The 56,836-nt window shown below is 72.7% G+C and carries 48 protein-coding genes, 2 tRNA genes and 1 pseudogene (1 of these 51 only partly in view); 9 read left to right on the forward strand and 42 right to left on the reverse strand.

The features are described 5' to 3' along the window. Window positions 1-3,157: the 3' portion of an SDR family NAD(P)-dependent oxidoreductase gene (locus tag ACFO4E_RS04915; protein WP_378571809.1), read on the forward strand. The gene continues 4,322 nt to the left of window position 1, outside the view; 3,157 of the gene's 7,479 nt are visible here — the last part of the coding sequence; the start codon falls outside the window, past its left edge; the stop codon is at window positions 3,155-3,157. 50 nt (window positions 3,158-3,207) lie between these two features. Here the strand turns inward: ACFO4E_RS04915 and ACFO4E_RS04920 are convergent, their stop codons facing one another. The 4 genes from ACFO4E_RS04920 to ACFO4E_RS04935 form a co-directional block, all read right to left on the reverse strand. Further along, on the reverse strand, window positions 3,208-4,311 hold the full coding sequence (locus ACFO4E_RS04920; protein WP_378571810.1) for a hypothetical protein: 1,104 nt from the start codon (window positions 4,309-4,311) through the stop codon (window positions 3,208-3,210). Between the two features lie 133 nt (window positions 4,312-4,444). Next, complete coding sequence (locus ACFO4E_RS04925; RefSeq protein ID WP_378571811.1) at window positions 4,445-5,092, reverse strand: hypothetical protein; 648 nt, start codon at window positions 5,090-5,092, stop codon at window positions 4,445-4,447. A 4-nt stretch (window positions 5,093-5,096) separates the two neighbouring features. Continuing rightward, the gene (gene leuS / locus ACFO4E_RS04930; RefSeq protein WP_378571812.1) at window positions 5,097-7,595 is read right to left on the reverse strand and encodes a leucine--tRNA ligase; all 2,499 of its coding nucleotides are present in this window, start codon (window positions 7,593-7,595) and stop codon (window positions 5,097-5,099) included. Window positions 7,596-7,749: 154 nt separating this feature from the next. After that, the gene (locus tag ACFO4E_RS04935) at window positions 7,750-8,040 is read right to left on the reverse strand and encodes a hypothetical protein (RefSeq protein ID WP_378571813.1); all 291 of its coding nucleotides are present in this window, start codon (window positions 8,038-8,040) and stop codon (window positions 7,750-7,752) included. Window positions 8,041-8,265: 225 nt separating this feature from the next. On the opposite strand from ACFO4E_RS04935, the gene ACFO4E_RS04940 reads away from it, so the two are divergent. Together ACFO4E_RS04940 and ACFO4E_RS04945 are read left to right on the forward strand one after the other, a co-directional pair. Next, window positions 8,266-8,688 carry a DUF6406 domain-containing protein gene (locus tag ACFO4E_RS04940; RefSeq protein ID WP_378571814.1) on the forward strand — a complete coding sequence of 141 codons (423 nt, stop codon included), beginning with the start codon at window positions 8,266-8,268 and terminating at the stop codon, window positions 8,686-8,688. 85 nt (window positions 8,689-8,773) lie between these two features. After that, window positions 8,774-10,321: a long-chain-fatty-acid--CoA ligase gene (locus tag ACFO4E_RS04945; protein WP_378571815.1), complete on the forward strand. Its 1,548-nt coding sequence runs from the start codon at window positions 8,774-8,776 to the stop codon at window positions 10,319-10,321. 39 nt (window positions 10,322-10,360) lie between these two features. Here ACFO4E_RS04945 and ACFO4E_RS04950 read toward each other — a convergent pair whose 3' ends face one another. The 9 genes from ACFO4E_RS04950 to ACFO4E_RS04990 form a co-directional block, all read right to left on the reverse strand. Continuing rightward, window positions 10,361-10,588: a hypothetical protein gene (locus ACFO4E_RS04950; protein ID WP_378571816.1), complete on the reverse strand. Its 228-nt coding sequence runs from the start codon at window positions 10,586-10,588 to the stop codon at window positions 10,361-10,363. A gap of 69 nt (window positions 10,589-10,657) precedes the next feature. Continuing rightward, on the reverse strand, window positions 10,658-11,695 hold the full coding sequence (locus ACFO4E_RS04955; protein ID WP_378571817.1) for a glycoside hydrolase family 3 N-terminal domain-containing protein: 1,038 nt from the start codon (window positions 11,693-11,695) through the stop codon (window positions 10,658-10,660). Further along, on the reverse strand, window positions 11,692-12,432 hold the full coding sequence (locus ACFO4E_RS04960; RefSeq protein WP_378571965.1) for a carbohydrate ABC transporter permease: 741 nt from the start codon (window positions 12,430-12,432) through the stop codon (window positions 11,692-11,694). The genes ACFO4E_RS04955 and ACFO4E_RS04960 overlap by 4 nt, the downstream gene beginning before the upstream one ends. Before the next feature lie 125 nt (window positions 12,433-12,557). After that, window positions 12,558-13,532 carry a carbohydrate ABC transporter permease gene (locus ACFO4E_RS04965; RefSeq protein WP_378571818.1) on the reverse strand — a complete coding sequence of 325 codons (975 nt, stop codon included), beginning with the start codon at window positions 13,530-13,532 and terminating at the stop codon, window positions 12,558-12,560. 4 nt (window positions 13,533-13,536) lie between these two features. Continuing rightward, the gene (locus ACFO4E_RS04970; protein WP_378571819.1) at window positions 13,537-14,805 is read right to left on the reverse strand and encodes a sugar ABC transporter substrate-binding protein; all 1,269 of its coding nucleotides are present in this window, start codon (window positions 14,803-14,805) and stop codon (window positions 13,537-13,539) included. A gap of 160 nt (window positions 14,806-14,965) precedes the next feature. Then, window positions 14,966-16,240, reverse strand: coding sequence for a cytochrome P450 (locus ACFO4E_RS04975; RefSeq protein ID WP_378571820.1), 1,275 nt, complete (start codon window positions 16,238-16,240; stop codon window positions 14,966-14,968). Between the two features lie 170 nt (window positions 16,241-16,410). Continuing rightward, window positions 16,411-16,860, reverse strand: coding sequence for a hypothetical protein (locus ACFO4E_RS04980; protein WP_378571821.1), 450 nt, complete (start codon window positions 16,858-16,860; stop codon window positions 16,411-16,413). 63 nt (window positions 16,861-16,923) lie between these two features. Further along, complete coding sequence (locus tag ACFO4E_RS04985) at window positions 16,924-18,183, reverse strand: class I SAM-dependent methyltransferase (RefSeq protein ID WP_378571822.1); 1,260 nt, start codon at window positions 18,181-18,183, stop codon at window positions 16,924-16,926. 51 nt (window positions 18,184-18,234) lie between these two features. Further along, window positions 18,235-19,659, reverse strand: coding sequence for an FAD-binding oxidoreductase (locus ACFO4E_RS04990; RefSeq protein ID WP_378571823.1), 1,425 nt, complete (start codon window positions 19,657-19,659; stop codon window positions 18,235-18,237). A 248-nt stretch (window positions 19,660-19,907) separates the two neighbouring features. Here ACFO4E_RS04990 and ACFO4E_RS04995 point away from each other — a divergent pair, with 248 nt between their 5' ends. Beyond that, window positions 19,908-20,663: a glutamate racemase gene (locus ACFO4E_RS04995; RefSeq protein WP_378571824.1), complete on the forward strand. Its 756-nt coding sequence runs from the start codon at window positions 19,908-19,910 to the stop codon at window positions 20,661-20,663. An 81-nt stretch (window positions 20,664-20,744) separates the two neighbouring features. Here ACFO4E_RS04995 and ACFO4E_RS05000 read toward each other — a convergent pair whose 3' ends face one another. Further along, a complete protein-coding gene (locus ACFO4E_RS05000; protein ID WP_378571825.1) occupies window positions 20,745-22,208 on the reverse strand; it encodes a hypothetical protein in 1,464 nt (487 codons plus the stop codon). Between the two features lie 191 nt (window positions 22,209-22,399). Here ACFO4E_RS05000 and ACFO4E_RS05005 point away from each other — a divergent pair, with 191 nt between their 5' ends. The 3 genes from ACFO4E_RS05005 to ACFO4E_RS05015 all read left to right on the forward strand — a co-directional run bounded on the left by ACFO4E_RS05005 (window position 22,400) and on the right by ACFO4E_RS05015 (window position 24,892). After that, on the forward strand, window positions 22,400-22,747 hold the full coding sequence (locus ACFO4E_RS05005; protein ID WP_378571826.1) for a hypothetical protein: 348 nt from the start codon (window positions 22,400-22,402) through the stop codon (window positions 22,745-22,747). A 238-nt stretch (window positions 22,748-22,985) separates the two neighbouring features. Then, complete coding sequence (locus ACFO4E_RS05010) at window positions 22,986-24,176, forward strand: AI-2E family transporter (RefSeq protein WP_378571827.1); 1,191 nt, start codon at window positions 22,986-22,988, stop codon at window positions 24,174-24,176. 191 nt (window positions 24,177-24,367) lie between these two features. After that, a complete protein-coding gene (locus ACFO4E_RS05015; protein WP_378571828.1) occupies window positions 24,368-24,892 on the forward strand; it encodes a DUF6315 family protein in 525 nt (174 codons plus the stop codon). A 25-nt stretch (window positions 24,893-24,917) separates the two neighbouring features. On the opposite strand, the gene ACFO4E_RS05020 is transcribed toward ACFO4E_RS05015, so the two are convergent. The 4 genes from ACFO4E_RS05020 to ACFO4E_RS05035 form a co-directional block, all read right to left on the reverse strand. Further along, a complete protein-coding gene (locus tag ACFO4E_RS05020; protein ID WP_378571829.1) occupies window positions 24,918-26,954 on the reverse strand; it encodes an ATP-dependent DNA helicase in 2,037 nt (678 codons plus the stop codon). 96 nt (window positions 26,955-27,050) lie between these two features. After that, the gene (locus ACFO4E_RS05025; protein WP_378571830.1) at window positions 27,051-27,842 is read right to left on the reverse strand and encodes a DUF427 domain-containing protein; all 792 of its coding nucleotides are present in this window, start codon (window positions 27,840-27,842) and stop codon (window positions 27,051-27,053) included. A gap of 90 nt (window positions 27,843-27,932) precedes the next feature. Further along, a complete protein-coding gene (locus ACFO4E_RS05030) occupies window positions 27,933-29,063 on the reverse strand; it encodes a hypothetical protein (protein WP_378571831.1) in 1,131 nt (376 codons plus the stop codon). Between the two features lie 703 nt (window positions 29,064-29,766). Next, a tRNA-Ala gene (locus ACFO4E_RS05035) sits at window positions 29,767-29,839 on the reverse strand. Between the two features lie 124 nt (window positions 29,840-29,963). Between ACFO4E_RS05035 and ACFO4E_RS05040 the strand changes: the two genes are divergently transcribed. Beyond that, window positions 29,964-30,257, forward strand: a complete 294-nt coding sequence (locus tag ACFO4E_RS05040; RefSeq protein WP_378571966.1) for a GroES family chaperonin — start codon at window positions 29,964-29,966, stop codon at window positions 30,255-30,257. 222 nt (window positions 30,258-30,479) lie between these two features. Here ACFO4E_RS05040 and ACFO4E_RS05045 read toward each other — a convergent pair. The 4 genes from ACFO4E_RS05045 to nadD all read right to left on the reverse strand — a co-directional run bounded on the left by ACFO4E_RS05045 (window position 30,480) and on the right by nadD (window position 32,414). Then, window positions 30,480-30,552, reverse strand: a tRNA-Ala gene (locus tag ACFO4E_RS05045). A gap of 118 nt (window positions 30,553-30,670) precedes the next feature. Beyond that, the gene (locus tag ACFO4E_RS05050; RefSeq protein ID WP_378571832.1) at window positions 30,671-31,300 is read right to left on the reverse strand and encodes a histidine phosphatase family protein; all 630 of its coding nucleotides are present in this window, start codon (window positions 31,298-31,300) and stop codon (window positions 30,671-30,673) included. A 79-nt stretch (window positions 31,301-31,379) separates the two neighbouring features. Next, complete coding sequence (gene rsfS / locus ACFO4E_RS05055; protein WP_378571833.1) at window positions 31,380-31,769, reverse strand: ribosome silencing factor; 390 nt, start codon at window positions 31,767-31,769, stop codon at window positions 31,380-31,382. A 27-nt stretch (window positions 31,770-31,796) separates the two neighbouring features. Further along, on the reverse strand, window positions 31,797-32,414 hold the full coding sequence (nadD, locus tag ACFO4E_RS05060; protein ID WP_378571967.1) for a nicotinate-nucleotide adenylyltransferase: 618 nt from the start codon (window positions 32,412-32,414) through the stop codon (window positions 31,797-31,799). A 227-nt stretch (window positions 32,415-32,641) separates the two neighbouring features. On the opposite strand from nadD, the gene ACFO4E_RS05065 reads away from it, so the two are divergent. Then, window positions 32,642-33,721, forward strand: coding sequence for a M48 family metallopeptidase (locus ACFO4E_RS05065; protein WP_378571834.1), 1,080 nt, complete (start codon window positions 32,642-32,644; stop codon window positions 33,719-33,721). 195 nt (window positions 33,722-33,916) lie between these two features. Here the strand turns inward: ACFO4E_RS05065 and ACFO4E_RS05070 are convergent, their stop codons facing one another. From ACFO4E_RS05070 to ACFO4E_RS05165, 20 genes and pseudogenes are all read right to left on the reverse strand, one after another. After that, window positions 33,917-34,726 (reverse strand): SAM-dependent methyltransferase, encoded by an 810-nt coding sequence (locus ACFO4E_RS05070; RefSeq protein ID WP_378571835.1) that lies wholly within the window; start codon window positions 34,724-34,726, stop codon window positions 33,917-33,919. A 177-nt stretch (window positions 34,727-34,903) separates the two neighbouring features. Further along, window positions 34,904-35,236 (reverse strand): YnfA family protein, encoded by a 333-nt coding sequence (locus ACFO4E_RS05075; protein WP_378571836.1) that lies wholly within the window; start codon window positions 35,234-35,236, stop codon window positions 34,904-34,906. 132 nt (window positions 35,237-35,368) lie between these two features. Next, entirely contained in the window at window positions 35,369-36,625 is a 1,257-nt protein-coding gene (locus tag ACFO4E_RS05080; RefSeq protein ID WP_378571837.1) for a glutamate-5-semialdehyde dehydrogenase, read from the reverse strand. A 450-nt stretch (window positions 36,626-37,075) separates the two neighbouring features. Beyond that, the gene (locus tag ACFO4E_RS05085; protein ID WP_378571838.1) at window positions 37,076-37,306 is read right to left on the reverse strand and encodes a hypothetical protein; all 231 of its coding nucleotides are present in this window, start codon (window positions 37,304-37,306) and stop codon (window positions 37,076-37,078) included. Window positions 37,307-37,388: 82 nt separating this feature from the next. Continuing rightward, window positions 37,389-38,543 (reverse strand): glutamate 5-kinase, encoded by a 1,155-nt coding sequence (proB, locus tag ACFO4E_RS05090; protein WP_378571839.1) that lies wholly within the window; start codon window positions 38,541-38,543, stop codon window positions 37,389-37,391. A gap of 64 nt (window positions 38,544-38,607) precedes the next feature. Then, window positions 38,608-39,972 (reverse strand): GTPase ObgE, encoded by a 1,365-nt coding sequence (gene obgE / locus ACFO4E_RS05095; RefSeq protein WP_378571840.1) that lies wholly within the window; start codon window positions 39,970-39,972, stop codon window positions 38,608-38,610. 104 nt (window positions 39,973-40,076) lie between these two features. Further along, window positions 40,077-40,331 carry a 50S ribosomal protein L27 gene (rpmA, locus tag ACFO4E_RS05100; RefSeq protein ID WP_378571841.1) on the reverse strand — a complete coding sequence of 85 codons (255 nt, stop codon included), beginning with the start codon at window positions 40,329-40,331 and terminating at the stop codon, window positions 40,077-40,079. Window positions 40,332-40,345: 14 nt separating this feature from the next. Further along, window positions 40,346-40,657: a 50S ribosomal protein L21 gene (gene rplU / locus ACFO4E_RS05105; RefSeq protein WP_378537493.1), complete on the reverse strand. Its 312-nt coding sequence runs from the start codon at window positions 40,655-40,657 to the stop codon at window positions 40,346-40,348. A 202-nt stretch (window positions 40,658-40,859) separates the two neighbouring features. Beyond that, the gene (locus ACFO4E_RS05110; RefSeq protein ID WP_378571842.1) at window positions 40,860-43,664 is read right to left on the reverse strand and encodes an Rne/Rng family ribonuclease; all 2,805 of its coding nucleotides are present in this window, start codon (window positions 43,662-43,664) and stop codon (window positions 40,860-40,862) included. 154 nt (window positions 43,665-43,818) lie between these two features. Then, a complete protein-coding gene (locus ACFO4E_RS05115; RefSeq protein ID WP_378571843.1) occupies window positions 43,819-44,556 on the reverse strand; it encodes a TIGR03936 family radical SAM-associated protein in 738 nt (245 codons plus the stop codon). Window positions 44,557-45,404: 848 nt separating this feature from the next. Further along, window positions 45,405-46,214 (reverse strand): SAVMC3_10250 family protein, encoded by an 810-nt coding sequence (locus tag ACFO4E_RS05120; RefSeq protein ID WP_378571844.1) that lies wholly within the window; start codon window positions 46,212-46,214, stop codon window positions 45,405-45,407. Window positions 46,215-46,295: 81 nt separating this feature from the next. Continuing rightward, on the reverse strand, window positions 46,296-48,236 hold the full coding sequence (locus tag ACFO4E_RS05125; protein ID WP_378571845.1) for a TIGR03960 family B12-binding radical SAM protein: 1,941 nt from the start codon (window positions 48,234-48,236) through the stop codon (window positions 46,296-46,298). Window positions 48,237-48,290: 54 nt separating this feature from the next. Continuing rightward, on the reverse strand, window positions 48,291-49,439 hold the full coding sequence (gene rodA, locus ACFO4E_RS05130) for a rod shape-determining protein RodA (RefSeq protein ID WP_378571846.1): 1,149 nt from the start codon (window positions 49,437-49,439) through the stop codon (window positions 48,291-48,293). A gap of 35 nt (window positions 49,440-49,474) precedes the next feature. Then, window positions 49,475-51,700 (reverse strand): penicillin-binding protein 2, encoded by a 2,226-nt coding sequence (mrdA, locus tag ACFO4E_RS05135; RefSeq protein WP_378571847.1) that lies wholly within the window; start codon window positions 51,698-51,700, stop codon window positions 49,475-49,477. Continuing rightward, a complete protein-coding gene (gene mreD / locus ACFO4E_RS05140) occupies window positions 51,697-52,242 on the reverse strand; it encodes a rod shape-determining protein MreD (RefSeq protein WP_378571848.1) in 546 nt (181 codons plus the stop codon). The genes mrdA and mreD overlap by 4 nt, the downstream gene beginning before the upstream one ends. Window positions 52,243-52,514: 272 nt before the next feature. After that, window positions 52,515-53,399: pseudogene (mreC, locus tag ACFO4E_RS05145) on the reverse strand (rod shape-determining protein MreC); the annotation flags it as partial. Then, window positions 53,399-54,433 (reverse strand): rod shape-determining protein, encoded by a 1,035-nt coding sequence (mreB, locus tag ACFO4E_RS05150; RefSeq protein ID WP_378571849.1) that lies wholly within the window; start codon window positions 54,431-54,433, stop codon window positions 53,399-53,401. The pseudogene mreC and the gene mreB, both read right to left, overlap by 1 nt. 202 nt (window positions 54,434-54,635) lie before the next feature. Beyond that, a complete protein-coding gene (gene ndk / locus ACFO4E_RS05155) occupies window positions 54,636-55,046 on the reverse strand; it encodes a nucleoside-diphosphate kinase (RefSeq protein ID WP_378571850.1) in 411 nt (136 codons plus the stop codon). A gap of 51 nt (window positions 55,047-55,097) precedes the next feature. Next, a complete protein-coding gene (locus tag ACFO4E_RS05160; protein WP_378571851.1) occupies window positions 55,098-55,436 on the reverse strand; it encodes a DUF4233 domain-containing protein in 339 nt (112 codons plus the stop codon). 2 nt (window positions 55,437-55,438) lie between these two features. Beyond that, the gene (locus ACFO4E_RS05165) at window positions 55,439-56,737 is read right to left on the reverse strand and encodes a bifunctional folylpolyglutamate synthase/dihydrofolate synthase (protein WP_378571968.1); all 1,299 of its coding nucleotides are present in this window, start codon (window positions 56,735-56,737) and stop codon (window positions 55,439-55,441) included. Window positions 56,738-56,836 lie beyond the last annotated feature (99 nt).

The following is a 56,836-nucleotide window of genomic DNA, read 5'->3' on the forward strand; positions in this document are numbered from 1 at the left end:
CACCGGCCAGGGCTTCCCCGCCCGCGGATACGACCTGGTGGTGGCCTCCGACGCGCTGCACACCGCAACGGACCTGGCGGCCGCCCTGGCCCGCGTCTCCGGCCTGCTCGCGCCCGGCGGCCGGCTCCTCGCGGTCGAATCCCACAACGCCCGCGCCGCGGCGTCGACGTTCGGCATGCTGGACGACTTCTGGGCGCCCACGGACACCGCGCTGCGGCCTGACGGCGCCTTCCTGGGCCGCGAGCAGTGGCCGCCGCTCCTGCGCCGCAGCGGATTCGAGCACGTGGTGCAGACCGGCGACGACCGCGCGCCCCACGCCGAGGACTTCTCGGTCATCCTCGCCGCCACGCCGGCCGCGCCGGCCGGGGCGGCCCTGTCCGCACCGGCCCCGCCGGACGGCTCAGGGACCGACGGCGGCACCCGGGCCGGCGACCGCCACCTGGTCATCGCCGAGACCCCCCGGGAATCGCCGCTGGCCGATGCCGCGGCCGCGGCGACCGGCGCCGCCGCGCGCTCCGCCGTCGCCCCGGACGGAGCGGCGGCCTGGGCCGGCCTGCTCGCCGACAGCGCGTCCGGCGAGGACGGCCACCTCGCGATCACGGTCATCCTGGCCGACCCCGCGGAGGGCGACCCGGACCCCGTCCGGCTCACCACCCGGCGCGCCGCGCTGCTGCGCGGCCTGACCGCCGCCTGCCCCGGCGGCGGCGACGGCCCCACACGGTCGCTGACGCTGGTCACCCGGCCCACCGGCGCCCTGCCGGCGCCCGAGGAGCCCGAAGCCCCCGCCGACGCCGCCGTGTGGGGGCTGGCCCGCACCCTCGCCAACGAACGCCCCGACCTGCCCATCACCCGCATCAGCCTGGAACGCGGCGCCGGCACCGCCGCCGACGCCCGGCGGATCGCCGCCGAACTGCGCGCCGGCGGCCCCGAGGACGAGATCGTCCTCACCCGCGCGGGCCGGTTCGTGCCCCGCGAGGTCCGCCACGCCCCCACGGTCGCGGCCACCGATGTGGCCGCCTACACGCTGCGCACGCGCTCCCCCGGCCTCAACTACCGGCTGAGCTGGGCCGAATGCGATAGGCCCGTGCCGGGTCCCGGCATGGTCGCCATCGCCGTCCGGGCGGCCGCGCTGAACTACCGCGACACCATGCAGGTCACGGGGATGCTCCCGGCCGAGGCCATCGAGGGCTCGCTCAGCGAGAACGGGCCCGGGCTGGAATGCGCCGGCGTCATCGACGCGGTCGGCCCGGGCGTGACCGACCTGCGGGTCGGCGACCGGGTGTTCGCGCTGGCGCCCGCCGCACTGGCCTCCCACACGGTCACGAGCGCGCACGCCGTCGGCCTCATCCCCGACACCATGGGCTTCGCGTCCGCCGCCACCCTGCCCGTGGTCTTCACCACGGTGCAGTACGCCCTGGGACACCTGGCCCGGCTGGGCGCGGGGGAGACCGTCCTCGTGCACGGCGGAGCGGGCGGGGTCGGGCTGGCCGCCCTCCAGTACGCGCGGTCGTGCGGGGCGCGGGTGATCGCCACCGCCGGCAGCGAGGTCAAGCGCGACCTGCTGCGGACGCTGGGCGTGCACGACGTCCTGGACTCCCGCAGCCTGGACTTCGCCCCGCAGGTCATGGCGGCCACCGGCGGCCGCGGAGTGGACGTCGTGCTCAACTCGCTGTCCGGCGAGGCCATCGGGCGCGGGCTGGAGCTGCTGCGCCCCGGCGGCCGGTTCGTGGAACTGGGCAAGCGCGACATCATGGAGAACAACCCGCTGCCGCTGCGGCCCTTCCACAACAACATCGGGTTCTTCAGCGTCGACCTCAACGTCCTGCTGGACCGGCCGGACGAGGCCGCCGACATCTGGCGCCGGGTGACCGAGCGCGTCCACGCCGGCGACTACCGCCCGCTGCCGCACACCCTCTTCCCCGCGGCCCGCGTGCAGGACGCCTTCGAGCTGCTCCAGCACTCCCGCCACATCGGCAAGGTCGTGGCCTCCTTCGACGACCTCGACGAACCCATCCCGGTCCACCCGCGGCCCGCGCGCCCGCGGCTGGACCCCGACGGCACCTACCTGGTCACCGGGGGGCTCGGCGGGTTCGGCGCCGCCACCGCCCGCCACCTCGCCGGCCAGGGTGCCCGCCGCCTCGCCCTGGCGTCGCGCCGCGGCGCCGACGCCCCCGAGGCCGCGGCCCTGCTGGCCGACCTCGCCGGCATGGGGGTGCACGCCACCGCCCACGCCGTCGACTGCGCCGACCCCGGCGCGGTGGCCGGCCTGCTCCGGGACATCGACTCCGGGGGACACCGGCTGTGCGGCGTGGTGCACGCGGCCGCGCTCTTCGACGACGCCGACCTCGCCGACCTCACCGACGAGCGCTTCGCCGCCGTCCTGGCCCCGAAGATGCGGGGGCTCCTCCACCTCGACCGCCTCACGCGCGGCCGCGACCTCTCGCTGTTCTGCACCTACTCGTCCGTCACGGCCACCCTCGGCAACATCCGCCAGTCCAACTATGTGGCGGCCAACGCGTTCACCGAAGCGCTCATCCGGCGGCGCCGCCACGACGGCGCCGCCGGGCTGGCCCTGGCCTGGGGACACATCGGCCAGGTGGGCCACGTCGCACGCAACGGCCTGGCGTCCTTCGTCACGGCGTCCGGCTTCGCGCCCATGACGCCCGCCGAGGCGTTCGCCGCCGCGCAGCGGATCCGCCCCGGTGCCAACGGGGTGGTCACCGTGGCCCGGTCCGGCCTCGCGCGCAGCGGGGCGGTCCTGCCGGCCAGTGCCGCGTCCCCGCGCCTGCGGCTGTTCCTGGGCGATCTGCCCGCGGACGACTCCGCCGGGCACGGCGGCCTGATCGCCCGGCTCACGGCGCTGCCGCCGGGCGAGGCGCAGGACGCCCTGGCCGGCCACCTCACGGACGTGCTGGCGGAGATCCTGCACACCGATCCGGAGCGGCTGGACCGCCACCGCCGCCTGGAGGAGTTCGGCCTGGACTCGCTGATGGGCGCCGAACTCATGCTCGCCGTCAACCGGAACTACGGCCTGGACATCCCGCCCATGGAGCTGGTGCGGGGCGGCGGAACCATCGCCGACCTGTCCCGGACCATCCTGCTGCGCCTGGGCCTGCCGCCCGCCGGCGGCCGCGCGGAGGAGCACGCCGGCTCCTGAACGGGCGACGGTCCGGGGGCGCGGCGCAGCCGCTCCCCCGGACCGGTCGGCTAGTAGTCGCCGTCCTCGATGGCGGCCGCGGTCGCGCTGGCCAGCTCCTCGGCGCCGGCCAGCGCGTCGTCCTCCGGGATGGCACCGCTGACCTGGTAGTCGATGGAGGCGGTGTAGCAGGAGAGGGTGAACAGGTTGGCCAGCCGCACGCCGACGCACCCCCAGGCGAAGCCCTGGCTCGACTCGTTCCAGGCCGTGGCCTCGTCGCCGAGGTCGTCGACCTCCCGGACGTCGTTGTCGCGCGGCGCGGCGCGCAGCGCCTCGGCCGCGCCCTGCTCGCCGTCGGTCGCGCCGCGATCGCCGACGCGGACCAGGACCAGGCGGGCCGTCGCGGGTACCGCCACGGCGTCCGAGGGCGTGCCCCACCGGCACTCGTAGCCGTCGCGCCAGCTCTCGTCCATGCCCTCCAGGGGCTGGGCGAGCTCCTCGCTGTACTCGGGGACCAGCGATTCCAGCGCCGCGGTCTCACCCACCGCGCAGTCGGGCGCGCTCTGGTAGCCGCCCCCGCCCCCGGCGAGCGACACGATCGCCCAGACCCCGGCCACGACCAGGAGGAGCGCGATCACCGCCAGAACGGAGATCGCGGCCGTGGCGCACCCCCGGCTCTGCTGCGGCGCCGCCCGCACCGGTGGTGCCTCGGGGGGCGGCGCGCCGTAGGCCGGCTGCGGCCCCGGGCCGCCGCTGCCGGACACCGGCGCGAAGGGCACCGGGCCCTGCGAGGGCCCCTGGCCGGCCGGATGTCCTCCGGGAGCCGGGGGCGGGCCCGGAGCGGGCCGGCCGGGGAAGCCCTGGGCGGCACCCGGGCCGCCCTCCTGGGGCCGCGCCGGCTCTGCGGGCCGCGGTGCGCCCTGCGCCGCCGGGCCGTACCCGGGCGGCGGGTCCTGCCCCTGGTGGTGATGCGCGGCGGCCGGGCCGGGGTGCCGCTGCCCGGGGTCGCCCTGCTCATGGGGGTACCCGGGCCCGGGGCGGGCCTGCGGGTCCGGCCGGCCGGGCGGGGTGTCGGTGGGGCGCTCGGGCGGCGTCTCGGGCCGCGGTGCGGAAGGCGACCCGCCGAACGGTCCGGACGGCCCCTCGCCGGGACCGCCGGAAGGTGGCTGGGTCATCGTCGACGCCTCCCCGTACTCGGCTGTATCCGTCGCGCCATCGGCGATCGCCTAACGCTACCGGCCCTGCCGAGGAGGCGGTCCCGCCGCCGGTCCGGGGCGGGCGCGCCGGCGCCGGAGAGTGAGCGACGCCTCACAGCGATCCCGCGACCTGCTCCCCCAGCGCCACGGCGCCGTCGCGTGCGTCGTCGTAGGACAGCGGGACGCCGCCGTCGCCTTCGTCGCCGCCGTAGGACACGCGGACCACCAGGTTGTCGCGGCGGAACGCGACTTCGGCGCCGGTCCCGCCGGACGCGCCCGGCCACACCATCGCCCCGTCGCCCAGAGCGGGTACGGGCGCGGCGCCTTCGAGGTCGACGACCGGCGACAGGTCCGACAACTGCCCGGCCGCGGACTCGGACCCGGTGGGTTCACCCGCCCGGTCGGTGAAGTACGCGGTGAGGTCGACGTGCAGGAACCGCGGCGCGGCCGCATCGGCGGACACCGATGTCCACACGCAGGTGGCGCTGTCGGCGCCGTCGAGCCGCCCGTGCTCGGCGGTCTCCAGCTCGGCGCCCTCGAGCAGGGATTCGACGGCTCCGGGGTCGACGGTGTCGCACCCCGGAGCGACAGCGAAGGCGTCGTCCCCGCCGGCCTGGACCGCCGGGCCCTCGGCCCCCACCGCCAGGCCGGCGGCGATCGCGACGCCCGCGATCACCGCGACCCCGCCCGCGGCCAGCGACCACCGCCGGACGGGGGTCGCGGTCGCCTCGCGGATCAGCCGTTCCACGCGGGCGTCCACGGCGTCACCCCACCACGATGTTGACGAGCTTGGGCGCGCGGACCACGACCCGGCGGATCTGCTTGCCGCCGATGAAGCCCTGGACCTTCTCGGAGGCCAGCGCCAGCCGTTCCAGCTCCTCCTCGGAGATGTCGGGGGCCACGTCCAGCTTGTCGCGGACCTTGCTGGCGACCTGGACCACGCATGTGACCGATTCGGTGACCAGCAGCGCGGGGTCGGCGCTGCGCCAGTTCCCGACGGCCACCGAACCCGTGTGCCCCAGCAGCTCCCAGCCCTCCTCGGCGAGGTAGGGCGCGACCAGCGACAGCGTGATGGCGATGGCCTCGGCGGCTTCGCGCACCGCGGGGTCGCCCGCCCCGGGCCCGGAGTCGATGGTCCGGCGGGCGGCGGTGACCAGTTCCATCACCCGGGCGACCGCGACGTTGAAGCGGTGCGCCTCGACCGCGGCGGTCACCCGGTCGAGGGTCCGGTGCGTGGCCTTGCGCAGGTCGGGGTCGCCGCCGGCGGGGTCGGTCCCCGGAGCGGACGCCGCGCCGGCCTGGGCCATGACGCGGTACGCGCGGTTCAGGAACTTCAGCGACGCCGCCGGGGAGACGTCGGCCCAGTCGATGTCGTCCTCGGGCGGGCCGGCGAAGATCATGGTGAGCCGGACGGCGTCGACACCGTAGCCGTCGATCTCGGCGCCCAGGTCGACGCCGTTGCCCAGCGACTTCGACATCGCCCGGCCGCCGTTGATGACCTGGCCCTGGTTGAGCAGGCGCGCGAACGGCTCGGTGAAGCCGACCATGCCCATGTCGTAGAGGACCTTGGTGACGAACCGGGAGTAGAGCAGGTGCAGGGTGGCGTGTTCCTTGCCGCCGATGTACTGGTCCACCGGGCCCCACTTGGCGACCTTGTCCGTGTCGAACGGTGCGGAGTCGAGGTGCGGCGAGCAGTAGCGCAGGAAGTACCAGGACGAGTCGACGAAGGTGTCCATGGTGTCGGTGTCGCGGGTGGCGGGCCCCCCGCACCGCGGGCAGTCGACGTTGACCCAGTCGGTGGCCGCTGCCAGGGGGGAGACCCCCTTGGGCGCGAGGTCGGCGCCCTTCATGTCGTCGGGCAGCCGCACCGGGAGCTGGTCGTCGGGGACGGCGACCTCGCCGCACTCGGGGCAGTGGATGATCGGGATCGGCGTGCCCCAGAAGCGCTGCCGGGACAGCAGCCAGTCGCGCAGCCGGTAGTTGACCGTGCCCTCGCCGGTGCCGCGCCCGGCCAGGATCTCGATGATCCGGGGGATCGCGTCGCCCTTGGCCAGGCCGTCCAGCGGCCCGGAGTTGACCAGGACGCCCTCGCCCGCCGTGGCCACCCCGCTCTGGGCGGGGTCGGCCTCGCCGGTCTCGACGACCACGCGCACCGGCAGTCCGAACGCGCGGGCGAAGTCCAGGTCGCGCTGGTCGTGCGCCGGCACCGCCATGATCGCGCCGTGGCCGTATTCGGCCAGGACGTAGTCGGCCGCCCACACGGGGATGCGCTCGCCGTTGACCGGGTTGATCGCGTGGCGGCCCAGGAACACGCCGGTCTTGGGCCGCTCGGTGGACTGCCGCTCGATGTCGCTGAGCTTGGCGACCTCCGACCGGTATGCCTCGAACTCCGCCCGCTGCTCCGGCGCGCACAGTTCGTCGGCCAGGGCGGCGTCGGCCGCGACCACGAAGAACGTGGCCCCGTAGAGGGTGTCGGGGCGGGTGGTGAAGACGGTGACGGGCTCGTCGCGGCCCTCGATGGCGAATCGGACGTCGGCGCCCTGGGACCGGCCGATCCAGTTGCGCTGCATGGTCAGGATCTCGTCGGGCCACCGGCCGCCGTCGATCTGCGCCATGTCGTCCAGCAGCCGCTCGGCGTAGTCGGTGATCCGGAAGTACCACTGGTTGAGGGTCCGGCGCACGACCTCGGTGTGGCAGCGCTCGCACCGGCCCTGCACGACCTGCTCGTTGGCCAGCACGGTCTGGTCCTTGGGGCACCAGTTGACCAGGCCGTCCTTGCGGTAGGCCAGGCCGCGCTCGAAGAAGCGCAGGAACAGCCACTGGTTCCAGCGGTAGTACTCGGGGTCGCTGGTGTGCAGCCGGCGCGACCAGTCGACCGAGATGCCGTAGCGCCGGAACGACTCGGCCTGGGTCTCGATGTTGGCGTAGGTCCAGGCGGCGGGGTGGCTGTCGTTGCGGATGGCGGCGTTCTCGGCCGGGAGGCCGAAGGAGTCCCAGCCGATGGGGTGCAGGACGTTCTCGCCCTGCTGGAAGCGGTAGCGCGCGATGACGTCGCCGATGGCGTAGACCTCGGCGTGCCCCATGTGGAGGTCGCCGGAGGGGTAGGCGAACATGTCGACGACGTAGCGGCGCGGGCGGCCGTCGGCCGGGTCCTCGCTCGCGGCGAAGGGGTTCTCCTTCGCCCACCGCGCCTGCCACTTCTCCTGGAGGGCGCGGGCGTCATAGGACTCGCTCGTCGCCTGGTCTCCATCTACCGCTGTCATCGCTGGGTCGTCCTCTACCGGGTCGCACAAGGGCACATTGCGGCTGGGAGTGCTGGTGGCCGCTTCCCCTGCGCGAACGGCACGGGGTGCGGCGGCTCCGGCAGCCGGGTGTCTGAGCTTCCAGGTTAGCGCGGACCCTGCTCGCGACGGACGTTCATTTCCTCCGGTAGGAGGAGCGTTTCACCGCCCTCGCCCCGTCCTTGCGGCGGGTCGTGCGCGCCGAGCCGTCGCGGTCGCGCTTCGGGCGGCGCCGGTAGCGCACCTGGTACCCCTCGACCAGGGGGGTGCGCTGTGCCCTCTCCTTGAGCTCGGGGTCGGCGCCGGGGCCGGCGAGGCCGTCCCGGAAGTAGGTCGGCGGCGCCTCCGTCATCCGCACCAGCCTCCAGATGACGAAGAGGCCCACGGCCAGGATCAGTACGGCTCCGGCCCAGATCCACCACGGCATGGACGGACTCCTTGTGTCAGGGGGGTGCGGCCCGTCCCGGGTGCCCGGGGCGGGCCCATCGGTGTCGTCATTCCCACCCGGCGGGGATCCACTCGGGCCCGGGCCCACCGGTGCACCCGGGTCTCGGGCGGGTGTGCCGGTGGGACAATGCAGCCGGAGGCGCGCCGCTGTCCGCGGCGCTGCGCCCCGACCTCCCGTGCCCCCCTTGATGGAGATTCGCTCACGATGACGACGTTCGATGGTGCCCGCCGTTTCGCCCGGGTGGTGTCCCTCGCCGCGCTGGGGCTCGTCCTCGGCATCGGCTCCGCCGCGTGCGGCGGCGAGGCGGAGCCCGATGCCTCCGAGAGCGCCGGACCGGCCCCGGTGCTGGGCCCCGATGACGACCGCCTCCAGCTGACCGAGGGGGTGCCGGTCGAGCTCGGCGCCGGCACCGACCGGGCGACGACCCTGCGGATGGCGGGCCATCAGGACGGCGACGACCCGGCCGTGGTCATCAGCGTCGGCGAGGACGGCGACGACAGCGAGCACACCCTCAGCCTCGGCGACACCCTCGATATCGGCGGGGAGCCCTGGCGCGTCTCCGAGATCGGTATCAGCGACTCCGATTCCCGTCCGGGCAGCGTCACGCTGATCCGCGGCGAAGGGTGACCGGGCGGCGAACCCCCCTGCCGGACATTGTTACCGTGCGGTAGAACAGTGACCTGGACCACTGGCCACCGCCGCGGGAGGCGCGATGCTGAACCTGTCCGTTCTGCTGGAGGACGGCGCCCGGACCACCCCCGAGCGCGACTGCCTCGTCTTCGGCGACCTGCGCCTCAGCTACGCGCTGACCGACATGATCGCCAACCAGGTCGCCAACCTGCTGGTGCAGCGCGGCGTTCGTCCGGGCGACCGCGTGGCGCTCGCCAGCCCGAACGTGCCCTACTTCCCCTTCGTGTACTTCGGCGCGCTCAAGGCGGGCGCGGTCGTGGTGCCCCTGAACATCCTGCTGACCGCGCGGGAGATCGCCTATCACCTGGAGGACTCCGGAGCGACCGCGCTGTTCGCGTTCGCCGGGTCCCCCGACCTCCCCCTCGGCGAGCGCGCCCACGCCGCCTTCTCCCAGGTCGACTCCTGCCGCACCTACATCGACCTGCCCGCCGCCGCGGGCGCGACGGAATCGGGCATCGAGGGCGCCCAGACGCTGTGGGCCGCGCTCGACGGCCTGCCCGGCACCTTCTCGCCGGTGCGCACCGACGCCGACGACACCGCGGTCGTCATCTACACCAGCGGCACCACCGGCACCCCCAAGGGCGCCGAGCTGAGCCATAACAACCTGCTGTTCAACGCCGTCGCCTGCGACACGCTCTTCGGCCGTTCCCCCAGCGGCCACGACGTGTTCCTGACCGTGCTGCCCCTGTTCCACATCTTCGGCCAGACCACGATGATGAACCTCGGCCTGTACCGGCACGGGACCCTCGTCCTGCAACCGCGCTTCGACGGCGACGAGGCGCTGCGGCTCATGGAGCGCGAGCGCGTGACCATCTTCGCCGGGGTGCCGACCATGTACTGGGGGCTGCTCGGCGCCAAGGGCGGGCACGACATCGACGCCATCACCGCCGCCCTGGTCACGGCGGTGTCCGGCGGCTCGGCCCTGCCCGGCGAACTCGCCCGCAAGGTCACCGAGCGGTTCGGCGTGGAGATCCTGGAGGGCTACGGGCTCTCCGAGACCTCTCCGGTGGTGTCCTTCAACAATCCGAAGGTCAAAGCGAAGACCGGCTCGATCGGCAGACCGATCTGGGGGGTCGAGATGAAGCTCGTCGACCCCGGCTTCGCCGACATCGAGGGCGAGGGCCCGGGTGAGATCGCGGTGCGCGGCCACTGCGTGATGAAGGGCTACCACGGCAACCCCGAGGCGACGGCCCAGGTGGTCCGCGACGGCTGGTTCCGCACCGGCGACATCGCACGGCGCGACGAGGAGGGCTTCTACTTCATCGTCGACCGCTCCAAGGACCTGATCATCCGCGGCGGCTACAACGTGTACCCGCGGGAGCTGGAGGAGCTGCTGATGACCCACCCCGGCGTCAGCCTGGCGGCCGTGGTGGGCGTGCCGCACGACACCCACGGCGAGGAGATCACGGCCTTCGTCATCCGCGAGGAGGACTCCGCGCTCACCGAGGAGGAGCTCGTGGCCTGGAGCAAGGAGCGGCTGGCCGCCTACAAGTACCCGCGCCTGGTGCGGTTCCGCGACGCCCTGCCGATGACCGCGACCGGCAAGATCCTCAAGCGCGAGCTGCGCTGACCGCACGCCGCGGGCCGGCGGCGTGCCGGCCGCCGCCGGTCACGACAGCGGGCGCCACTGGGAGTCGCACCCGGTGCACCGGAACTCGATCCGCTTGCCGCAGGTCTTGCAGTGCGGGCCGGGGCTGTAGTCGTCGAGGTGGTCGGCGTGCCGGTCGGCGAAGAACCGCAGGTCCATGCAGACGTTGCAGCGGATGGCGACCGTGGTCGGGCTCTTGGGCCACGGGGTGTCGGGCTCGACGGGATGCTGTTCGGACTCCGGCGCCATCTCGCCCCTCCCCCGGTCGGTGCGGGCCGCCGGCCCGCGGGGCCACCCTCTCCGCCCGGGGGCCGGCGGTCAAGTCCGTGTACGGGCCGCGAGCAGCCGCTCGACCCGGCCGGCCGCCTCGGCGAGGCGCTCCACGGGGACCGCGCCGGCGGCGACGCCCTCCAGCAGCCGGTCGCGCGTGCCGGCGAACATCTCCTCGTCGCCGGCCCGCGCGGTGTAGGGGTTGCCCAGGCACAGCAGGTCGGCCCCCGCGGAGAGCGCGGCCACGGCCCCGCGGGCGACGCCCTCCAGCACGGATCCGGCCCCGGTGTGCCGCGCGAGTCCGCGCATGTCCAGGGCATCGGTGATCGCCACTCCGCGGAACTCCACCTCGTCGCGCAGCAGGGCGTAGGCGCGCGGCGACACGCTGGCCGGCGCGTCGTCGAGAGCGGGGATGCGGATGTGGCCGACCATCACCATGTCCACCCCGGTCCGCACTGCCGCCCGGAACGGCACCAGCTCGCGGGCGCGCAGGGTGGCCATGTCGATATCGATCACCGGGAGGTCGACGTGGGAGTCGGTGCGGGTGTCGCCGTGCCCGGGGAAGTGCTTGGCGGCCGACAGCAGCCCGGCCTCGTGGAGCCCGGCGGTGAAGGCGGCGCCGTGGGCGGCGACCGCGGCGGGCTCCGCCCCGAAGGCGCGCGGCCCGATCACGGGGTTGGCGGGGTTGACGTTGACGTCCACGACCGGCGCCAGGGCGGCGTCGATACCCGCCGCCCGGAGATCGCGCCCCATGGCCGCGGCGACGCCGCGGGTGTGCGCGATGTCGTCGGCCGCTCCCAGCTCCCCGTGGGCGGGATAGGGCGATCCCGCGCCGGCGTGCAGGCGGGTGACCCGGCCGCCCTCTTCGTCGGAGGCCACGAGCAGGTCCGGGCGCAGCCCGTGCAGCCGCGCGGAGAGCCCCGCCGGGTCCTCGGTGAGGTTCGGGGCGAAGTACAGCACCGACGCCAGGCCCTCATCGGTGATGGCGCGCTCCAGCCACGGCGGGACGCCGGTCCCGCAAAAGCCCGGCATCAGCACCGTGTGCGCCATGCGCCGGACGGAGGGGTCGCGCCGCGCCGCGCTCATCCCTTCACCGCCCCGTGGACCAGTCCCGACACCATCCTCCGCTGCACGATCAGGAAGAAGACCATGACCGGCAGGGTGATGACGGTGGAGGCCGCCATGACCGAGGGCCAGTCGGTGGTGTACTGGCCGTAGAACTGCCGCAGGCCCACCGCCACCGTGTACTTGTCGCCCTCGTTCAGGAAGGTCAGGGCGAGGATGAACTCGTTCCACGCGGTGATGAACGAGAAGATGGCCGTTGCCACCAGGCCGGGCGCCGTCAGGGGCAGCAGCACCGACCAGAACATCCGCGGCCAGGACGCGCCGTCGACGTAGGCCGCCTCCTCGACCTCCTGGGGGATGGCCGCGACGAACCCGCGCAGCATCCACACGGCGAACGGCAGCGCCAGGGCGATGTAGACGATGCTCAGGCCCAGCAGCGAGTTGAGCATCTGGAGGTCGCGCACCTGGAGGAACAGTGGGATGACCAGCGCCTCCAGCGGCACCATCTGCACGATGAGCAGCATCACCAGCATGGTGGTGCGCAGCCGGAACCGGAACCGGGCGACCGCCACGGCCGCCAGCAGCGCCAGCAGGCTGCTGCCCACCACGGTCACCAGCGCGACCAGCAGCGAGTTGCCCAGGTAGGTGAGGAAGCCCGCCTCGACCAGGATGTAGCGGAAGTTCTCCAGGGTCACCGAGGCGGGCAGCAGTGACTCGCTGCCCGTGGTGGTCTCGCCGGAGAACGCCGTGACGAGCATGAAGTACGCGGGGAACAGCGTGAACACGAGCACGCCGGCCACCGCGACCGCCCGGCCCAGCGCCGCCGAGCGCCGCCGGGACCCGCCCCGCCGCACCGCGGCCCGCTCGGTCGGCGAGGTCGCGCTCACTTCAGCTCCTCATCGCGGAACAGGGCCCGCAGGTAGACGATGGTGATGGCGATGAGCATGAGGGTCAGCACGACCGCGATCGCCGACCCCATCCCGTACTCCTGGCGCCCGAAGGAGCGCACATAGGACCACACCCCGAAGTTGAGCAGGTCCGGGTTGGACCCCGACCCGCCGGGCATCAGGTAGACCTGCGCGAACACCTTGAAGTCCCAGATGGTCGACAGGATGGTGACCACCGCGAACACCGGGCGCAGGGTCGGCACCGTGACGTGCCAGAACCGGTGCCAGGCGCCGGCGCCGTCGATCATCGCGGCCTCGTAGAGTTCGCGGGGCACGGTGAGCAGCCCGGCGAGGACCGTCACGGTCACGAAGGGGAACCCGTGGTGGATGACGTTCAGCACGACGATCCCGTAGAACGGGAGCCGCTCGGTGAACCAGTTGAATCCCTCGGGCCCGATCGCGCCCAGGGCCTGGAGCCCTTCGCGGACGATGCCGCGGTCGACGTCGAAGATCCAGACCCACACGTAGGTCCCGGTGACGGCGGGCATCGCCCAGGCGACCAGGATGCAGCCGGCCACCGCGGCCCGGGCCATGGGCGAGAGCGTGCGCAGCAGCAGGGCCACGAGCGTGCCGAACACGACCGTGCCGCCGACCGCCGCCACCGCGAACACCACGGTGTTGGGCAGGGCGACCCGCCACAGGTAGCCGTCGCCGAACAGCCGGACGTAGTTGTCGAGCCCGGTGTAGTTCGACTCGCCGGACACCACGTTGCGCAGCCCGTAGTCCTGGAACGACAGCAGCGCGACCCGGATGAGCGGGTACAGCAGCAGGACGCCGATGACCACCAGCGCGGGCGCCAGCAGCACCCACGGGAGCAGCCGCCGGCGCCCCGCCGCGGTGAGGCGGCGACGGCGGGTGGGCGGGCGGCCGGCCACCGGGGCGGCCGGCCGCGTGAGAACGGAACCGCTCACGTGTTCAGGTGTCCTCGTTCAGGATCGATTCGATGTCCTCGGTTGCGGTGGCGGTGGCGTCGTCGACCGAGGCCCGTTCGTTCAGGATGGCCTGCACCATGGTCTGCACCACCATCTCGCCTTGGACGCGGCCGTAGTTCTGGCTGGCGGGAACGCCCTTGCCGGCATCGCTCATCTGCACGGCGAACGGCCGCACCAGCGGGTCGTCGGACTCGGTGTAGGGCTCGATCTGCTCCTGTAGGCCGGGGAAGTAGGTGGTCTCCTCCGACCAGCGGGCGGCGTTCTCGGTGCTGGTGAGGGTCTCCAGGAAGCTCCAGGCGAGGTCTTCGTCGGGGGTCCCGCTGAACACCGCCAGGTGCGAGCCGCCGAGGAAGGACGGGCTGTAGCCGCCGTCGGGCCCGGGGATCGGGAACGCGGCGATGTCGCCCTCGAGGTCGGGCGCCGCCTCCAGGATCGCCTTGGGGGTCCAGCTCCCGGCGATCGTCATGGCCACGTTTCCGGCGATGAACTCCTCCTGGATGTTGGTCTCCTTCCAGGTGGTCGCGCCCGTCGACGAGACGCCGTCCTCCAGCGCGAGGTCGGTGTAGAAGGAGATGCCCTCGCGCGCCTCGGCGCTGTCGAGCCCGGAGGTCCAGGTGCCGTCGGCGCCCTGCTCGGCGATCTCGCCGCCGGCGCCCCACACGAACGGCAGCACCGAGTATTCGGCGTCGCCCGCGACGGGGAACGCGATCAGGTCGTCGCGCTCCTCGGAGACGGCGACCGCGGTGTCGCGCAGCTCCTCCCAGGTGGTGGGCTCTTCGAGGTCGAGCTCCTCGAACACGTCGGTGCGGTAGAGCACCGACCGCACGCCGGCGTACCAGGGCAGGCCGTACAGGGCGCCGTCGACGGTGCCGGCCTCGGCGAGGCCGGCCGCGTAGGCGTCGGTGTCGCCCACCCGCTCGGTGATGTCGATCAGCCCGCCGGCGTCGGCGAACTCGGGTGTCCAGGTGGTGCCGACCTCGGCGACGTCGGGTGCGGTGCCGCCGGCCATGGCGGTCACGAACCGCTCATGGGCGTCGGCCCACGGCACGAACTCGACGTTGACGTCCACCCCGGTCTCCTGGGTGAACTGCGCGCCGATGTCGTCGAAGTACGCCGTGGCGTCGGGGTTGGTGCCCTCCATGATCCAGACTTCGAGGGCGTCGCCCTCGCCAGCGCCGCTGCCACAGGAGGTGGCGACCAGTGTGAGGGTCGCGACCAGCGCGGCGACGGGCAGGACGTGCTTGCGTGCCATCGGCGTTCTCCCGTCCATTCACGATCCCCCGGGGGGTTGGTAAGAAACTTACGCAAAAACCGGTTGACTGTGAAGTAAACCGCAGCAGTGTCGTGCGGATCGGCGCGATCGCCTCCGCCGCCGGTGCCGACCGTCACGGTACCGAGACGCGGGGTGGCGGTCAGAAGGCGCACGGCATCGATTTGATTCCGTTCACGAAGTTGGAGAGCAGCCGCTCGGGCGGGGCCGTGGAGCGGATCGCGGGCACCCGGCGGTGGAGTTCCCGGAACATCACCCCGATCTCGCGGCGGGCCAGGTGCGCGCCGAGGCAGAAGTGCGGGCCGGGCCCGCCGAACCCCAGGTGCGGGTTGGGGCTGCGGGTGATGTCGAAGGTGTCGGGGTCGGCGAAGACGGCTTCGTCGCGGTTGGCGGAGGCGTAGTAGAGCACGACCTTGTCGCCGGCGCGGTAGGCGTGGCCGTTCATCACGTGGTCGCGGGTGAGGGTGCGCCGCATCCAGATCACCGGGGAGGAGTGGCGGACGATCTCCTCGACCGCGGTCCCGGCGTGCGCCTCGAAGTCCGACCACCACAGCTCCCGCTGGCCGGGGTGGCCGGTGAGCAGCGCTAGGCCGTGGCTGATGGCGTTGCGGGTGGTCTCGCTCCCGGCGACCGTCAGCAGGATGAAGAACGAGCCCAGTTCGCGGTCGGTGAGGGATTCGCCGTCGATGTCGGCGCGGACCAGGGCGGAGGTGAGGTCGGTGGTGGGGGCCGCGCGCCGTTCGGCGGCGAGCTCGCCCAGCAGGGCGGCGAGGTCGCCGCCCGCGGTGAGCATCCGGGTGAGGGCGGCGTCGATGTCGTGGCCGAGGTAGTCGGGGTCGCTGCCGGCCAGGATCACGGAGGCGTTCTCGAAGACCATGGCGCGCCGGTCGGCGGGGACGCCCATCATCTCGCAGATGACATCGAGCGGCAGCCGGGCGGCGACCTCGGCGACGAAGTCGCAGGGGCCGGTGCGGACGAGGTCGTCGACGATCTGCTCGGCCAGGCGCTGGACGTCGTCCTCGAGCTTGGCCAGCATGCGGGGGGTGAACCCGCGGGACACGATCCGGCGCAGCCGCGCGTGGCGGGGGTCGTCGAGCCCGATCATCGAGCCGAAGAACTCGCCGAACTCCTCGGGCATATCGGGGATCGAGATCGCGGTCGGGCGGGAGGAGAAGACCTGCGGGGTGCGGCTGGCCTCGACGACGTCGGCGTGGCGGACCAGGGCGTGGAAGCCGGGGCCCGCGGGGATCGGGCCGATGTCGGCCTCGGCGAAGAACACCGGCGGCCGGCGCCGCAGCCGGGCGAAGGCCGCGTGGCGGTCCTCGGGCGGCCTGGCCCAGAACGCCGTGTCCGCGAGGTCGATATCGGAGAGGTCGTCGGCGTCTCCCGCGCGGTCGGCGGGTGTCGAGGCGGCCATACGCGGAGCCCCTTTGCATCGCGGTGGGTGCTGCCCCTCCACTCTTTACATGTTCGCCACCGAGGTCAAGAACGCCGTCACCGGCTGTGGAAAAGCGGCCCCGACCAGGGCGCCGCCGCCCCCGGCGGCCGGCGGCGCGGGCGCCGCCGCCCCCGGTCGCGGTCCGCGTGTCACTCGGCCAGGCCCGTGGCGATGCGCAGCGTGGCGATCAGCTCGGCCGGCTTGTAGACCGCGGTGCCGATGGCGGCGCAGAACGCCGCGAGCATGTGCACCCGGACCAGGGGGTCGCCGTTGGTATAGCGCTCGGCGATCTCCTCCTCGCCCACGGAGTAGGCCTCCCACGCCGTGACCACCGCGAACTCCACCTCCGGGGGGAGCAGGTCGGCGACCGCGGCGGCGACGGCCTCGCGGGAGTCGGCGGGCTTCCACACCACGCCGGTCTCCTGCACGCGGCGGGTCAGGAAGGACGCGAAGACCTTCAGTTCGGAGGCGACCGGGTCGGTGTCGCCGCGGATCGATTCGGCCTCGCGCGCGACGGCGTCGCCGTCCTTGCGCACATAGGCGTCGACGAGCGATATGGCGCGCTGCTTGACGTGCTCGTTGTCTGCGGTTCCAGGCATGACCCCATCATGCCCGGGGCGGGGCGCGACCGGCGATCGGATTCCGGCCGCGCCCCGGCGGATTCAGCCGAAGTCCGGGCGCAGCGGCACGTGCGCGTCGGTGCCGTCGAGCTTGACCCCGAGGATCTGGTGGAGCTGGACGACGTTGCGCTCGAACCCGAGCACGCAGCCGGCCATGTAGAGCCGCCACACGCGCGCGGTCCCCTCGCCCACCTCGGCGACCGCGTCGTCCCAGTTGGCGTCGAGGTTGGCGCACCAGTGCCGGAGGGTCAGCGCGTAGTGCTCCCGCAGGTTCTCCTGGTGGCGGATCTCGAAGCCCGCGTCGTTCATCTCCGCCTGGATGCGGCCGGGGCCCTCCAGTTCACCGTCGGGGAAGACGTAGCGGTAGATCACCCCGCGCGGGTTGAGCGGCGGCAGGTCGTTGCGCGGCCGCGTGATGCAGTGGTTGAGCAGCCTGCCGCCCGGCTTGAGCTTGTCGTTGAGCCCTTTGAAGTAGCCGGCCAGGTTCCGCGCACCGATGTGCTCGGTCAGCCCGATCGAGCTGATCCGGTCGTAGATGCCGTCGGGGACGTCGCGGTAGTCCATGTGGCGGACCTCGGCGAGCCCCGTCAGTCCCTCCTGGGCGATGCGCTTGCTCGCCCATTCGGCCTGCTCCTTGGAGAGCGTGACGCCGAGCGCCTTGACCCCGTACTCCCGGGCGGCGTGGCGGACCATCCCGCCCCACCCGCAGCCGACGTCCAGCAGCCGCATGCCCGGGCGCAGGTCGAGCTTGCGGGAGACCAGGTCGTACTTGTCGGCCTGGGCCTGCTCCAGGCCGGTGTCCTGCTCGGCGAAGACCGCGCAAGTGTAGGTCATCGACGGCCCCAGGACCATCTCGTAGAAGGCGTTGGAGACGTCGTAGTGGTGGTGGATCGCCTCGGCGTCGCGCCCCTTGGAGTGGCGCGCGCCCAGTCCCAGCATCCGGCCGCGGCGCACCTCCTGCGGTGGCGGTGGCACGCGGTTGACGAACTTCACCCATCCGATGCCCTTGGCGATGCGCGCGAGTTCCAGGGCGGAGGGCCGCACCCTGTCCCCTAGGGCGAACTCCGACATCGCCTTGAGCGCGGTGTACATGTCGCCTTCGAGGTCGATGTGCCCCGAGACATAGGCGCGGGTCAGGCCCATCGCGTTCGGCGACTGGGCCAGGTAGTTGAGCGCCACCGGGGTCCGGACGACGATCGTGGTGTCGCTGCCCGGATCTCCTGCGGTGCTGCCGTCATAGGCGCGGAACCGAACGGGTGCGTCGCCGCCGACGACGCGTTCGAAGATCTCCGCTAGCCGCATGGTCGTTCCCTTCTCGCCGCACGTCGCCCACTGCCCAGGCGGGCCGGCGTGTCACCTGTTGCCAACGCATTTGGCGTAAAGGTCGAGGAGCCGCCCCTGGGGGTCGTAGGCGTGCTTGAGCCGCCGGTAGCCCTCGCCGTTGTAGAGCCGCCAGAACTCCTCCTCCGTGTAGAAGGAGTCGGAGTACAGCGACTTGTGCCCGCCCAGCCGGGAGACCTCCTCCTCGACCAACCGGTTGTGGTGGGCCTTCCGCTGCCCCGGGACCATGGGGACCCGGCCCCAGAACCCGAAGTTCACGTAGAGCCGGTCCGGCTCCAGCGGGTAGAGCGGCCACACGTGGCCCCCGCCCGGCTCGCCCTTCTCGCGCAGCCGCAGCGGGCACATCCACACCGGGCTCATCCCGATCTCGGAGTGGAAGAAGTCGAGGAACTCCGCCCCCCTGTCGACACCGACCTCGATGTCCTGGATGAGCGGCTCCTGCTGGGGACGGCCCCGGTAGTGGTCGAGCAGCCGGCTGAAATCGGTGCGGCGATCCAGCGCGACGAGCTTGCGGTAGACATCGGAGCGCTTCAGGGAGCGGGGCCACAGGCCGCGCACCGCGGGATTCTGCACCCCGAAGGCGCTGGAGCACCAGAACCAGTCGGTGTCCCAGCGCCACAGGTAGTCGTGGGTCGTCAGGTAGTCGCCCGGCCCGGTGCCGGCGTAGCGGCGGATGGACCGGTAGTAGATGTCGTTGCCGGTGTAGTCGCTGGTCCAGGGCGCGGAGTCGGTGAAGGACGCCAGTGTGACGTACAGCTCACCGGGCCCGAACGCAACGCCGTCGGCGAAGTCCACCCGCTCGCCGCCGTGCTCCCCGGCGGCGCAGATCCGGGCGAACGCGTCCATGGCCTCGGCGGCGGACCCGAAGCGCAGGTGGCGCAGGTGCACGTAGGGCGCGACCGGCTCCAGTTCGATGCGCAGCCGCAGGCTGTAGCCCAGGGTCCCGTAGGAGTTGGGGAAGCCGTGGAACAGGTCGCCGTGCTCGTTGTCGCGGCGGGCCACGACGGTCTCCCCCGAGCCGGTGAGGATCTCGATCTCCTGCACGGACTCGTGCGGCAGCCCGTTGCGGAAGGAGGAGGACTCGATGCCCAGCCCGGTCACCGCGCCGCCGAGGGTGATGGTGCGCAACTGGGGCACCACCAGCGGCATCAGTCCGTGCGGCAGGGTGGCGGCGACCAGGTCCTCGTAGGTGGTCATCCCGCCCACCTCGGCGACCCTTTCGACGGGGTCGACCGACAGCACCGACGCGAACGCGCTCACGTCCAGCCGCGGGGCGCTCGACGCGTCGCGGAACCGGAACAGGTTGGAGGTCGGCTTCGCCAGGCGCACCGGCGCGTCCGCGGGGAGCGCGGCGTAGTCCCGCCGCAGCCGCTGGACGGCTCCGACATGCTCGGCGAAGTCCCGCTGGGAAGTCCGACGGCTCACGTTCACCCTCATCTCACCCGCCCCGGCGCCGCAGCGCCATCGTCTTCTCGCCGGCCGCGCCCCTGCGGGCACGGCCGTCGGACAGCCTATTCCTACTTGCCGGTAATACCCACCGGCGGATCGATGTTCGGCATGTCACCCGCGCGGCCGGGAATCCCCGCGGAACATCCCTCCCGCCGGACGGCCCGTCCCATTCTGGTCCCGACACGGCGCGGTATCCATGGTTTTTCCCGGGGCGGAGCGGCATAGGATCGGCTGACGTGCGCATCGCCCTCGTCGACTCCGGAATCGGGATGCTGTCCACCGCCGCCGCACTGCGCGCGGCGCGGCCCGACGCCCACCTGATCCTCTCCATGGACCCCGACCACATGCCGTGGGGCCCGCGCGCGCCCGAGGAGATCATCGGGCGCGCCCTGGCCGGGGCCCGTGCCACCCGCGGATTCGGCGTCGACGCCGTCGTGGTGCCCTGCAATACCGCCTCCGTCCACGGCCTCACCGCGCTGCGCGCGGAATTCGAGCCGGCGATCCCGGTCGTCGGCACGGTCCCTCCCATCAAGCCGGCGGCGGCCGGAGGCGGGCCGATCGCGGTGTGGTCCACCGCCGCCACCACCAGCAGCCGCTACCAGCGCGACCTCATCGAGCGCTTCGCCCCCGGCATCTCCGTGACCCCGGTCGCCTGTGTGGGCATGGCCGAGGCCGTGGAATCGGCCGATCCCGGCGCCGTGGCCGGGGCCATCGCCTATGCGGCGGAGCGCACCCCGTCCGGCGTGACGGGGGTGGTCCTGGGCTGCACCCACTACGACCTGGTCGGCGACGAGATCTCGGCCGCCTTGGGGCACCCCGCGGAGCTGTTCACCGCGGCCGGCTCGGTGGCCGCGCAGACCCTCCGCCGGCTGGGCGCCGCCCCGGCCCCGGGACTGGCGCGGACCGGCACCCTGACGGTCCTGGCCAGCGGCCGCCCGGCCGAACTCCCCAAGGCCGCCCTCACCTACCCGGCGGGCATCGCACTGCTCTAGGCCACCTCCGGACGCGGTCGGCGCCGCCGTCCCGCACCGGGCGCCGGCGGCGTCGCGCATCGATCCGCACCGGCACCGGACCTAGCGCACGCGAGCGGGCTCGGGCGTGATCAGGGCGGCATCGGTGAGCGTGCGGACCAGGGTCCGCACACCGGCGGTGTCGTTGTCGTACAGCAGCGTCTCCAGCAGCGACAGCGCCGCCTTCTGGTCGCCGGGCATGCGCCGCACGTGCCGCCACTGCGGCTCGGCGGCGACGTCGGTGAGCATCAGCGTCCGGCCCACCTGGCCCAGCGCGTTGAGCAAGGAGGCGTCATCGGGCCGGTAGGGCAGCGCCGCGACCACGAGGTCGGCCTGCCGTTCGGGGTCGACCTGCTCGGGCGGCTCGGTGCGCAGGAGCGCGAGGAGGTCGGCCGCCGGGACGGGGAGGACCACCGGCGGCACCGCGCCGACCGCGGCGCGGGCCTCGGCGAGGTCGCCCGCGGGGTCGTCGACCCGGCGGACCCGGGCCAGCGCGCGCTCGGCACGCAGAACGGCGCTCTCGGCGACCCAGCGGGCGCCGCGGGCGGCGGCCAGCCGGGCCGCGCTCAACGAGAGTTCCAGGCAGGGCCGGTGCGCGCCGACGCGTTCGCAGTACCGCGACCACGTGGTCAGCGTGACACCGAGCCGCCAGTCGTTGCGCAGGGCCCCGTGCGCGGCCAGGTTCTCGGCCGCCTCGGCCCAGGCCGGGCGCAACGCGGGGTGGGCATCGGCGTCGCGCAGATCAGGGAGGGCGTCGACGGCGTCCTCGACCGGGCACCGCCCCGTGCGGGCGAGCCAGGCGAGCAGCCGGGCGCGCTCGACGCGGATCCGGCGCAGCGCCGCCGAGCGGACCGGCCCCGACGGCCAGGGCGCCGTTCCGGCGGCCTCGATCCGGCCGAGCGCTGCGAGCGCGTCGGCGTGGCGGTCCTGGTGCCGGAGCGCGCGCACGTAGCCGAACGCGTAGTCGATGCCGACCCGGCCGCCGGTGGCGCGGACATCGGCCGCGCGGGCGTCGAGTTCGGCCACGGCCTCGTCGGGCCGGTCGTCGTCGACCAGGGTGTCGGCGTGGGCCAGCGCGAGTGCGGGAAACGCCGGATGGCCGGGGCGCGTGTGCGCCCGGGCGCGGGTCAGCAGGGCGGCGCGGTCCACGACGTAGCCGGGGCCGTCGATCGTGGCGTAGCAGGCGAGCGCGTTCTCGGCCGCGCACACCGCGGGCGGGCATCCGGCGCGGCCGGACTCGGGGTGGGCGTTGTCGAGCTGGGCCAGCGCGTCGGGGAGCGCCACCGTGCCCTCGGCGCGGTCGCCCACCCGCGCCGCCACGGGCCAGTGGTCCAGGAACGCCGGGAGCCAGGCCGGGGCCCCGGCGTCGCGCGCCGCGCGCCGGGCCGGGGGGAGCAGGGTGGCGATGCGTGCGGCGTCGCCGTCGGCGGCGAGCTGAGGCAGGCGCGCGACGGCGTCGGCGAGCTCGGCGTGCCCGCCTTCCCGGAGGTCCCGGGCGGTCTCGGCCAGCCATGTCCACACACTCATCAGCGATCCCCCTCATCGGTGCGCACTGAAAGTAGCAGAGCGGTTACTCTCACGTGATCGATATCCGAAAAGTCCCGTGTCCGTGCGGGCCGATAGACTCGGAATCAGGGGGACCGGCACACGACCACGATCCGAGACGGCACGGGCGCGGCGGCACCGGTCGGGTCGGCACTGACGGGAGCACGACACCTATGGGATGGCGAGACCGGTTGGGCCTGCGCAGGGCCAAGCGGCACGGCAAGGCGCGCTTCGACCGCGCGGCCGAGGACTCCGACCTCAAAGCCCTCATCGAATTCACCAAGAGCCGGGTCGGAGTGGAGTTCTTCGTCGAACCCGAGACCTTCGCGACCAGCACCACCGCGGTCGCCGTGGCCACCGACGGCGAATGGATCCGGCGCCGTGTGGGCTCGCCCGACGTCATCCGCCGTGTCGCCCGCAACCTCCGGGCGCCGGTCTACGACGTGCAGATCGTGGGCTACCCCAAGCGCATGCGCGAGTGGACCGCGCGGAACAAGCGCGGACTCTCGCTCGACGACTGACCCGCCCGCGGTGCCTCCACGCGCCGCCGGCGCATGGAGGCACCGGCCCCTCCCCCGGGCGCTCCCCGGCGACACCCCCGCACCGTCCGCTCAGCCTCCGGGGGCGCCCGAAGTGGCTATACAGTCGGAATGAGGCAATGAACGCAACGGGAGCGCTACCGCCCCGATGGCGAACAAACCGGGGACACGGGCGGAAGGGAAGTCGCTACCTCGTATGAGCGCGCCCAGCAGGAACGGCATGCCGGCATGGCTCCCCAAGGCGATGCTGCTCGCCGTGTGGACGGTGATCGCCTTCGGCGTCGCCGGGTGGCTGTTCCTCCAGCTGCGCAGCCTGCTCGTGCTCCTGCTGATCTCCCTGTTCCTGGCTCTCGCCCTGGAGCCGGCCGTCAACTGGCTGAACCAGCACCGGTGGCCGCGGGGCCTGGCCACCGGCACGGTCATGCTCACCGGGCTCGCCATCGTCGTGGTGTTCTTCTCCGTGCTGGGCTCGATGCTGGTCGGCCAGGTGCTGGAGTTCGTCAACCAGGTGCCCGCCATGAGTCGGGGCCTGCTGAGCTGGGTGAACTCCACGTTCCACACCCAGTTCTCGCCCAACACCCTGCTGCGTGAGATCACCGACGCCACGGGCCTGATCGACCAGTACGCCTCCAGCGTCGCCGAGAACGCCTGGGGCGCCGGAACCACCCTGCTGGTGCTGCTGTTCAACGGGCTGACCATCGCGCTGTTCACCTACTACCTGACCACCGACGGCCCCCGGTTCCGCCGCACCATCTGCTCGGTACTGCCCCCCAGGACCCAGCGCGAGGTGCTGCGCGCCTGGGAGATCGCGATCAGCAAGACCGGCGGCTACATCTACTCGCGCGCCCTGCTGGCCCTCATCGCGACCGTGGCGCACTACGTGGCGCTGGCGGCGCTGGACGTCCACTACGCCTTCGCCCTGGCCCTGTGGGTGGGCGTGCTCTCCCAGTTCATCCCGACCGTGGGGACCTACATCGGAGGGGCGCTGCCGGTCCTGGTGGCGCTCATGCAGGGCCCCTGGCCGGCGGTGTGGATGCTCGTCTTCATCACGCTGTACCAGCAGTTCGAGAACTACCTGCTCCAGCCGCGCATCACCGCCCGCACGCTGGACATGCACCCGGCGGTCGCGTTCGGGTCGGTCATCGCCGGCGCCGCGATCCTCGACGCGCCCGGCGCCCTGCTGGCCCTGCCCGTGGGCGCGAGCCTCCAGGCGTTCCTGAGCGTCTACATCCGCCGCTACAAGGTGGCCGAGCACCCATTGCTCGACGCGGCCGAGGACGAGGCGCTGCACGGCGGATCCCCCGGCGCGCGCACCGGCGCCGCCGGGCCGGACCCGGCGCCTCCGGCCGACCCCGCTCCCCCGGCGGACTCCCCGGGCCCGGCCGATCCGGCGCCCGCCGCGGGCCGGTGAGGGCCCCGCGGTCCAGGGGGAGGGCAACCTACCCCACGCGGGCCGCGGGTGGGAAGGTGCCGGAGGGCCCTGCGTCCGGCGCGTTCGCGTTTTTGGCCATTGATGACGACAGTTTGTAGGAACTCCTTCGGCGAACCGGTTCCCTTACGGGGGGTCGCCATCGCATACTCGCCTGGGAGGGGGACTGAAGGATGAAGCAGGATCTCACCGCTCTCTGCTGCGAATGCGGCGCGAGCCGCAAGGTCAGCGCCTATCGCGGCGTGGGCGAGGCGCAGTCGGCCTACGGGCTGGCGCGGTGCGTGGTGTGGCGGATGTGCCGCCCCTGCGGCCAGCGCACCTACCACGCCTACCTGCGCGCCGACCCCGACCGCGACGAGCTGGAGGACGCACTCAAGCTCGACGACGCCCTCGCCACCGAAGCCCTGGACGAGGAGATCGAGCAGCTGCGGCTGTGCGGGATCGACATCGGCCACGCGCCCGTCCCGGCGGTCTGGGACGGCCAGCCCGTGGGCATGGTCACCCAGCGCCTCACCGACCACTCCTACGCGATCGTGCTCGACCCCAGCGCATCGGTCGTGGCCCGGCTCAAGCTCATCGACCTGATGTGGAACGAGCTCTCGATCGGCGACCACGACGACCGCTGGTACATCCAGCCGTCGGACGACGACTCCCCCGGCTACGCGGTCCGGCTGTTCGGCTACCGGGTGCGCCGCTGATCGGCCGCGCCGCCGGTCCGCGCCCTCACCCCGCCACCGGCTCCGCCGCCTGAGCCGCTGAGGCGGACGCCGCGAGCCGGCGCAGCGCGGCCCGTGCGGTCTCGGGGTCGGTGGTGGCCCAGTACGGCGGCAGGGACGACCGCAGGAACCCCCCGTAGCGGGCGGTGGCCAGCCGCGGGTCGAGCACCGCCACCACACCGCGGTCGTCCATCGAACGCAGCAGCCGCCCGGTGCCCTGCGCCAGGAGCAGCGCCGCGTGCGTGGCCGCCACCGCCATGAAGCCGTTGCCGCCGTGCGCCCCCACGGCGCGCTGCCGCGCCGAGGCCAGCGGGTCGTCGGGCCGCGGGAACGGGATGCGGTCGACGATCACCAGCTGGAGCGACGGCCCCGGGACGTCGACGCCCTGCCACAGCGACAGCGTGCCGAACAGGCACGCGGACTCGTCGTCGGTGAACTCGGCGACCAGCCGCCCGGTGGAGTCGTCGCCCTGGCAGAGGACGGGGACGTCGAGGCGGTCGCGCAGCTCCTCGGTGGCCTGGGTGGCCGCCCGCATGGACGAGAAGAGGCCCAGCGTGCGCCCGCCCGCCGCCTCGATGAGCCCGGCGATCTCGTCGAGGTAGCGGGGGTCGAGGCCGTCGCGGCCGGGCGTGGGCAGGTGCTTGGCGACATAGAGGATGCCGCTGCGCGCGTGGTCGAACGGCGACCCGACATCGAGCGCGCGCCAGCGGGGCTCGCCGTCGGACGTGGGGTCGTCCTCGGTCCGCCCGGTGGTCTCGCGGCCCAGCCCCCACTGCACCGCAAGGGAGGTGAAGGAGCCGCCCAGCGAGAGGGTGGCCGAGGTCAGCACGGCGGTGCGGTCGCCGAACAGCTTCTCGCGCAGGAGCCCGCCCACCCCGAGCGGGGCGACGTGCAGCGACGGCGGCTGTTTGGGGCCCTTCGCCAGCCAGACGACGTCGCGGCGGTCGCGCAGCGGCGGCTCGAACGACTCCAGGACGCGCACGGCGGTGTCGTGGACCTCTTCGAGCGCGGCCAGCGCCAGCTTGCGGTCGGTGGCGGAGTCGGGATCGCCTTCGCCGCCGCCGGTGGACTTCACGGCGGTCAGGCAGGCGTGGGCGGAGTCGCGGACCGCCGCGACCGCGGTGGCCAGGGGGTCGGGCAGGTGGTCGATACGGCCGGGGTCGGCGTCGGTGAACATCAGCGCCAGGCCCTCGGCGGCCTCGGAGAGGCGTTCGGTCAGCCCGGCCTCGCACAGCCGCGCGGCGCGCTTGGCCGCGATGCCCACCGGGCGCTCGCCCAGCACCCCCGTGGCCACCGAGGTGACCCGGTCGACGAGTTCGTGGGCCTCGTCGACGACCAGGACCCGGTGCTCGGGCAGCAGCTGGTAGCCCTGGAGCGCGCCGATGGCCAGCATGGCGTGGTTGGTGACGACGATGTCGGCCCCGCCGGAATCGGCGCGTGCCAGTTCGGCGAAGCACTCCTGGCCGAACGGGCACGCCGACGCGCCCACGCATTCGTTGGCCGAGACCGACACCTGCCGCCAGGCGAGGTCGCTCACCCCGGGGACGAGTTCGTCGCGGTCGCCCGTGACGGTGTCGTCGGCCCATTCGTGCAGCCGCTTGACCTGGCGCCCCAGCGAGGACAGCTGGCGGGGGTCGAACAGCTCGGCTTCGTCGGGATCGGAGTCGCCGGCGGTCTGCAGCCGGTGGCGGCACAGGTAGTTGCGCCGCCCTTTGAGGATGGCGAACGTGGGTTCGCGGCCGAGCAACGGCGCCAGCGCCCCGGCGAGCCGGGGGAGGTCGCGCTCGATGAGCTGGCGCTGGAGGGCGATGGTGGCCGTGGAGACCACGACCGTGGTGTCCTGGTCCATGGCATGGCGGAGGGCGGGGACCAGGTAGGCCAGCGATTTCCCGGTGCCCGTGCCCGCCTGCACGACGAGGTGCTCGGAATCGCGGACGGCGGAATCGACCGCATGGGCCATGGCGTGCTGGCCGTCGCGCCGGGCTCCGCCCAGGGCGCGGACGGCGGCGTCCAGCAGGGTGTCGACGTCGGGGAGTTCAGCCACGGATGCGACAGTACCGCTCCGTGACGACGGGCGGGCGCCGTCGTCCACACCCGCCGCCCGCCCGCCGGGTGGCGGACGGGCGCCGCGGCTCCGCGGTCACTTGCGCTCGACGGCGATCTCCAGCTCGTCGTGGAGGAAGCAGTAGTGGTCGCGCACGTCCTGCCCGTCCTTGAGCGGGGCCCCGAGGGACCACGCGACGTCGGGGATCTCTCGGTCGCCGACGCGCAGGGTCCAGTAGGAGGCCCGCCCCTTGTAGGGGCAGTAGGTGGTGGTGCGGCTGGGCACCAGCAGGTCGCGGCGGACGTCGCCGGGCGGCAGGTACCACCGGTTCGGCAGGCCGGTCTCGGAGAGCACGTAGGCCCCCGAGCTGAGCGCGATGACCTGGTCCCCCAGCGATACCCGGACCAGGCTGGACGAGGGGCGGGTGTCGACCCGGTGGAAGGGGTCGCGCAGGTGGCCCTCGATGGGCTCCTCCTCGTCGAACCAGGCGTCGGCGGCCGACATGTACATGGCCGAGAGGCCGTGCAGCCACGACGCCGCCGGCATGGGGTCCGTGTAGGCCCACACGGCGTTCTCCACCACGCGGTCGCCGGCTCTGAGGTGCCAGTAGGACGCGTCGCCCTTGTAGGGGCAGTGGGTGGTGTGGTCGCTGGGCTCCAGCATCGCCGCCGGGATGTCCTCGGTGGGCACGTAGAGCTGGGGCAGCAGCCGGGTCTCGTGCACCAGGTAGCCCCGGTCGGAGTCGAGCACGTCCAGGCCGGCCAGCTCGGCGCGCACCCGCCGCGGGAACGCGCTCATGTAGAGCGCGTGGTGGGGCCCGTCGACCGCATAGTTCACGGTCGAGGGCGCGTCGTCGGCGAGCGGCCCGCCGCCCATGGTCAGTGACATCCCGGTCTCCTTCACCGTCGGTAGCGACCATCGCAGAGGGGTTACTACCCCTGCGTCGGCGCCTTCACCGGCCGGTCCGGATCGCGGTGCTCAGACATCGTCGCCGTCGAACCCGGACTTGCGGGCGCGGCCCAGATAGATGGCGGCCGCACCGCCCGCCACCGCCGCGATCCCGGCCCCCACCAGGCCGACGAGCGCCGAACCGGCCACGGGCAGGCTGCCGTCCCTGGACTGGGGCGCCTCGGACGGCGACCAGCCGGCGGGCGGCGCCGGCACCGCGGGGGTCGGGACGGGCGACGGCGACGGCGAGGGGCCGGCGGATTCCGGCGGGCTCGGCTCGGCCGGCTCGGACTCGGAGGGGTCGGGGGTCGCGGAGCGGGGCTCGCCCGACGGGCCGGGACCCGGCTCGGCCGCGCGGTCGGTGCGCACGCCCGCGACCGCGAGGTCGAGCCGGTACTCGGCGTACCGGGCGGTCCCCTTCTCGGGGCCGGTGTCGGTGACCTGGAAGGTGAGCGCCAGCCACGCGCCGGCGCCGGCCGCGGCGGCACCGCCCGACGCGGCGGGACCGTCGGAGTCGGCTTCGGCGTGCTGCCGGGCCGTGACGGTGAGCAGCACGGTGCCGCCGTCCTCCCGGCTGCGGGTGAAGGTCTGCTCGTAGTCGCCGTCGCCGAGATCGGCGGGCTCGCCGAGGATGCTCAGGCCGCGGACGGCGAGTTCGGCCTCCGCTCCCTCGTCCCGGGTCCAGCTCGCGGTGGATTCGGCGGAGTCCAGCGCGACCAGGTGCTCCGCGCCGAAGGCGTCGGCGACGGTGCCGCCGTCGGCCGCGGCGGCGGCGGAACACGCCGGGTCGAAGCGCAGGTCGTGGACTGCGGAGGCGGCCCAGAGCGAGGTGTCGCCGCGCTCGGCGACCCCGTAGCCGCCGGCCGGGCCGTCCGGGAAGTGCCGGCCGGACGCGGGGCCGCCGCTCCACGCGGCGGAGGATTCGGCGCCGTCGCGGTCGGTGTCGGCGTCGCCGATGGGGCCCTGGTCACACCATTCGACGGTCGCCATGCGGGCGGTCGCGGCGTGGGTGCCGGAGCCGGGGGCGACGGGATCGGCGCCCGCTGGTTCGACGGCGGCGAGCGGGACACCGGCCAGTGCCGCGGCCGCGATACCGGCGGCGGCGATGATCCGCCGGGGCGGGGTCGAGGGACGGAACCGGGTGGGGGAACTCGGAATCACGGCTGTCCTCTGCACTATCGGAGACCATTGGCGACGCGTCGCCTGGGGGGAATCTCGTCATGGTCCGATCGGGTGCCTGGAGGCACCCACTGTCGAACCTACAGCGCGGTGTCCTGGCCTCCCAGCCACCGTAGGGCCGCGCGCCCGGCCCCCGTTCGGGGACGCCTGGACGGGGCGGCGGGGGAGGGGTCCGAAGGCGCAGGTCACCCGACTTCTCCAGAGAAGCGGGCCACATTCGACGCAGCGCGTACCGAAACGGTTCCCGTTCGGCCACTATCGGCCAGATCCGGTATGTGCTGGTGGCAGATCCGGTCCTGGTCTCCCGGTGGTGCGGAGGACCGGTGTCGCGCCGTCGGGGTGGTGGCGCGGACGCACGGCTCCGGTGTCGTGGAAGGGGGTGGTGGGCGGTGGTGCCGGCTCGCCGGGGCGATCCGGATGGCTGGTGCGGCTCGGGGGCGGGCTGCGCCGCGGGTGCGGCGGCCGCCGGGTCGCGCGGCGGAGGTCCGCGGACGATGGGGCGTGGACCCGTGGGGTCGGAGCCCCGGACCCCGTCCATTCCGCGGAGGCGTGACGCCGACCGCGCCGTGCCCCTCGAACGTGTGTCCCAGTGTAACCGAACGCCCGCAGAGCGGAACCCGCCGCGGCCTGCGGGAAGCGAGAAGGGGCCCGCATCCGTCGGGATGCGGGCCCCTCGTGCCTGCGGTGGAGCTATGGGGATTCGAACCCCAGACCTCCTCCATGCCATGGAGGCGCGCTACCAACTGCGCCATAGCCCCGCGTCGCACCATTGACTCTACCGGATTCCGGGACCTGCTCGCGCCATCCCGGCACCGCGCCCGCGGGCCGCGATGCCCGTAAAATCAAGGGGTGTCCGAGTCCAAGTCCAAACGTGAGATCCAGATGCTGCACGACCGGCTGCTCGTCCGCGAGCTGCCGGAGGCCGGCGAACGGCGCAGCAGTGGCGGCCTGGTCATCCCCGACACGGTGAAGATCGCCACCCGCCTCGTCTGGGGCGAGGTCTGCGGCGCCGGGACCGGCGCCCGCCACGTCAACACCGGCGACCGCGTGCTCTTCGACCCCGAGGACCAGAACGAGGTCGAGCTCCACGGCGAGCGCTACCTCGTCCTGCGCGAACGCGACGTCCACGCCGTCGCCAACGAGCACCCGGAGCGGGGCACGGGCCTGTACCTCTGACGTCCGCCCGGGCCGGACCCCGCTCACGGGGCATCCGGTCCGCACCCGTGCCGCGCCGATCGGAAGCCCCGCCCCGGACGCCCGCGCATCGGCGCGCGGCGTCCGGCCCGCGGCCGCACGAGCGCCGCCCGGTCGGTACCGCGAGGCGCCGCGGAAACGCGAAAACGCCCCACCGGCGGCGGTATCAGCGTGATACCGGCGATCCGGGTGAGGCGTCGAACGTGGAGCTATGGGGATTCGAACCCCAGACCTCCTCCATGCCATGGAGGCGCGCTACCAACTGCGCCATAGCCCCTGATGGGGTCGTCCGGGCGGGCCCGGCGACTCCTTGAACAATAGCGGAAACGGGCGCCCGCGTCGAAACGGTCGGGGCGCCGACCCGCGGTCCGGCGCACGCCGCGACGCGGGCCGCCCTAGCGGTCGTCGCCGAGGACCCGGTCTTCGGGGAGGCTGGCGGCGTTGTGTTCGAGCAGCCGCCAGCCGCCGGTGCGCAGCGGGCCCAGCACCGACCACGAGCAGTTGCCGATCGGCCCCAGGGCCTGGCGGATCTCGGGGGGCAGGCCGAGCATCCGGTTGATCCCCGCCCGCAGCGCCGCACCGTGGCCGACCACCACGAGCAGGCCGTTGTCGGGCACCCGCGCCAGGCCGCGCAGCACGGCCTCGCTCACGCGCTCCCCGACGGCGAGGATGTCCTCGCCGTCGGGGATGTGCATGCGCGCGTCGTGCTCGGGCCAGCGTTCGCGGATCTCCGGGGTGGTCAGCCCTTCCCAGGACCCGCCGAACCGCTCGCGCAGCCCTTTGTCGTGCTCCACGGTCAGGCCGGTGCGCCCGGCGAGGAAGCCCGCGGTGTCGGAGGCGCGCCGCAGGTCCGAGGCGACGATGGCGTCCGGCCGCAGCGTCGCCAGCAGCCCGGCCGCCCGCTTCGCCTGGGCGATCCCGGTGCCGTCCAACGGGATGTCGGTCTGGCCCTGGAAGCGCTTCTCCTGGTTCCAGGCGGTGCGCCCATGGCGCCAGCAGACGATGCGGCGGGTCTCCTCGGACACGGGGTCGCTCTCCTGAACGGTGGTGGGACGGGGGTGGGTTCGGGCCCCCGCTGCTCCGGGGGCGCGGCGGATCAGCGGATCAGCCGTCCTCCGTGCGGCTCCGCCCCTTCGCGGTCTCGGGCAGGGTGATCTCGGGGCAGTCCTTCCACAGCCGTTCCAGGCCGTAGTGCCCGCGCTCCTCCTCGTGCTGGATGTGCACGACGATCTCGACGTAGTCGAGCAGCACCCAGCGGCCGTCGCGCTCGCCTTCGCGGCGAACCGGTTTCACCCCCGCGGCGCGGAGGCGGTCCTCGACCTCGTCGACGATGGACCGCACCTGGCGGTCGTTGGGGGCCGAGCACAGGAGGAAGGCGTCGGTGATGACCAGCTGGTCGCTGACGTCGTAGGCGATGATCTCCTGCGCCAGTTTGTCGGCCGCCGCCTCTGCGGCGATGTTCACGAGCTCAACGGCCCGGTCAGTGGCGGTCACGATGTAGCGAATGCCTCCCGTGGGCGCCTACCCCGCCGATCGGCCGTCGAGGTAGAGCCCGGTCTTGTTGATGTAGCGGACGATGCCGTCGGGCACGAGGTACCAGATGGGCTCGCCCTTGCGGACGCGCTCCCGGCACTCGGTGGACGAGATGGCCAGGGCGGGGATCTCCACCAGGCTGACCTTTCCGTCGGGCAGCCCGGAGTCGGTGAGCTGGTGCCCGGGGCGGTTACAGCCTACGAAATGCGCGAGATCAAAGAGTTCATCCACGTTGTGCCAGCTCAGAATAGCGCCCAGGGCGTCGGCCCCGGTGATGAAGAACAGCTCCACCTCAGGGCCGTAGAACCGGCGCATCTCGCGCAGCGTGTCGATGGTGTAGGTGGCGCCCTCGCGGTCGACCTCCATGCGGCTCACCCGGAACTGGGGGTTCTCCGCGGTGGCGATGACGGTCATCAGGTAGCGGTCCTCGGCCGGGGTGACCTCGGCGGGATCCTTCTGGTACGGGCGCCCGGTCGGCACGAACACGACCTCGTCGAGGCGGAAGAAGTGGGCGACCTCGCTCGCCGCCACGAGGTGCCCGTGGTGGATGGGGTCGAACGTCCCGCCCATGATGCCGACGCGTCGGGGGTGCGCCTTCAGCCGCAGCCCGGCGCTCGGCGTGTCGCGTGTACTCGGCTCGTTCGACGCATTCGACTCGTTCGACACCTACCGCTCCGTTTCATCACAGACGCCGGGTTCCCCGGCATCGCCGAGGGTAACGGACCCCCTCGAACGCCTCTCCCGCCCCCTACCCGGACCCCGCCGAAAAATCGCGTCATATCTCGAAGCCGCAAACCATGGCGCCCGCCAACCCCGGCGCATAGCATTCCGACATGACCACCAATTCTCCAGAACGCGCACGCGTTCGACTCGACGGCATCAGCTCCCGCGCCTACGAGCACCCCGCCGACCGGGGGGCGCTGGTCGCGCTGCGGTCGCTGCGCGGGTTCGACGAGGTCTTCAAGCGCCTCTCCGGGCTCTTCAACGAGCGCGCGCTGCGGCTGATGTTCCTGTCCAGCGCCGTACGGGTCAACGAGCGGCAGTTCCCCGAGGTCTACAACTACGTCCGCGACGCCGCCTACGTCCTCGACCTGGACGAGGTCCCCGAGCTCTACATCCAGATGAACCCCCGCCCCAACGCCATGGCCATCGGCAGCCACAAGCCGTTCCTGGTCATGACCACGGGTCTGTTCGACCTGCTCGACGCCGAGGAGCAGCGCTTCGTCGTGGGCCACGAGGTCGGGCACGTCCTCTCCGGCCACGCCGTCTACCGCACGATGCTGCTCGCCCTGATCCGGCTCGCCGCCCGCGTCGCCTGGATCCCGCTGGGCTACATCGGCATCCGCGCCATCGTCACGGCGCTGGAGGAGTGGTACCGCAAGTCGGAGCTGTCCTGCGACCGCGCGGGCGTGCTCGCCGCACAGAACCCCGAGGCCGCCAAGCGCGCGCTCATGAAGCTGGCCGGCGGATCGCGGCTGGCCGAGATGAACCCCGACTCCTTCCTGGAGCAGGCCCGCGAGTACGACCGCGGCGGCGACGCCCGCGACAGCCTCATCAAGCTGCTCAGCCTCACCGGGCAGACCCACCCGTTCGCCGTCATCCGCATGGCCGAGCTGACCCGCTGGATCGACGAGGGCGAGTACCGGCGCATCATCGCCGGCGACTACCCGCGCCGCGACACCGACAAGGACGCCTCGGTGGGCCAGGAGGCGCGCAACGCCGCCAACTCCTACCGCGAGTCCTGGGAGCGCACCGCCGACCCGCTGGTGGGAACGCTGCGCGACGTGGCCGGCAGCGCGGCCAACGCCGGCGGCCGGCTGTTCGACACCGTGGCCGAACGCTGGAAGAGCGCCGGGAGCGGCGCGAACCGCAACGGCGGTGACGGAAGCGGCGGCGGAGCGGCCGGTTCCTGACCGCGTCCCGATCCCCCGCCATTCGGGTTCGTACCGCGACCCCGCCGAGCATCCCCCGCCGCGCCGCGGGCTCCAGAGGCCGTCGCCCGGGAGCCCGCGGCGGCAGGATCACCCGCACCGCGGCGGTATCGCGCAGCGGGGCGGACGGCCACCGCCGCCGCGCAGACGCGGCGGCCGCCCCCTTTCAGCGGCCCGTCAGGGCTTGCGCCCCACACCCCCGGTCATGAACCGCGCGGCGATGGACGTGCTGTCGCGGACGATGCCGTCGGGCCGCCACAACGGCAGCGGCACCAGGCCCGGCGACAGCAGCTCCAGGCCCTCGAAGTAGGTCTCCAGTTCCTCGGGTGTGCGCACGCGCCCCGTCCCGAGCTGGCTCAGCAGCACCTTCTCCAGCTCGGCGCTTTCGGGCGCGTCGCCCAGCCGGGTGAAGTTGGTGATGAAGAAGTACGAGCCCGGGACCGCCGCGTCGCGCAGGGTCTCGACGATACCGCCGGGGTTCTCCTCGTCGAGCAGGTGGTGCAGGATCCCGACGAGCATCACGCACACCGGCTTGCCGAAGTCGATGAGCGCCGTCACATCGGGGTGCTCGAGGATCTCCTGGGGGTTGCGGATGTCGGCGGTCACGACCCTGGTGTTGGCGTTCTCGGCGAGGATCGCGTGGCCGTGCACGAGGACCAGCGGGTCGATGTCGACATAGACGACCTTGGCGTCGGGGTTCACCTCCTGCGCGACCTCGTGGGTGTTGCGCGCGGTCGGCAGCCCGGAGCCGAGGTCGAAGAACTGGGTGATGCCCTCCTCTTCGGCGAGGTACCGCACGACGCGGTGCAGCATTTCGCGGTTGTGAATGGCGATCTGCTTCAGCTCCGGCATGACCTCGAGGCTCGCCTGCGCGACCTGCCGGTCGATCGCGTAGTTGTCCTTGCCGTTGAGCATGACGTCGTAGACGCGGGCGGCCGTGGGCACGCCGAGGTCGAGTCCGGCGCCGGAGGTGGTGTCATCGGCCATTGGGGGGCTCCTCGAACACGGGACATCTGGGATTCCAGCATCGTAGCGGTGACTAAGGGATTTCCCACCATGCACCGCCCGCCGGACCGCGGTCCGGGACGCGTTGCCCATAGCCGATGAAAGGGCCCGTATGCCCGGAAGAGGGCCGGACGCCCCCGGTCCGCCCCCCGCGCGCGCCTACGCCCCGCGGGGGGCGTACATGATCACCGCGACGCCCACCAGGCACACCAGGGCACCGATGACGTCGAACCGGTCGGGGCGGAAGCCGTCGACGACCATCCCCCACGCCAGTGAGCCGGCGACGAAGACGCCGCCGTAGGCGGCGAGGATCCGCCCGAAGTTCGCGTCCGGTTGCAGCGCGGCGGCGAACCCGTAGAGCCCCAGCGCGATCACCCCCGCACCGATCCACAACAGGCCCCGGTGTTCGCGGACCCCCTGCCAGATCAGCCAGGCTCCCCCGATCTCGAAGACGGCGGCGACGATGAACAGCAGGATGGATCGGAACGGCATGGCGGTATCCGGGCTTTCTAGGTGGCGGCGGGAACCGGGGGGAGCGGAACGGCGACACGTGTGCCGCGCCGGAGCGGGGCACGCCGAACCCCCGCCCGCGCACGCTCGGCCGAGCGGGCGGGGCGGGCACGGTCAGCGCAGGTGGCCGTCGCCGGTCACGACGTACTTGGTGGAGGTCATCTCCGGAAGGCCCATGGGGCCGCGCGCGTGGAGCTTCTGGGTGGAGATGCCGATCTCGGCGCCGAAGCCGAACTCGCCGCCGTCGGTGAACCGGGTGGAGGCGTTGACCATCACGGCCGCGGAGTCCACCCGCGACACGAACCGCCGGGCCGCCGACTGGGAGTCGGTGACGATGGCCTCGGTGTGGGAGGTGGAGTAGGCGCGGATGTGCGCGACGGCCTCGTCCAGCGAGCCCACGACCTTCACGGCGAGGTCGGCCGAGAGGTACTCGGTGGCCCAGTCGGCCTCGGTCGCGGGTACGGCGGAGTCGTCGAGCGCCCGCACGCGGTCGTCGCCGTGCACGGCGATACCGAGGCCGCGCAGCTCGCGGAGCACGCGCGGCAGGAACCGGTCGGCGATCCCGGCGTGCACCAGGAGGGTCTCGGCGGTGTTGCAGGTCGACAGCCGCTGGGTCTTGGAGTTCACCGTGACGGCCACGGCCTTGTCCAGGTCGGCGGCCTCGTCGACGTAGACGTGGCAGTTGCCCTCGCCGGTCTCGATCACCGGGACCGTGGAGTCGCGCACGATCGCCTGGATCAGCGAGCGTCCGCCGCGCGGGATGAGCACGTCGACCAGGCCGCGCGCCCGCATGAGCGCCTGGGCGGAGTCGCGGCCGCTGCCGGGGACCAGCTGGACGGCGTCGACCGGGACCGCGGTCTTCTCCAGCGCACCGCGCAGCACCTCGACGATGCGGGTGTTGGAGGAGTACGCGGAGGAGGAGCCCCGCAAGAGGGCGGCGTTGCCGCTCTTGAGGCAGAGCGCGGCAGCGTCGACGGTGACGTTGGGCCGGCCTTCGTAGATGATCCCGATGACCCCCAGCGGGACCCGCACCTGCCGCAGCTCCAGGCCGTTGGGCAGGGTCGATCCGCGCACCACCTCACCGACCGGGTCGGGCAGCTCGACGATCTCCCGCACGGCGTCGGCGATCGCCTCGATGCGCTCGGTGGTGAGCGCCAGGCGGTCGACCATCGCCTCGGTGTCGCCGGCCTCGCGGGCGCGGGCGACGTCCTCGGCATTGGCGGCGACGATCGCCTCGGCGTTGTGCACCAGGGCATCGGCCATGGCGAGCAGCGCCTCGTCCTTGACCGACCGGCTCAGCGGCGCGAGGTCGGCCGCGGCGTCGCGCGCCCGCTCGGCTACGGCACGGACCTCGCGCTCGATGTCACTCATGGTGGGGTGTCACTTTCCAAGGGTCGGTTCGGGTGGGGTGTCCGGGTCGGGCGGACCGGCCGGGGGTCGGTGGCGGCCGCGGCCCTCTTTCCAGCTTACGAGGTCGCCCGCCCGTCCGGTCGCCCCGGATCACGGGTGGGGTCCTGGAGGCTCCTGCGTGAAATTGCTTTTGCGGGATGAGCGGTATCGGGATTGATCATTTCCAGGACAGTGCAGGGCACCGGGTTGTACGGTGTCGGCGCCAGGTTGCTCGTCGAGGGCGTAGGTGGTGTCGATGTCCGCGTGTCCGAACGGCGGAGAGCACGAATGGGTGCTGGGAACCGACCGAAAGTTCCACTGTTCCAAATGCGGGGCGGAAAGCGCCCGGAGACTGTAAGGGCGATGTGAGGTCGCGGTCCGGCCGGTCCCACCGGCCGGACGCGTCGGACCGGCCCGCCCGCCTCCGCGATGTCAGGCGGGGAACACCGTGCCCTCGGCGACGACGGTGTCCTCGGCGCGGGCCCGCCAGGTGACCGGCCCCCCCACCTGGTCGGCGAGGCCCTGCGCCCACCGGCGCAGCGGGGCCCACCGGTCGGGTCCGGGCTGGATGACGGTGCGCCCCCGGTACACCACGGCTCCCAGAGTGGCGACCTCGCCGCCCCGCAGCAGTTCGGTGTCGAACTCGTGAGTGGTCGGCCTCATGCCGCCACCCTACCGACCTGCGCGCTCGCGCCCGGGCCCGCGACACGGCCCCGGTGCCCGCGGCCGCCCGCGCCCGGAAGCACTACCGCTCGGCCGCCGACAGCAGGACGAGGTCGTCACGGTGCACGATCTCCCGCTCGTACTCCGGGCCGAGTTCACGCGCCAGCCAGCGGGTGGACCGCCCCATCAGCTCCGGGATCTCGGCGGCGTCGTAGTTGACCAGGCCGCGGGCGACGACCCGGCCGTCCTCGTCGCACAGGTCCACCGGATCACCCGCGGTGAAGTCCCCTTCGACCTTCACCACGCCCGCCGGCAGCAGGGACGCGTGCTCGCGGACGACGGCGCGCACCGCACCGGGGTCGAGGACCACGCTGCCGCGCCCCGCGGTGGCGTGCGCCAGCCACAACTGGCGGGTCGAGGGCCGCCGCCCGGTCCCGGCGGCGAACAGGGTCCCCACCTGCTCGCCGGCGAGGGCGGCCCGGGCGTTGGCGGCCGAGGTCAGCACCGTCGGCACACCGGCCTCCGTGGCGATCCGCGCGGACTCCACCTTGGTCACCATGCCCCCGGTACCCACGCCCCGGCGCCCCGCGCTGCCGACGGCCACCCCGTCGAGGTCCCGCGGGTCGACGACCCGGGCGATCCGCCGCGCCCCAGGGCGGGCGGGATCGTCGTCGTAGAGGGCGTCGACATCGGAGAGCAGCAGCAGCGCGTCGGCCCGCAGCAGGTGGGCGACGAGCGCGGCCAGCCGGTCGTTGTCGCCGAAGCGGATCTCGTGGGTGGCCACCGTGTCGTTCTCGTTGATGATGGGCACGGCGCCGATGTCGAGCAGCCGGCGCAGCGCCCGGCGGGCGTTGCGGTGCTGCACGCGCCGCATCAGGTCCTCGACGGTCAGCAGGACCTGCGCGGCGGTGAGCCCGTGGCCGGCGAAGGCCCGGGTGTAGTGCGCGATCAGCAGCCCCTGGCCGACACTCGCCGCCGCCTGCTGGGTGGCGAGGTCGCGGGGGCGGGCCGGCAGCCCCATGGGCCCGATCCCGGCGGCCATCGCGCCCGAGGACACCAGGACGATCTCGGTCCCCGCCGCGCGCCGCTCGGCGAGGACGTCTGCGAGGTCGCGGATGCGCTCCCGGTCGATATGGCCGTCGGGGGTGGTCAGCGAGGACGACCCCACCTTGACGACGATCCGCCCGGCGCCGGCCAGTTCGGCGCGGTCCTGGGCGGGTGACGATGCGTTCTGCACGTCGGACTTCTCTCCGTGTTCGTTCCACCGAAAACGGCCGGGCCTCCCGGGTCCCCGCGCGACGTCAGCCCAGCCGGGAGTCGGTGCCGCGCGGGCCGATCGGGGTGGCCTCGGCGTCCAGGGTGGGGTCCCAGTCGAACACCACGGAGTCGTCCTCGTCGCCGATGTAGACCTCGGCGCCGTGGGTGGCCCCGGCCTCGGAGAGCGCGTTCTCGATGCCGAGGCGGCTGAGCCGGTCGGACAGGTAGCCGACGGCCTCGTCGTTGCTGAAGTCCGTCTGGCGGACCCAGCGGGCGGGCTTGTCGCCCCGCACACGGAAGGTGTTGCCGCCCAGCGCGACGACCTGGAACGGGATCTCGCCGATCTCGCGCGGGCGCAGCACCACGCGGGTGGGCTCCTGCTCGGGGCGGGCGGCGCGGGCCGCCTCGACCTGCTCGGCGAGGGCGTAGGACAGCTCGCGCAGTCCCTCGCGGGTGGCCGCCGAGACGGTGACGACCCGCAGGCCGCGCTCCTGGAGCATGGGGGTGACGAACTCGGCGAGCTCGCGGCCGTCGGGGACGTCGATCTTGTTCAGAACGACGATGCGCGGCCGGTCGCTGAGGTCGATCTCGGTGTTCTCCCCGTAGGCGGCCAGCTCGGCTTCGAGCGCGTCGAGGTCGCTGACGGGGTCGCGGCCGGGCTCGTAGGTGGCGCAGTCGAGCACGTGCAGCAGTGTGGAGCAGCGCTCCACGTGGCGCAGGAACGCCAGGCCCAGGCCCTTGCCCTCGCTGGCGCCGGGGATGAGGCCGGGGACATCGGCGACCACGTACTGCACCGCGCCTGCCTCGACCACACCGAGGTTGGGGATGAGCGTGGTGAAGGGGTAGTCGGCGATCTTGGGCCGTGCCGCGGACAGCGCGGCGATCAGCGACGACTTGCCCGCGCTGGGGAACCCGACCAGGCCGACATCGGCGATGGTCTTGATCTCCAGCCGGATGTCGAACGCCTCCCCCTCCTCGCCCTTGAGGGCGAAGCCGGGCGCCTTGCGCTTGGCGGAGGCCAGAGCGGCGTTGCCGAGGCCGCCGTTGCCGCCGCGGGCGATGACCAGCCGCGTGCCGGCGCCGACCAGGTCGGCGATGACCTCGCCGTCCACGCCCGAGACCACGGTGCCGTCGGGCACGGTCAGGACCAGCTCGTCGCCGTTGGCACCGGAGCGGTGCCCGCCCTGGCCGGGGGTGCCGTTGCCGGCCCTGCGGTGCGGGCGGCGCTGGTAGTCGAGCAGGGTGGCGGCGTTGGGGTCGACCTCGATGACGACGTCGCCGCCCCGGCCGCCGTTGCCGCCGTCCGGGCCGCCGAGCGGTTTGAACTTCTCCCGGTGAATGGAGGCACAGCCGTGCCCGCCGTCACCGGCCTTGATGTGCAAGACCGCTTCGTCGACGAAGTCAGGCATGTGTCTCTCCCCGTGCGGTTTGTGCCCCGTGACCAGCGTATGCGCTGTCGTCACGCGCGTGGGGCGGGCCAGATCGGATCTGGCCCGCCCCACGGTCGCGCCGACTAAGCGGTCGGGACGATGTTCACGGCCCGGCGCCCGCGCCGGTTGCCGAATTCCACCTGGCCCGCGACGAGCGCGAACAGGGTGTCGTCGCCACCGCGGCCGACGTTGTCGCCCGGGTGGAAGTGCGTGCCGCGCTGGCGGATGATGATCTCGCCCGCCTTCACGGTCTGGCCGCCGAAGCGCTTGACGCCGAGGCGCTTGGCGTTGGAGTCGCGCCCGTTACGGCTGGACGATGCGCCCTTCTTGTGTGCCATGTCGAGCCACTCCCCTACTTCGCCGCGATGCCGGTGACGCGCACCTGGGTGTACTTCTGGCGGTGCCCCTGGCGCTTCTTGTAACCGGTCTTGTTCTTGTACTTCAGGATGTTGATCTTGGGGCCCTTGGACTCGCCGACCACCTCGGCGGTGACCTGGTAGCCGCTGAGCTTGGCCGTGTCGCTGATGACCTTGCCGTCTTCGACGACAAGCAGCGGCACCCAGGTCAGCGTCGAACCGGCCTCGTCGGAGACTTTGTCGATGTCCAAGACGTCATCGACAGCAACCTTCTCCTGTCGGCCGCCCGCTCGCACGATCGCGTACACCGGGGAACTCTCTTTCCTGCTCGGAACCATCCCCGCCGGGGGCGGGGAGTGAAATGCGCTCAAAATCGACCGTTGATCCGCTCGCCCGCCACAGGGGACGTGAGAATCGAAAGTAGGTCTCGGGCGCGCGAACGATTGGGGCGCGCCGACGCACCGACCCTTAGATTACCATCCGCTGGTCGGCGACCGGCACGCCCTGATCTCAGCCGGTCTCGACCACGGCGGACTCGGCCGCCGCGGCCTTGGTGCGCCGCGTGCGGCGCCGCCGGGGCCGCTGCTCGGCGCCGTTCTCGGACTCCACGGCCTCGCCCGCGGCCTCGGCCGCGGGCTGCGGCTCCTGGTCCGCCTCGGGCGCCGCCGCGGCGGCCTTCTTGCGCGTGGCCCGCTTGGCGGGCGCCTTGCGGGTCTTCGCGGGAGCGGCGGCCGGCTCGGCCTCCGGCTCCGCGATCGCCTCGGGAGCGGCCTCGGGGACCTCGGGGGCGGGCTCCGCCGCCTCGGCGACACCGGGCTTGCCGATGTCGCCGGGCTGCTCGGCGGCCTTCTCGGGCTTCTCCGCGGTGTCGGCCTTGCCGGCCTTCGCCGCCTTCCCGGGCTTCTCCGCCTTCTCCGCGGCCTTGTCGGCCTTCTCCGCCGCCTTCTCGGCCTTGCCCTTCTTCTTGCGGCCGCCGCCGGCGCCCGCACCGTTGCCCGCGCCCTGGCCGCCGGACGGCTTGTGCTCGACCGGCTCGGTCGAGATGACCAGGCCGCGCCCGTTGCAGTGCTCGCAGCTGTGCGAGAACGCCTCCAGCAGGCCCTGGCCGACGCGCTTGCGGGTCATCTGCACCAGGCCGAGCGAGGTGACCTCGGCCACCTGGTGCTTGGTGCGGTCGCGCGACAGGCACTCCAGCATGCGGCGCAGCACGAGGTCGCGGTTGCTCTCCAGCACCATGTCGATGAAGTCGACCACGATGATGCCGCCGATGTCGCGCAGCCGGAGCTGGCGGACGATCTCCTCGGCCGCCTCCAGGTTGTTCTTGGTGACGGTCTCTTCGAGGTTGCCGCCCTGGCCGGTGAACTTGCCGGTGTTGACGTCGACCACGGTCATGGCCTCGGTGCGGTCGATGACCAGCGAGCCGCCGCTGGGCAGCCACACCTTGCGCTCCAGCGCCTTGGCGATCTGCTCGTCGACCCGATAGGCCTCGAAGACGTCGCGGTCCGCGGTCCAGTGCGAGACGCGCTCGGCCAGGTTGGGGGCGACGTAGTCCACGTACTCGCGGACGGTCTCCCAGGCGTCGTCGCCGGCGACCACCAGGCTGGAGAAGTCCTCGTTGAACACGTCGCGGACGACCCGCACCGTGAGGTCGGGCTCGCTGTTGAGGAGCGACGGCGCGCTCGCCGACTTGGACTTGCGCTTGATGGACTCCCACTGCGCGGCCAGGCGCGAGATGTCGCGCTCCAGCTCCTCCTCGCTGGCGCCCTCGGCAGCGGTGCGCACGATGACACCGGCGTTCTCCGGCATCACCTTCTTCAGGATCTGCTTCAGCCGCGCGCGCTCCTTGTCGGGCAGCTTGCGGCTGATGCCGGTCATGGAGCCGTCCGGCACGTAGACGAGGTAGCGGCCGGGCAGGCTGATCTGGCTGGTCAGCCGGGCGCCCTTGTGGCCCAGCGGGTCCTTGGTGACCTGGACCAGCACCGACTGGCCCGACTTCAGCACGGACTCGATGCGCTTGGGCTGGCCTTCCAGGCCGGAGGCGTCCCAGTTGACCTCGCCGGCGTAGAGCACCGCGTTGCGCCCCTTGCCGATGTCGACGAACGCCGCCTCCATCGACGGCAGCACGTTCTGCACGCGGCCGAGGTAGACGTTGCCCACGTAGGAGCGGTGGGTGGCGCGGTCGACGTAGTGCTCGACGAGGACGTCGTCCTCCAGCACCGCGATCTGCGTGCGCTCACCGGTCCGGCGGATCACGAGGTCGCGCTTGACGGCCTCGCGCCGGGCCAGGAACTCCGATTCGGTGACGATCGGAGTGCGGCGGCGGCCCTGCTCGCGGCCCTCGCGGCGGCGCTGCTTCTTGGCCTCCAGCCGGGTGGAGCCCTTGACCGACTGGACCTCGTCCTCGATCGCCTTGTCGGGGCGCGGCTCGCGGACCCGCACGACGGTGTTGGGCGGGTCCTCCGGCGACGGCACGGCGTCCTCGCCGTCGCCGCCCGAGCGGCGGCGCCGGCGGCGACGCCGCCGGCTGGTCCCGTGCTCGGCCTCGTCCTCGTCGGCGCCGGCCTCGGCACCGGCGGTGTCCTCGGCGGGCTCACCGGCGGCGGCGGTCTCGAACTCCGCTTCGTCCTCGCCCACGCGCGACTTGCCGCGGCCGCGGCCGCCGCGCCGCCGCCGGCGGCGGGACGGGCGCTCGTCATCGCCGTACTCGTCCTCGCCGGGCTCGGTGTCGGCGTCCTCGGCGCGGGTGTCCTCGGGGAGGTCGGCGGCCGGCTCCTCCTCGTCCTCGCGCGCGTCCTCGGGCTCGGTGACGAGGCCGTTGCCGGCGGCCCGCGAGACCGGGGGCGCGACCTGGGCCACGGGCGGCTGGAAGAGGACCATGGGCGGCTGGAAGGACACGCCGGGGGCTTCAGCGGGCTCGGGGGCGGGGGCCGGCGGCTCCTCGGCGGCGCGCTCCGGTGCCGGAGCGGCGGCCTTGCGGGGGCGGGTGGTCTTCGCGGAGGTCGAGGTCGCGGCCGTTCGCGCGGTACGGGTGCGCTTCTTCGGCTCCTCGGCCCCGGCGGGGACGGACTCGGTCGGCACGGCCCCCGCAAGCGTGGTCAGCGGGGCGGAGCCGGGTGTGAACACCGGCTCGGGCTCGGGCGGCGGGCCGGCCGAGCGGGAGGCCCCGCCGCGCTTGCCGCTGGGCGCGCTGACCGTGACCTCGCCGTCCTGCGGCGGGGCGAACGTCGCAGTGGTCCGGGCGGTGCGGCCTGTTTCCGTTGTTTCAGTTGTACCCGCGGTGCCCTCGGCACCGCTGTTGGGCTCGTTTTCGAGCATCCGGGCGGTCTCCCGTCAGAGTCCTCGGGCGCGGCACCGGCGTCGGGCCGGGGCCGCTGCGCGCGAGGACTGTCGTCGCTATGTCGGCGCCGGTAGCGATGGTGCCGCTACCGGGGCAAAGTCGTCATGAGTCGCCCACGTTCCCCAAAGGAACTCACGCATCAGGTGCGCTCCGCGTGGGCGAGGACGGCCGCGGTATCTGCTCCGCGCGTCCCTCCGGATCCGCCTGGCCATCCGCTATCAGCGGATCGGCGATCGCGTAGGACGCTTCGTCGAGTCGCCCCTGCGCCAGCCGGGTCATCAATGGCGATGACGGCGGCGCGAGGCCGGCGACCTGACGAAGGCCGGTCACCACGTCGTCTGGTCGGACAGCAGGTGTCGTGTGCCGTACGACCATCCGAAGTATGGCATATGTCTCGTGTCGCTCAGTTGTGGCGCGCCCGTCCATCCGCAGATGGAGGACGGCCGCGCGGGCGTCGAAGCGGCGGCGGCCCTTCTTGGTGAGCCGCTCCACTTCCACGGTATCGGCCGCGATGAACGCGGCCACCGCCGCCGCGGCGTCGTCGGGGGCGACGCCGGGCAGTTCCACCTTCCACTCCGATGCTTCCAGGCGGTCGGCGAGACCGCCCTCCGCGGCCGCGACGACCTCGACGATGTCGAGCCCGTCGGGCATCGCGCCATCGAGCCGGGCCCGCACCTGCCCGGGGTCGCGGGCCTCGGCCAGCGTGAGTTCGAAGTACTCCGCCTCGCTGGCCACCCCCGTGGGGGCGGCACCGGTATAGGAGATCTTCGGATGTGGCGTGAACCCCGCTGAGAACGCGACGGGGACCCCGGCCCGGCGCAGCGCCCGTTCCAATGCGCGGGCGATGTCGCGATGGCTCGCGAACCGCATTCTGCCGCGCTTGGCGTAACGGACTCGCAACCGCTGGCCTGGGCGTCCGGTGGAGGGCGAGGTGATGCCCTCAGGTGCGGGGGGCAGCGCTACTCCTTTCCTCAATGTCTCCCGTTCAGGGGCCCGGTGCGTCCTGAGACCCCCGGCCGGGAGATTCACGTCTTACATCAGCGTACGGTGCGCACCGGGGGAGACGCGCCACCGGCCCGGGATCAAGGCCGCCACCTCGCACATCACGGGCGTTGCGGCGGATGACCGGATGATGCCGCACTCGGTAGCCGGATCACACACGTATGTGCTGTTCCCCCCGCGGAGCCTGTTGAAAAGCGTTCGGGTCCGCGGATCGCCCGCGGAACACCGGCCCGTCCCCGCCGGACCCGCCCCCGTGACCTGCGCCTCCCCGATCGCCCAAATTTTCTTCGAGCAATTGCCCCCTCCATGCAAACCACCCGGCCACCCCATCCGTCTTACTACACGTATGGCCCGGCGCGAGCGGGGCGCCGGGCCATACTCATCCACACCGGCCCCGGGCCGGCCGCCTTGGCGGCCACCGGGGCCGCGGTGTTTCCCGGGGCCACAACGGTGCGCCCGCCGGGACACACCCGCTCACCCTCCCGGCGGTGTCGCCCGGTCACGCTCGCCTCCACCGGCCCCGCGAAAGGGTCTCGGGCCAAAAGCGGCCACGCCTCCGCGCGCTCGTCGCCTCACCATTGGTGTCACACCACGGACAGAGGCAGCAGCTTGCCTCCAGGCCGCGGGCCGATCTGGATCTCGGTGCCCATACTCAGGTAGATGGACCCACGTCTACAGCTGGGTGGCTAAGTAGGCGCCTGAAGCGCAACGCCGTTTTACCTCCGTGGACGCAGCAGGTTTCGCCAGTTACGCGTGAAGCGCCTGGATGCTACGCCCACTACTGGGGACTCAGGGCGACGAGCGACCTCTACGTACAACGGCGTAGCCACGATCAAGCGATGCTGGAAGCGGTCCGGAGGAAAGTTGCACAGGACTCGGGCATGACCATGGAAGTAGGCGGGACCGTCGCAATAGTCCGCCATCATGCTGTAGCTAGAGCGCGCAGCAAATTCCTGGTCCCCTCCACTTGTGGACGACAGGCGGTCGGGAAATGAGAGGTCGCCGCGGTCCTCCTTCGCGACTAGCTCGGCGGCTAGATCATGCAGCCAGTCAGATCCCGACCCCATCCGGGTAGGCGAGCAATCATGCTCGGTCAAGACATGCTGGCGCGAGCCACACAGGATGAGTTCGATGCCTGGGCATTGCTCCTCACCACGACTCAGTGAGCACGAACTGTCTTCAAGCGAGATGAAGGTGTACACCCCACGGTCAATGAGACCCAGGTCACGTAGTCGTGGACCATAGCGGAAGAGGCCGGTGAACTCCATCCAGTCACGAGCCATCAGGGGGTCGCACGAGGCTGGTACGACGTTGTGTGCCTGATACTTCCCTTGGAGTTCACGAATCACCTGATTTAGGCGCATTGCGGGTGAATCCGCACCAGCCTGGGCCCCACCGAACGCTAAGCGCAAACGAGCCCACAGAGCGGATACCTCCACCTCGATGAGCCGTCCAGAGAACCAGCGGCTCCCCTCGTCCTGGTGCTCGTCAAGCTTCGCCGTCGACAGATATGCCAACTCGCGCATTCGCCCCCCAAAGAACCTAGGCCGATCAACCGAGACACGTGGGCAGTGTGCATTCCAGAAGGCTCACAGGATCCGACTCGGTTACCTGTTGGTCACCGTCAATGGCAGCAGCTTTCCTCCGGGCGGCGGGCCGATCTGGATCTCGGTGCCCATGCTCGGGCACACGCCGCAGTCGTAGCAGGGGTTCCACCGGCAGTCGTCGACCTCCACGGACTCCTCGCCGTGCAGGGCGTCCTGCCAGTCCTGCCAGAGCCACGAGCGGTCGAGCCCGGCGTCGAGGTGGTCCCAGGGCAGCACTTCGTCCTGGTCGCGGTCGCGCACCGTGTACCAGTCGAGGTCGACGGGGTGCTCGGCCAGCCCCTTCTCGGCGCATTCGGCCCACCGGTCGTAGGAGAAGTGCTCGCTCCACCCGTCGAAGCGGCCGCCCGCGCGCCAGACCTCCTCGATCACCGCGCCCACGCGGCGGTCGCCGCGCGAGAGGAGCCCTTCGATGACGGAGGGCCGGCCCTCGTGGTAGCGCAGCCCCACCGACTTGCCGTAGCGGCGGTCGGCGCGCAGCGCGTCGCGCAGCTTGCGCAGCCGGGCGTCGACGACGTCCGCGGGGGTCTGGCCGGCCCACTGGAACGGGGTCTGCGGCTTGGGCACGAACCCGCCGATGGAGACCGTGCAGCGGATGTCGGAGCGGCCGGTGACCTCGCGCCCGGTGCGGATGACCTCGGTGGCGAGGTCGGCGATGGCCAAGACGTCGTCGTCGGTCTCGGTCGGCAGGCCGCACATGAAGTACAGCTTGACCTGGCGCCAGCCCGCCGCGTAGGCGGCGGTGACGGTGCGGATGAGGTCCGCCTCGGTCACCATCTTGTTGATCACCCGGCGCATCCGCTCGCTGCCGCCCTCGGGAGCGAAGGTGAGACCTGAGCGGCGGCCGTTGCGGGTCAGCTCGTTGGCGAGGTCGATGTTGAAGGCGTCGACGCGGGTAGAGGGCAGCGACAGCCCGGTGTTGGTGCCCTCGTAGTGGTCGGCGAGGCCCTTGGCGATGTCGCCGATCTGGGTGTGGTCGGCGCTGGACAGCGACAGCAGGCCGACCTCCTGGAAGCCCGATGCCTTGACGCCCTGCTCGACCATTGCCGTGACGGTGTCCTTGCTGCGCTCGCGCACCGGCCGGGTGATCATCCCGGCCTGGCAGAAGCGGCAGCCGCGGGTGCACCCGCGGAAGATCTCCACGCTGTAGCGCTCGTGCACGGATTCGGCGAGCGGCACGATGGGCCGCTTCGGGTAGGGCCATTTGTCGAGGTCCATGACGGTGTGCTTCTGCACCGTCCACGGCACGCCCGGCCGGTTGGGGGTGTAGCCGGCGATGCGGCCGTCGGGCAGGTAGCCGACGTCGTAGAACCGCGGCACGTAGACGCCGCCGCTCTCGGCCAGGCGCAGCAGCAGGCCGTCGCGCCCCCCGGGGCGGCCGTCGCGCTTCCACTCCCGGACGACCTCGGTGATGGCGAGCGCGATCTCCTCGCCGTCGCCGAGCACGACGGCGTCGAGGAAGTCGGCGATGGGCTCGGGGTTGAAGGCCGAATGGCCGCCGCCGAGCACGACGGGGTGGTCCGCGCCGCGATCTGCGGCGCGCAGCGGCACCCCGGCGAGGTCCAGCGCCGTGAGCATGTTGGTGTAGCCCATCTCGCTGGCGAAGCTCACACCGAACACGTCGAAGGCGCCCACGGGCCGGTGGGCGTCGACGGTGAACTGCGGGACCCCGTGCTCGCGCATGAGCTTCTCCAGGTCCGGCCAGACCGCGTAGGTGCGCTCGGCGAGCACGCCGTCGCGCTCGTTGAGGACCTCGTAGAGGATCTGCACGCCCTGGTTGGGGACGCCCACTTCGTAGGCGTCGGGGTACATCAGCGCCCAGCGGACCTCCGCGGCGTCCCAGTCGCCGACGACGGAGTTGAGTTCGCCGCCGACGTACTGGACGGGTTTCTGCACCTGCGGGAGCAGCTCCTCCAGTCGCGGGAAGACGCTTTCGATGGGCATGGCCGACCCCTCATTAGCCTGCGGAACGTCTCATCAGCTTAACCACCACGAGACTCACACGTACCCGCGCTCGCGCGCGTGGATCCCCAGGACCAGACCGATCGCGGTGAGGTTGGCGATGGTCGCCGTGCCGCCGTAGGAGACGAAGGGCAGGGGCAGGCCGGTGATCGGCATGATCCCCAGGGTCATGCCGATGTTGATGAACGTCTGGAAGCACAGCCAGGTCGCGACCCCGACGCACACCAGGCGCCCGTAGGGCTCCTCGCAGCCGACCGCCACGCGCAGCACGCGCCACACGACCGTTGCCAGCATCGCGAGGATGACGGTGCCACCGATGAACCCCAGCTCCTCCCCCGCGACCGTGAAGATGAAGTCGGTGTGCTGCTCGGGGACGAACTGCCCGCTGGTGTGCTCGCCCTGGAACAGCCCGCTGCCGCTGAGCCCGCCCGACCCGACCGCGATCTGCGCCTGGTTGGCGTTGTAGCCGGTGCCCTGCGGGTCGGAGGTGGGGTCGACGAAGCTGGTGAACCGCGCGATCTGGTACGCCTTGAGCAGCCCGAACCACCACACGCAGAAGGCCCCGGCCACGCCGCACGCCACCAGGCCCCCGATCCAGCGCGCCGGCGCCCCCGACAGCGCGAGCATGGCCAGGTAGACGCTGCCGAGCACCATCCCGGTCCCCAGGTCGGGCTGGGCCATGATCAGCCCGAGCGGGACCGCCAGGACGGCCAGGCTGAACAGCACGTCCCGCCCTGTCGGGCGGAACTCGCCGTCGCGCGGCTCGCCGAGGAGCATCGCCACGCCCAGGATGAGCGCGAGCTTGGCGACCTCGCCCGGCTGCACCTGGAACCCGCCGATGACCACCCACGAGCGCGACCCGTTGATGACCGCGCCCAGCGGGGTGAGCACCAGCCCGAGTCCCACGGCCGCCAGGACGAACAGGACGGGGGCGTAGGCCCGCGGGAGGCGGTAGTCGACCGACGCCACCCCCAGGCACACGGTCCCTCCGATGAACAGGTGCACGAGCTGGCGCTCCAGGAAGCCGGTCGCCTCGGCCGGGTCGTCGGACCCCGCTGTGGCGGCCCACACCAGGACCAGGCCCGTGACCGACAGGGCGGCGACACAGCCCACCAGCGTGCGGTCGATCCGGCGCGGGAGCGCCGCGGTGACCCGGGTCAGGTAGGAGCGGGCGGGGGCGGTCATCGCGGATACCCCTTCCACGGGATGGCCATGCGGGCCTACTTCTCGTAGCCCGCGGGCGGCACGACGCTGCCGTCGGGCCGGACAGTGGGCAGCTCGGCCGGCGGCGCCCCGCCGGGCACGGCGGGCTCACCGGCCCCCGCGGTGCGGCCCGCCGCGAGGTCGGCGGCGCGCGCCAGCTCGGCGTCGGGCAGGCTCTCGTCCTTCTTCTCCGCGGCGAAACCGTAGATGCCGTCGTAGATCTCCCGGGCCACCGGCGCCGCCACGACGCCGCCCGTTCCGCCCTGGGACACCAGGACGACCACCGCGAACTGCGGGTCGTCGGCCGGAGCGTAGGAGGCGAACCAGGCCGACTCCTTGAGCCCGGTGAGGGTGGCGGTCCCCGTCTTGCCCGCGATGGAGACCTCGCTCTGCGGGAAGCCGTCGAAGGCGGCCTTGGCCGTGCCCTCCTTGGGCACCTGCTCCAGGGCATTCTGGAGGTAGGTGATGGTGTCGTCGCTGATGGGCAGCTCACCGGCCTTCACCGGGGGGATCTCGCGGCTCTGCTTGCCGTCGGCCGAGATGAACCCCTTGCCCACGCGCGGCTCCCACAGGGTCCCGCCGTTGGCGATCGCGGCATAGGCCCGCGCGACCTGCAACGGGGTGACCAGGACGTCGCCCTGTCCGATCGCGAAGTTCACGGCGTCGCCGGCGCGCCAGGAGGCGCCGTCGGTGCAGAACTCCGCGGCCGCGCGCTTGAGGTAGTCGGCGTGGCCGGGGTCGGTCTTGGCGACGTCGGGGTAGCCGTCCTCGGCGCGCCGGCAGGCGTCCTCGCGGCCCGCCTCCCAGTACTCGCGCTTCCACTCGCGGTCGGGGATGCGGCCGGGCACCTCGTGGGGCAGGTCGACCCCGGTCGGTTCGCCGAACCCGAACCCCAGGGCCATGTTCGCCATGTCGTTCTCGGCATCGGGCTTGGGCCGGGTGCCGCCGTCGGCGCGCCACATGTCGTAGGCGAGGGTGTAGAAGACGGTGTTGCAGGAGATCACGATGGCGCGGTGCAGGCTGATGCTGCCGAAGGCGCCGCCCTCGTAGTTCTGGAAGCCGCGCCCGCCGACCCGGATGGAGCTGGGGCACCCGTACTTGGCGTCGAGGGGCGAGCCGTTCTCGGCCGCCGCCGCCAGCGAGGACACCTTGAAGGTGGAGGCCGGCGGGAACTGCCCCTGCACGGCGCGCGAGATCAGCGGCTGTCCGGCCTCCTCGCTGAGGAGCTCGTCGTAGGTCTCCTGATCGATCCCGCCCTCCCAGACCCCGGGGTCGTAGGTGGGCAGGCTGGCCAGGGCGACCACGCGGCCGGTGCGCACGTCCATGACGACGCTCGCGGCGGCGTCGGCGGGGTTGCCCTCGCCGCGCGCCTTCTGCACACCGTTGGCGAGGGCCTTCTCCACGATGTCCTGGACGCGGGAGTCGATGCTGGTCACCAGGTGCATCCCGGGCTCGGAGGGCTTCTCCTCGACCAGGCCGGTGACGTTGCCCATGTGGTCCACGCCGTAGCGGCGGTGGCCCGCGGTGCCGCGCAGTTCCTCGTCGTAGACGGCTTCGACGCCGTCGCGGCCCACTTGGTCGATGCCGGTGAACTGGGAGCGCAGGTCCTCGCGCTCCTCCAGCTCCGCAGCGGTGATCGGTTGCAGGTAGCCCAGCGCCTGCACGGCGTCGCCGCCCTTCGCGTGGATGCGCACGGCCTGCGGCTGCGCGGAGATCCCGGGGAACTTGTCCTGCTGCTCCATGATCTGGAGGGCGACCCGCGGGTCGACGTCCTCGGCCACCGAGATCGGCTGGTAGGGGGAGCCCGGCCAGCAGGGTCGGCCCACCGTGGGGCTGCACAGCCGGGTGCGCTGCCGCAGCTCCTGGAACGGAATGTCCATCACGTCGGACAGCCGGCGCAGGACGGCGTCGCCGCCGTCGTCCTGCGAGGTCAGGGTGTGGTAGTCCGCCGACACCACCAGCTCGGTGCGGTTGCGCACCAGGGGCCGCCCGACCGAGTCGAGGATCTGGCCGCGGGTGGCCGGGACGATGAGGGTCTGGTTGTGGCTGGACTCCGCGAGTTCGCGGAAGTGGTCGGCCATCGGGACCTGGAGGTACCACATGCGTCCGACCAGGGTGGCGAACAGGGCGATGACCAGGATCTGGGCGGCGAGCATGCCGCCGCGGCCGGGGCGCCGGAGCAGCAGCGGCACCTCGGCCCGGTCGGCCCGCACGCGTCTCCACTTCCCGATCCACTTCCTCATCTGCCCACCCCTCCGGTGGTCCACGGCGGCGTTGCGAAGTCGGCGTAGGGGTCGCGTGCGGTCCGGCGCAGCATCGCCCCCAGGGGCCCGAGCACGAGTGGGCTGATGACCATGGTCAGCAGCAGGGTGAGGGACGTGCCCACCACGACGCCGCCGAAGGTGATCCGCGGGTCGCCGAGCACCACCCCGGCGAACGCGTACACCAGCGCGGTGCCGAGCGTGGCCATGGCGGCGGTGGCGTAGGGGTGCAGGCCCTCGCGCTTCTCCGAGGCGCGGTTGGCGGCGATGAGGTACCCGGCGAGGCAGAGCACGAGTGCGCCGCGCCCGATCTCGCTGTCGGCGGGCGGCAGCACGTCCATCGCCAGGCCCGCCGCGAACCCGGCGACGGCGCCGGCGATGCGGGTGCAGTAGAGCGCGACGGCGGTGACGGCCAGCACGACGAGGTCGGGGGCCGCGCCGCCCGGGAGCGGGATCCGGTTCAGCACCGCGGCCTGGACGACGACCGCCAGGACGATGGCGAGCACGCTCACCGAGCCCTTCATGTGGTCCCCCGTTCCCCGCCCGCACCGGGCCCGACCTGGTCCTCGGTGCCGCCGGCCGGCGGCGGCGGACCGGTCTCCTCCGACTCGTCGCGGGTGCCGCCGCCGGTGCGGCCCGTGGCCGGGTCGGCGGTGTCCTCGTCGCGGCCGCGCTCGCCCCTGCCCTCGGCGCCCCTGTCCTCGGCACCCCTGCCCTCGGCGCCGCGGCCCCGTCCGGCGCCGTCGTCGTTCCGGTCGTCCTTGTCCTTGCCCCTGTCGTCCTTGCTCTTGGGCACGTCAGGGCGGGGCGGCAGGACGGAGTCGCGGGGATCCCGTTTCGGGCCGCCGACCACCACCCCCACGATGTCGAGCGATCCGATGTCGACCATGGGGGCGATCCCGGCGGTGCGGCTGAGCGCCCCGGGGGTCTGCTCGATGTTGTCCACGGTGCCGATCGGGACGCCCGGCACGAACGGGGCGCCGTCGTGCGAGCCCATGGTGACGATCCGGGTGCCCTTGACGATCTCGGTGTCGGCGTCCATGAGCTCGAACCGCAGCAGCCGGCCGTCGCCGACGGTCCCCGAGGTGCCTTCGGCCACCCCGATCTTGTGCGAGCCCTCCAGCCGGGCCCCGACCGAGGAGCCGGGGTCGGTGACGAGCAGGACGGTCGAGGTGGTGCGGCCGGCGCGGGTCACCTTGCCGACCAGCCCGTCGCCGTTGAGCACGGTCATGTCGGGCCGCACGCCGTCGCGGGTGCCGACGTCCAGGGTGATGGAGTCGGCGTAGCCGCGGGGCCCCGACCGCGTGACGGCCTGGGCGGGCACGATCTCATAGCCGCCCAGCCCGGACAGCTGGAGCAGGTCGGCGAGTTCCCGCGACCGGGTGCCGTCGCGCTCCAGGGCGGCCAGTTCGGCGGCCAGCTCCTTGTTGCGCCCCTCCAGTTCACCGATGCGCTCGGCCGCGCGCGGGGCGGCGGCCAAGGCGCCGTAGGCGAGTGCCGCGGGGCCCGATACCGCCGATACGCCCGCGGACAGCGGCCGGAACGCGGCCTCGCCCGCGTCGCGGGCGTGGGCGCTCACGGGGTTCTCGCTGTCGCGGGCGTCGATGACGACCAGGCCGGCCGCCACCAGGACCAGGGCGCCCAGGACGATCCGCGCCCGGGAGGTACCGCGCGGGAGCATCAGCGCCGCCGATCCGGGACGAGCACCTGGTTGAGTCGCTCGTAGTTCTCCACGCAGGTGCCCGAGCCGATCGCCACGGAGTCGAGCGCGTTCTCGGCGACGTGGATGGGCATGCCGGTCTCGTGGCGCAACCGGTAGTCGAGGCCGCGCAGGAGGGCGCCGCCGCCGGTGACGGCGATCCCGCGGTCCATGATGTCGCCGGACAGCTCCGGCGGGCACTTGTCGAGGGTGGTGCGGACGGCGTCGATGATGGTGGTGACGGGCTCCTCGATGGCCTGGCGGACGTCGGCGGCCGACATCACCACGGTCTTGGGCAGGCCGGTGACGAGGTCGCGCCCGCGCACCTCGGCGTGCAGCTCGTCCTCCCCGGTGGGGCAGGCCGACCCGATCGCGACCTTCAGCTCCTCCGACGTGCGCTCGCCGATCATCAGCGAGTACTCCTTCTTGACGAAGTTCATGACCGCCTGGTCGAGTTCGTCGCCGCCGACGCGGATGGACTGCGAGGTGACGATGCCGCCCATGGAGATGACCGCGACCTCGGTGGTGCCGCCGCCGATGTCGACGACCATGTTGCCGGTGGGCTCGTGCACGGGCAGGCCGACGCCGATGGCCGCGGCCATGGGCTCTTCGATGATGTAGACCCGGCGCGCCCCCGCCTGGTAGCCGGCCTCCTTGACCGCCCGGTGCTCGACCGAGGTGATCCCGCTGGGAACGGCCACGATGATGCGCGGCTTGGCGAAGTGCCGGCGGCGGTGGATCTTCTGGATGAAGTACCGGAGCATGCGCTCGGTGATCTCGAAGTCGGCGATGACGCCGTCCTTGAGGGGCCGGACCGCGGTGATGTTGCTGGGCGTACGGCCGATCATCTGCTTCGCCTCGATGCCGACCGCCACGATCTTGCCCGTGGCGGTGTTGACCGCGACGACCGAGGGCTCGTTCAGCACGATGCCGCGGCCGCGCACGTACACCAGCGTGTTCGCGGTCCCGAGGTCGACCGCCATGTCGCGGCCGAGAAAAGCGAGGTTATTGGTCATGGAACGTCCTCAGCGGCAGCAAAACGGGTGTGGCACCCACGGGGCGGTCAATACGGACTCGTTCCAGCACGGATGCGGATTCAGTACTCGTATCGTAACGCTGCGCAGTCATGTCGTTACGCAACACACCGATTCATTGTCATGACCGGAGAGCAAAAAAGCGCCGGGCGAAGCCCGGCGCGCCACCTTGCCAAGGTCCCGCTCAGGACTCCAGGTGCGGGAAGAACAGCCTGATCTCGCGCTCGGCGGAGTAGGTGGAGTCGGACCCGTGCACGATGTTCTGCTGCACCTCGAGGGCGAAGTCGCCGCGGATCGTGCCCGGGGCCGCGGCGACCGGGTCCGTGGCGCCGGCCAGGGCGCGGAACGCCTCGACGGCCCGCTCGCCCTCGACCACCATGGCCACCAGCGGGCCGCCGGTGATGAACTCCACCAGCGACTCGAAGAACGGCCGCGCCGCGTGCTCCTCGTAGTGCGTCTTCGCGGTGTCGGCGTCGAGCGTGCGCAGGTCCAGGGCGACGATCTTCAGGCCCTTGCGCTCGATGCGCGCGATGACGTCGCCGATGATGTTGCGCCGTACGCCATCGGGCTTGATGAGGACAAGAGTGCGCTCCACGGTGGTACTCCTCGGTTCACGGGTTTCGAAGTGCCGATCGGCGGGAAAACCCTATCGCCCGGCGGGCTCGCCGTGCGCCGCCTTCATCGCGTCGGTGCGGCGGCCCAGGAGGACGCCGGCGATCCACAGCGCCGTGAAGACGACGCCCAGCACCGCGAGCCCGGGCACCAGGAACCCGCTCGCCAGGAACGCCGCCTGGAGCGCCCACCCCGCGTAGTGGGCCCAGGCGTAGCGCTGGAGGGCCGCCAGGACCAGGGCCGCCGCCGCCAGTCCGCCCCACACCCCTCCGGCCAGCGCCGGCGGGTACCCGCCGAGCTGGATGGCGACCGGCACGGCGAGTCCGATGACGATGACCTCGATCGCCAGCACGACGGCGCAGATCGTCCGCATCGTCACTCCCCCTTGATCAGGTGGGCGGCGTCGCCGGCGGTGACCACCGAGCCGGTGATGAGGACGCCCGCCCCGCTCGGCTCGCCGTGCTCCTCGGCGAGGGCGAGGGCGGTGTCGATGGCGTCGTCCATGCGCGCGGCCGTGCGCACGCGGTCGGGGCCGAACACCGCGGCGGCGGCGGCCGCGAGGTCGTCGGGGGCCAGGCTGCGGTGCGAGGAGTTACGGGTGACCACCACCTCGTCGAGCAGCGGCTCCAGGGGTTCGAGGATGCCCTCGATGTCCTTGTCCGCCATGACCGCCAGCACGCCCACCAGCCGGGTGAACCCGAAGTCCTCCTCGACCGCGGCCGCCGATGCTGCCATGCCGGCGGGGTTGTGCGCGGCGTCGACCAGGACGGTGGGGCCGGTGCGCACGATCTCCAGCCGGCCGGGCGACTCCACCTCGGCCAGCGCGGCGGCCACCAGATCGGGATCGAGCCGGTCGTCGCCCTCGCCCGGCGCCGCGAACGCCTCGACGGCGGCGACCGCCACCGCGGCGTTGCCCGCCTGGTGGGCGCCGAACAGCGGCAGCGGGACGTCCTCATAGCCGCCGCGCAGGCCCTTGAGCGCGATGCGCTGGCCGCCCACCGCGAGGTCGCGGTGGGCCACCCCGAACTCCAGCCCCTCGCGGGCCACCCGCGCGCCGACCTCGCCGGCCCGGCGCATCAGCACCTCGGCGGCCGGAAGCGGCTGCTGGGCCAGCACCGCGATGGAGCCCGGCTTGATGATGCCGGCCTTCTCCACGGCGATGTCCTCGACGGTGTCGCCCAGGAGCCGGGTGTGGTCGATCGAGATGGGCGTCACCACGGCGACGTCGGCGTCGATCACGTTGGTGGCGTCCCAGGTGCCGCCCAGGCCGACCTCGACGACGGCGACGTCCACCGGGGTGTCGGCGAAGACCGAGTAGGCGAGGGCCGTCAGCACCTCGAAGTAGGACAGCGGGATCTCATCGGCGGCGTCGGCCATCTCGATGTAGGGGCGGATGTCCTCATAGGCCGCGACGAACCGCTCCTCGGAGACGGGCTCGCCGTCGACGACGATGCGCTCGCGCATGGTGTGCAGGTGCGGGCTGGTGTAACGGCCGACCCGCAGACGGCGCTCGCGCAGCAGCGCGTCGATCATCCGCGCCGTGGAGGTCTTGCCGTTGGTCCCGGTGACGTGGATCGCCCGGAACCCGCGCTGCGGTTGCCCGAGGAGGTCCATCAGCCCGGCGATGCGCTCCAGAGTCGGATTGGCGAACGCTTCACCGGTGCGGGCGAGGATGGACTCTTCCACAGCTCGGTAGTCGGGGTTGGTGGTCACGGTACTCCGGAGGTCGGGGCATGTCGGTTGCGCCCTTCAGCTTAGGCGGTCGCCGACCGG

This window comes from Nocardiopsis mangrovi (genome assembly GCF_042653925.1).
GTDB classification, from domain to species: domain Bacteria; phylum Actinomycetota; class Actinomycetes; order Streptosporangiales; family Streptosporangiaceae; genus Nocardiopsis_B; species Nocardiopsis_B mangrovi.

Coding starts and splice junctions, on each gene's coding strand:
- ACFO4E_RS04920 (WP_378571810.1), bottom strand. CDS start 4,311: ATGACCCAGCCACCTTCCGGCGGTCCCGGCGAGGGGCCGTCCGGACCG.
- leuS (WP_378571812.1), bottom strand. CDS start 7,595: ATGACAGCGGTAGATGGAGACCAGGCGACGAGCGAGTCCTATGACGCC.
- ACFO4E_RS04935 (WP_378571813.1), bottom strand. CDS start 8,040: ATGCCGTGGTGGATCTGGGCCGGAGCCGTACTGATCCTGGCCGTGGGC.
- ACFO4E_RS04940 (WP_378571814.1), top strand. CDS start 8,266: ATGACGACGTTCGATGGTGCCCGCCGTTTCGCCCGGGTGGTGTCCCTC.
- ACFO4E_RS04945 (WP_378571815.1), top strand. CDS start 8,774: ATGCTGAACCTGTCCGTTCTGCTGGAGGACGGCGCCCGGACCACCCCC.
- ACFO4E_RS04950 (WP_378571816.1), bottom strand. CDS start 10,588: ATGGCGCCGGAGTCCGAACAGCATCCCGTCGAGCCCGACACCCCGTGG.
- ACFO4E_RS04955 (WP_378571817.1), bottom strand. CDS start 11,695: ATGAGCGCGGCGCGGCGCGACCCCTCCGTCCGGCGCATGGCGCACACG.
- ACFO4E_RS04960 (WP_378571965.1), bottom strand. CDS start 12,432: ATGCTCGTCACGGCGTTCTCCGGCGAGACCACCACGGGCAGCGAGTCA.
- ACFO4E_RS04970 (WP_378571819.1), bottom strand. CDS start 14,805: ATGGCACGCAAGCACGTCCTGCCCGTCGCCGCGCTGGTCGCGACCCTC.
- ACFO4E_RS04975 (WP_378571820.1), bottom strand. CDS start 16,240: ATGGCCGCCTCGACACCCGCCGACCGCGCGGGAGACGCCGACGACCTC.
- ACFO4E_RS04980 (WP_378571821.1), bottom strand. CDS start 16,860: ATGCCTGGAACCGCAGACAACGAGCACGTCAAGCAGCGCGCCATATCG.
- ACFO4E_RS04985 (WP_378571822.1), bottom strand. CDS start 18,183: ATGCGGCTAGCGGAGATCTTCGAACGCGTCGTCGGCGGCGACGCACCC.
- ACFO4E_RS04990 (WP_378571823.1), bottom strand. CDS start 19,659: ATGAGGGTGAACGTGAGCCGTCGGACTTCCCAGCGGGACTTCGCCGAG.
- ACFO4E_RS05000 (WP_378571825.1), bottom strand. CDS start 22,208: ATGAGTGTGTGGACATGGCTGGCCGAGACCGCCCGGGACCTCCGGGAA.
- ACFO4E_RS05005 (WP_378571826.1), top strand. CDS start 22,400: ATGGGATGGCGAGACCGGTTGGGCCTGCGCAGGGCCAAGCGGCACGGC.
- ACFO4E_RS05010 (WP_378571827.1), top strand. CDS start 22,986: ATGCCGGCATGGCTCCCCAAGGCGATGCTGCTCGCCGTGTGGACGGTG.
- ACFO4E_RS05015 (WP_378571828.1), top strand. CDS start 24,368: ATGAAGCAGGATCTCACCGCTCTCTGCTGCGAATGCGGCGCGAGCCGC.
- ACFO4E_RS05025 (WP_378571830.1), bottom strand. CDS start 27,842: ATGTCACTGACCATGGGCGGCGGGCCGCTCGCCGACGACGCGCCCTCG.
- ACFO4E_RS05040 (WP_378571966.1), top strand. CDS start 29,964: ATGCTGCACGACCGGCTGCTCGTCCGCGAGCTGCCGGAGGCCGGCGAA.
- ACFO4E_RS05065 (WP_378571834.1), top strand. CDS start 32,642: ATGACCACCAATTCTCCAGAACGCGCACGCGTTCGACTCGACGGCATC.
- ACFO4E_RS05070 (WP_378571835.1), bottom strand. CDS start 34,726: ATGGCCGATGACACCACCTCCGGCGCCGGACTCGACCTCGGCGTGCCC.
- ACFO4E_RS05075 (WP_378571836.1), bottom strand. CDS start 35,236: ATGCCGTTCCGATCCATCCTGCTGTTCATCGTCGCCGCCGTCTTCGAG.
- ACFO4E_RS05080 (WP_378571837.1), bottom strand. CDS start 36,625: ATGAGTGACATCGAGCGCGAGGTCCGTGCCGTAGCCGAGCGGGCGCGC.
- ACFO4E_RS05085 (WP_378571838.1), bottom strand. CDS start 37,306: ATGAGGCCGACCACTCACGAGTTCGACACCGAACTGCTGCGGGGCGGC.
- obgE (WP_378571840.1), bottom strand. CDS start 39,972: ATGCCTGACTTCGTCGACGAAGCGGTCTTGCACATCAAGGCCGGTGAC.
- rpmA (WP_378571841.1), bottom strand. CDS start 40,331: ATGGCACACAAGAAGGGCGCATCGTCCAGCCGTAACGGGCGCGACTCC.
- ACFO4E_RS05110 (WP_378571842.1), bottom strand. CDS start 43,664: ATGCTCGAAAACGAGCCCAACAGCGGTGCCGAGGGCACCGCGGGTACA.
- ACFO4E_RS05115 (WP_378571843.1), bottom strand. CDS start 44,556: ATGCGGTTCGCGAGCCATCGCGACATCGCCCGCGCATTGGAACGGGCG.
- ACFO4E_RS05120 (WP_378571844.1), bottom strand. CDS start 46,214: ATGCGCGAGTTGGCATATCTGTCGACGGCGAAGCTTGACGAGCACCAG.
- ACFO4E_RS05125 (WP_378571845.1), bottom strand. CDS start 48,236: ATGCCCATCGAAAGCGTCTTCCCGCGACTGGAGGAGCTGCTCCCGCAG.
- rodA (WP_378571846.1), bottom strand. CDS start 49,439: ATGACCGCCCCCGCCCGCTCCTACCTGACCCGGGTCACCGCGGCGCTC.
- mrdA (WP_378571847.1), bottom strand. CDS start 51,700: ATGAGGAAGTGGATCGGGAAGTGGAGACGCGTGCGGGCCGACCGGGCC.
- mreD (WP_378571848.1), bottom strand. CDS start 52,242: ATGAAGGGCTCGGTGAGCGTGCTCGCCATCGTCCTGGCGGTCGTCGTC.
- mreB (WP_378571849.1), bottom strand. CDS start 54,433: ATGACCAATAACCTCGCTTTTCTCGGCCGCGACATGGCGGTCGACCTC.
- ACFO4E_RS05160 (WP_378571851.1), bottom strand. CDS start 55,436: ATGCGGACGATCTGCGCCGTCGTGCTGGCGATCGAGGTCATCGTCATC.